Here is a 47355-nt window from a genome sequence, read left to right as displayed (position 1 = left end):
GCACCCGGTTCACCTCACCCATCCACTTCGCTCCCCGTGTTGCGGCACGTGGAGGACGGGGCCTTTCACCCCGCAGAGACAATAATCGCGCGTGGTGGATCCTACCCACCACTCTTGGCGCACGAGACGACCAATGGCAGCTATCGGCTTTGTGAACGGCACCATCGAAAAAGGCTTCGTGGGCCAGCTCAAAACCCTCTCGATCCGCGCCCCGATCGAGATCCGTGTGAACCCCTCGAAGAACGGCGACGTCCAGCCCGACTACCGGGTCTATTCCGAAGGCGTTGAGATCGGCGCCGGCTGGATCCGCATCGGCGAAACCTCGGGCAAGCCCTTTGTGTCGCTGACGCTCGCCGCTCCGGAGTTCGGGCCGCGGCGCATCTACGCCAACCTCGGCCGCGCCGCTGGCCAAGATAGCGACGACGCCTATGCAATTATCTGGAACCCCGACAATTGAAGCCGGGTTTTCACCCCGCGCCGCCTCGGCGGCGCGGGGCTTTGCCGTGTCTGGCCGCTCAGGCCGCTTCGCGCTTGAGATCGGCTATGGTGAACGATCGCGGGTTACGCAGCCACATTTCGACTTCGCCGGCGCGCCAGCCACAGCAGCGCTCGGCGAGTTTGTGCTGGGTCGGGAAGGTTCCGGCAGCGATCTTGCGATAGAGGGTGGCACGGCTGAGGCCGGTCAGATCGAGCACCTCATTGAGACGCATGAGGCGGAGGGGAGATTGAAATGCCATGCTGTTCTACTCCATCTGTTGAACGAATTTGCGTCGACACGAGATAAAGAGAGCATGAGCGGCGCTAACGTCAACACCTTATAAAACCGCGATTTTCGGCGTAGTCTTCTGGCGTAGGGCCGCCGGTATCCGCCGGCGTCCATGGAGGTCTGCGGGCGGCCTTGGCGTATCCGCATTTATTTTTCTCACAGCGTCCCACCGATGTCGCGGCGGAGAACGAATGAGGCCGTCGGCGACGGCCGCGCGTCGGAATGACGCGCCGTAACCGGCGCGGCTCTTGTCCGATTCGCGAGTGGGGGGCGCCGCTGGCGCGCATGCGGTCGCCGCTGTGCGGCGGCGTTGGTCTGTCCCGGCACGGCGGGGGCAGGGTGGGCGTCACTCGCCTTAGCCCCGCCCGGCCGGGCCACAACCCGCGTGCCGCGGGTCCTGCACTGCGTTCCGGTCCTGCGGATGCAGCCCGCCCGTTGATGCGGGTCTGCCGGCTCCTTCCTACCGCCCACCCCGCCCCCTTCCGGGCCGGGGTGCGGTGGCTGGAAGGAGAAAGGATATGCGTGCGGATAGGATCGAACGGGCGAACCTCTATTCGGAGGTGACCAACCGGATTATCGCAGAGCTTGAAGAAGGGCGGCTGCCATGGGTGCAGCCTTGGGATAGCGCGGCGTGCGGATGCACGATGCCGCAGAATGCAGGAACGGGCCGCAAGTATAGCGGGATAAATGTGCTGATCCTGTGGGCGGAGATCGTCGCGAAAGGCTATGCGTCACAGCGTTGGCTGACCTGCCGGCAAGCCGAGGCAGCGGGCGGCAACGTCCGGCGCGGCGAGAAGGGCACGGTCATCTGCTATGCCGACCGGTTCACGCCGAAGGCAGAGGCCGAAGCCGCGCGCGGCGAGGGCCGCGAGGCGCGGCAGGTCGCTTTCTTGAAGCGTTTTGTCGTCTTCAACATCGACCAGTGCGAGGGACTGCCCGACGATACCATCGCGCCGATGGTCAGACCTGATCCGGTGCTTGCCATTGCCGAGGCCGATGCGCTGATCGCTGCGACCGGCGCGCGCGTCAATATCGGCGGCGGTGAAGCCTTTTACAGCCCCAGCCATGACTTTGTGCAGGTGCCGCCGCAGGCGGCGTTTCATGAACCGGTCAACTGGTATCGCACCGCGCTCCACGAGCTTGGTCACTGGACCGGTCACGCCAGTCGGTTGGACCGCGACCAAAAGGGCGGGTTCGGGTCGGAGACTTATGCCAAGGAAGAGCTTGTCGCCGAAATGGCGGCGGCGTTTACCTGCGCTTCGCTCGGCATCGCGCCGACCGTGCGCCATTCCGATTATATCGCGTCGTGGCTGTCGGTTCTGCAGGGCGATGACAAGGCGATTTTCCGCGCTGCCAGTCAGGCGAGCAAGGCGAGCGATTTCCTCCTCGCCTTCGCGGGAGAAGGCGAATGAGCGCGCGTAAGCCACGCGAAGAACGCCTTCGCCTGTGGCGCGCCGAGCGCGTCGTGGACCAGATGCACGGCATGGACCGAAAGGTGTTTCTCGCAATTCGCGTCGATGAAATGACCTATCCACAGATCGCGGCCCGCTTCGGCATCAGCGTCGCCGATGTCGAAGCGCACTTCGCGGCGAGCCTGCGCATCATGATGAAAGCCATGGATGAAAAAGATCCATGGTGGTGGCGTTTCCGGCTGTGGTGACCATCTTCGCGCCGGATGGCGCTTGCCATCCGGCGCATCCAATTACAGGGTGAAAACAATGCGCACCGACCTCGATCATCTTCCGGCCAACAAGCAGCGCGAGCTTGAGCGCGTGAAGCAGATCATCTTCGAAGAATTTGCCGACAGCATCGCGCTTGCGACAATGAGCTGGAAGAAGAAGGGCCGGATCGACAAGATCATCCTTTACGGCAGCTACGCGCGCGGCGGCTGGGTCGATGAGCCGCACACAGCCAAGGGCTATCGGTCCGACTTCGATCTGCTGATCATCGTCAGCGACAAAAGGCTCACGGACAAGGTCGATTACTGGCTCAAGGTCGAGGACCGGCTCAACCGCGAGCTTGCGATCGACAAGACGCTACACACGCCGGTCAACTTCATCGTCCACACGATGCAGGAGGTGAACGACGGCCTCGCGCACGGGCGCTATTTCTTCATGGATGTCGCGAAGGACGGCATCGCGCTCTATGAGTTTGACGACAAGGAGCTGCACAAGCCGAAACCGAAGACGCCCGAGCAGGCGCTCGCCATGGCGCAGGAATATTTTGATAGTTTTTTCCCGGCGGCGATGCAGTCTTTTGAAGGCGCACAATTTCATATCGGCAAAGGCTATGTGAAAAAAGCGGCGTTCGACATGCATCAGACGACCGAGCAACTGTACCACTGCGTTCTGCTCGTCTGCACATTCTACACCCCGCACGTCCACAACCTGGCGTTCCTTCGCACCCAAGCTGAGCGCATCGATATGCGTCTCGTAGATGCTTGGCCGCGCGAATTGAAAGCGGACCGCAAGCACTTCGAGAAGCTCAAAGAAGCCTATGTAAAGGCGCGCTACTCAAAACATTACCGGATCACCGAAGACGAATTGCGCTGGCTTGGCGAGCGCGTCGAAGAACTCGGCCGCGCGGTGCACGCAATCTGTTCGGAGCGCATCGCCCAGCTGGAATCAGCTGCGTAGGCTCAACGCTGATCTATGCCCCGGCGCATGACCATCGCCCGTCAAATCGAGGCACTGATCCAGCGCCTAGACGGCGTGGCGATCTGTGACGATTGCGTCACCGACCGGCTTAATTTGTCAGTGCGCTCACAGGCGAATGTCGTGACGCGCGGTCTTGGCGGCGCGAATGGTTTCCGGCGCGAAAAGCAGCCGTGCGGTCTTTGCAGTTCGATCAAGGTTTCGACATCGCATCACCGCTAAGGTCGCTGTCGAACGCGCGCCGCCCCCGGCGGCGCCATAGTAGCAGTTGCTGCTCGCGTGCTTCGCCGCGCAGCGTCGCGGCCGCCTCGACGAGCAGCCCAAGGATGACCGCGCGATCATCGCCGGTCAGCTCGATCAGATCGGCCTTGGCGATCAGCCCACCCAGCTCGATCAGCTGGCGCGTCCGCTCGCGGCGCTTCACCTGCCATGCCCGCGTGTCATGCCGCGCCCGCTTCGCCTGAAGGCGATGGCGGGCCTGCGCCGTTCGCCGATGCGCTGCTCGCGTGGCGGACAGCGCCTTTGCGAGCGCGGGCGCCGTCGCCGCGAAAGAACGCCGCGCCGCTCTTGCGCCACGCCTCCTTCCGCGATGCGTCCGATCCCACGGCATCGAGCAGGGCGCCAGCAAGTTGCTCGATAGATAGCGCATCGGCGCCCGTCGCGGTGACCAGCTCGCCGAGCTGACTTTGCTTCTTCGTCTTGAGCGTCTTTGCCTTGTGGGTGAGCGCCTGGAGTTCGGCGTCAAAATCGCGGGGTTTACGCATCGGCTGTCCTTCCGTTTGAGGGAGTCGGACCAACCAGCTATGCCGAGTCTCATCTTCGTTCAAGCAGCTGAAATCTCTTGCGACTTTGTGATCCCGAGCGCGATGAAATCGTGTGAGGGCGCGCTTATACGTCGTGCCGACGTGCTTGTTTTGCTGCAAATGGTACGCCGTCATGGCGATCTATCATTTCTCGGCAAAAGTCATTTCCCGCGCTGTGGGCAGCAGCGCCGTTGCCGCGGCGGCCTATCGTTCGGCCGACCGGCTGCACGATGAGCGGCTCGGCCGCAGCCACGACTTCTCGAACAAAGCGGGCGTCGTGCACAGCGAGGTGCTGCTCCCCGACGGCGCGCCCGAGGAATGGCGCGACCGCGAAAAGCTCTGGAACGATGTCGAGGCGGCGGAGATCCGCAAGGACGCGCAGCTCGCTCGCGAAATTGAGTTCGCGATCCCGCGCGAGATGACGCAGGAGCAGGGCATTGAGCTTGCCCGCGACTTCGTCCGAGACGAGTTCGTGGCGCGCGGCATGATCGCCGATCTCAATGTTCACCGGGACATCGGGGGCGACGGGCTGGCGCGGCCGCACGCGCACGTCATGCTGACAATGCGCGAAATCCGCACCGGCGACGACGGATCCGTGGAGTTCGGCGCGAAAGTTCGCGACTGGAACCGCACCGAGCTGCTGACCCATTGGCGTGAAGCGTGGGCCGATCACGTCAACACTCGCCTTGCCGAACTCGATATCGACGCGCGCGTCGATCACCGCACATTGGAAGCGCAAGGGATCGAGCTTGAACCGCAGCACAAGATCGGGCCCGCAGCGTCGCGGATGGTGGAGCAGGGGCTCGAAGTCGACCGCGCCGAAGAGCATCTCGATATTGCGCGGCGGAACGGTGAAAAGCTGATCGCCAATCCCGCGATCGCGTTCGACGCGATCACGCACCATCAGGCCACATTTACCGAGCGCGATCTTGCGATGTTCGTTCACCGGCACAGTGCCGGCACCGATCAATATGCCCAGGTGATGTCGGCGGTGAAAGCATCGCCCGAGCTGATCGCGCTCGGCAAGGACGGGCGGGGCGAGGACCGGTTCACCTCGCGGGCGATGATCGAGACCGAGCAGCGGCTCGAACGAGCGACCGCGACACTCGACGCGCGCCGCAATCATGTTGTTGCCGATCGTTATCGCGAACGGGCGCTCGCGAGCGCGTCAGCACGCGGCCTCGATCTATCGATTGAGCAGCGCGGCGCGCTCGAGCATGTTACGTCGGCAAGGGGTGTCAGCAACGTGATCGGCTATGCCGGGACCGGCAAGAGTGCGATGCTCGGGGTCGCGCGCGAAGCGTGGGAGGCTGCGGGTTATCAGGTGCAGGGCGCCGCGCTATCGGGTATCGCCGCCGAGGGCTTGGAACATGGTTCTGGCATCGGCTCGCGGACCTTGGCGAGCCTCGAACATCAATGGGCCAACGACCGCGAACTCCTGTCGAATAAACACATCCTCGTCATCGACGAGGCGGGGATGATCGGGACGCGCCAACTAGAGCGCGTCGTCACCGAGGCGGAGCGGCAGGGGGCTAAAGTTGTGCTGGTCGGCGATCCCGAACAGTTGCAAGCCATCGAAGCGGGCGCGGCTTTCCGGGCCGCCGCCGAGCGCCACGGCGCGATCGAGATCAGTTCAATCCGTCGGCAGCACGAGGAATGGCAGCGCGATGCTACGCGCGAGCTTGCCACCGGGCGGACCGGCGAGGCAGTCGGTCGCTATGCCGAGGCCGGACATGTCCACGCCGCCAATACTCGCGATGCTGCGCGCACCGAACTGGTAGATGCGTGGGATCGCGATCGCCAGCGTCATCCCGATGCGAGCCGGATCATTCTTACCCACACCAATGACGAGGTGCGCCAGCTCAATGAGGACGTTCGGGATAGGCTGCGCGCGGGCGGATCGCTTGGCGAAGATTTCAAGATAACGGTCGAGCGCGGCGAGCGGATGTTCGCCGAGGGCGACCGTGTCATGTTCCTCAGGAACGAGCGCGAGCTGGGGGTGAAGAACGGCTCGCTCGGGACCGTCCAGAATGTCGATCGAACGCGCATGGCTGTCATGCTCGACGACGGGCGCAGCGTTGCGTTCGACCTCAAGGATTACGCCCACGTCGATCATGGCTACGCCGCGACGATCCACAAGGCGCAGGGCATGACGGTCGATCGGGTGCAGGTTCTCGCGACGCCGGGGATGGACCGGCACGGAGCCTATGTTGCGATGTCGCGCCACCGCGAGTCCGTTGATCTTCATTATGGCCGTGACGACTTTCGCGACCAGTCCAAACTCGTGCGCACCCTCGGTCGCGAGCGCGGCAAGGATATGGCGAGCGACTATCGCACCAAAGAGGTCGCGCCCAAGGCCGAACCGAAACGCGGCATGTTTGACGGGCTAAAACTCTCAGTCACGCGCAAAGCGCTTGAAGAGACTCCGCCCCAGCGGCTGCGGCAGGTCAAACTATCGGAGGTCCGCGTTAGCGCCAGAGCGCTCGAACCCGCGGTTGCGCGACCGCCGCTCGACAAGGCGATCGAGCGATTTGCGCGGGTGACGAAGGACATCGTCGATGTCCGGCGCGGTGGCGGCAAGGAACTGCCGCACGAGCTCGACGCCTATCACAAGGCCCGGCAGGAACTTGATGTGCTGCGTCCGGGCGGCGCAAACGATCTGCGCGAGGCGTTCGGGAAAAGCTACAAGCTCACCAGCGAGGCGGCCGAAGGACGGACGGCGGGGGCGATCGCCGCGATGGACCGGCAGGAAGCAGCGCGCGCCGCGGAGCGCGTGGCGGCCGAGCGTGCGGCGCGCGATCGCGCGCAGCTCGCTGTCGAAACGAAAAGGCTCGCCGCCGAAACCGAGAAGCGTGCCGACCAGTTTGTTGCGACATGGAAGAAGGAGAGCACGATAGCCCGCAAGGCACCGACATATGCGGCGCGCGACGAGGCGCGCGCCAACCTCACGAGCATGGCGAAGAGCCTTCACCGCGATCCCCAACTCGAGTCGCTCCTCGAAAATCGCCGCGCGCAGCTCGGGCTGGACGCCATGAGAGGGAAAACGCTGTCTCAGGATCTCCAGCTAAGTCTAGGCGCTGGACGCGGGCTGGGGATATCGATGTAGGCTGCGTCCATGACACGCAAAATCACCCCCGCCGCCCCGCCCTCCAACGATGCCGCCAAAGCCTTCGACGATTTGCGCAGCGAGATTTCCCTGCAACGGTCCGCGATCGAAGGACTCACATCTGCAAAGGAAAAGCTGCCCGACTATTTGCCGACGCTTCGTGACATGGAGTCGCGTCTCGGGCGGATGGAGGAGCGACTTGACGGCATCCACCAGCAACCGGCCATGCAGTTCACACCCCTGAAGTTTGCTGCAGAAATGTTCGAGGCATCGAAAACCTGTCGCGCCGAGGATCGCAAAGCCATCGGTGACGCCCGCGAGGAGCTGGCGCGCTCGCTCGGCCGCATCGAGGGAATGATTAAGAAAGGCCGCTCGACCGAGGAGCAGGATTGGTGGGTGACCTGGGCAGCTACGGGGGGTGTCCTGCTCGGTGCATCCCTAGCGCTGATCGGCGTTGCAGCTTGGAGTTGACGTTAGCTGGAGTTGTCCGTGATTTGGAACGCTGCCAGCAAAACGCTCAACCAGACGAGTCGGGATTGCGCATGGAGCAGGTCCTCATGAGTTCCTCAGTCTCAACCTGAAAGCGGTCGTTGGGACGACGCAACTCGCCGACGATATCTGGAAATTTTGCAACCGAGCGATCGCCTCTTAGGTCATTTCTGACACCAGTTTCAGAACCCTGTCGGCCCACTCGGGGCGGCAGATCAGCAGGTCCGGCATATACACATCGGCTTGATTACAGATATTCGGGCTGCCGTCGACGCGGCTGATGTGGAGACCGTGGGCCATAGCGACCGCAGCAGGGGCGCAGCTTTCCCATTCATATTGCCGCCGGTGTGCAGGTAGATTTCGGCCTAACCACGGACGACTACCATCGCCTTGGCGTCGGCGCTGCCCATGGGCAGCAACTCGGCACCGATTTCTTCCTAGCGGGACGGGTGCGGCTGACGACTATGCGGTGCGGGTCGGCAGGGGCAGAACGGGGCTGGGGCTGGACCATCCGCAGAACGCCGCCCAGGCCGGGTAGCGCTACCGCGCCGACGATCGGCTTCGGCAGACGATTTCACTATAATCTGAGCGCACCCGATCTAGAGTAGTGGCGAGACGCGGCAGGCCCGAGTGCAGATCGTCCCGCATAGGCTCAAAGAAAAGGACATAGGCAAGGGCCGATTCCTGCGATATCGGTCCGACGCTTTTTGGAGTTGTTGATGCGCAAGGAAGACGTGGAAGATTTAAACGGCGATAAGGCCGATCTGGGCGAGCAGGCCTATCGTCTGCTCTACAAGGAGGTGGTGCGGTGCCGAATCTTGCCGGGTCAGGACATTACCGAAGCCCAGCTGTGCGACACCTATGGTCTGAGCCGGAGCCCGGCGCGTCGTGCCCTAGCCCTTCTGGCCCATGACGGGCTTATCACCCCGGTACCTCGCCTGGGATTTCACGTATCCGATATCAGCCTGGTGACTATCCGCCAGACGTTCGAGATGCGCGCCTCGCTCGAGGGGCTTGCCGCGCGGGCAGGCATTGGACGGATCGACGTCAACCTCCTCAGGGACCTGAATACGCGATATGTGGAAGGCGCGAATGCGGGGTTGCCGGGGATGATGGAAATTCATGACGAGATCCACAACCGGATTTACGCCGCCAGCAAGAATCCGATTATGGAAAAGGTTCTCCACCAGCTTCTCGACCAGTCAAATCGCATTGCCTATTTCGTTTCGAAAGTGGGCGGACGCGGTAATGCGGGCAGCGACGTAGTCGTCGACGAGCATGAGCAATTGTTCCAGGCGCTCGAAAGCGGCGATCCGGAAGTCGCCGCCTCGCATTTCCAGGCGCATGTCCGTCACAGCGAGCAGCGCGTCGTCGATGCGCTCTTGTCGTCGCGCTACTTCAGCGATCTCCCGATCCGGATCGATGAAAAGGGCGCCGCGGCGCTCTGAGTTTCCAACCAGCAAGGCAGGGACCGGTCATCGTCGGCTGAACGGTGCCCCGAGTGGGGTGCCACGGCCGCAAAGACGATCGCCCCTGCGAATGCCCCCAATCATCCTCGGTCGAACGCTGCGAGTCATCGCGGCGGGGTCGCCGCATGCCGCGCAATGTCAAATCATGTCGCAATTCCTGCGTAAAGTGTGAAATGTCAATCAATGCATATTGACATTATCAAAACATGACATAAGAATGTCATCAGCAAGGGGACACGACATGATGCTGCGCACTGGACTTCTGATTTCCGCCTCGATCCTGATCTCGGCCGCGGCTTCGCCCGCATTCGGCCAAGCTGCCGCCGAAGCGGAGACGGCGAACGAAAACAATGCCGGGGAAATCATCGTTACGGCGCAGCGGCGGGAGACGGCGCTGAGCCGCACCGCCGTCTCGGCCACCACCTTCAGCGGGGATCAGCTGCAGAGCGCAGGGATCGCGACGCTCGACGATCTTGCAACGCAGACGCCGAATTTCAACTATGTCGATACCGGTCTGATCCCGCGTTACCGTATTCGCGGCGACGGGCTTCAGGTGTTCAACGACACCTCTGAATCGCCGGTGGGCTTTGCCGTGGACGATATCGTCTATGGCGCCGGCGCCCTCCAGCGGGTGCCGCTCTACGACGTGCAGCGGGTCGAAGTGCTGCGCGGACCGCAGGGCACGCTGTTCGGTCGCAACACGACGGCGGGGCTTGTCCAGGTCACCACCAACAAGCCGGGAGAATCCTTCGAGGGCTATCTGCAGGGGCAGCTCGGATCCTTCTGGCAGCGCCAGGTCGAGGGCGCCGCGAATATCCCGTTTGCCGAGGGCGTTCGCGGACGCGTTGCCTTCTATTATGACAAGGACGATGGCTTTCAGCGCAACGCGGCCTTCCCCGACGGCCAGCGCTGGTCGGCGCGCGACGTGCTCTCGGGCCGGGCGCAGCTTGGGTTTGACATGGGGCCCGACGCGTCTTTGCTGCTCAAGGCCAGTGTCACCCGCGACCGCAGCGTCGCTCCTTCGTCGGGGAGCCAGGGCGCGCTCGATCCGGTGACGGGCGCGCCATGCGATACCGCCAGGATATTGGCGAACGAATGCGTCAACGGGACGGGCTTCAATTTTGGCGAACCCGATCCGAAGAAGATTTTCAGTGATTTCGACGGGATGCCCAATCATCTCGACTTTGCCGAATATAGCGCCCGGCTGAACTGGAACATCGCGCCTTCGGTCGAACTGGTCTCCATCACAGGCTACCTCGATTATGACCGCATCTTCCAGGAAGATGCCGACGGCAGCGCGGTTGGCGGTTTCCTCGGCAACGCATCGGCGATCTACACGCTCGACGCGAAGCAATTCTCCCAGGAGCTTCAGCTGCGCGGCGGCCGCCCCGGCGGATTGAACTGGGTCGCCGGCGCCTTCTATTATAATGACCGGCGCACTGCGACCAGCACCGTGCCCGAATTCTTCGGCACCGCGATTGACACGACAGGCCGGGTGAAGACCGAATCCGGGGCGCTGTTCGTCAATGCCGATTTCCCGCTCGGCGACACGGTCGGAGTTGAGCTTGGAGGCCGCTTTACCAAGGAAACCAAGAAGCTCGACCTCGTCTTTCCGGCGGCGCCAAGCGCCAGCTACAAGGTGTCGGTCGACGAATTCACCTGGCGCGCGGGCATCAACTGGACGCCGAGCGACGTTCTCTTCCTCTATGCCAATGCGGCGACGGGCTATAAATCGCCCGACTTCAACACGACGCTCCTCTTCGGCGATGCATCGGCCGCGGCGCCGACCGATCCCGAGACCAGCCTGGCGCTGGAAGCGGGCGCGAAGTGGCGGCTAAACGATGGACGCCTCCTGTTTTCCGTCGCGGGTTTCCGCAACCATGTGAAGAACAAGCAGGCGACCGTGGCGGAACTCGTCGGCGGGCTCCCCGTCTCGCGGCTGTTCAATTTCGGCGAACTGGAGGTATTCGGCGCCGAGTTCGAACTCACGGGCAAGGTCACCGACCAGCTGACGGTGCAACTGGGCCTGTCGCTGCTCGATACGCAAATCGATGCGCCTCCAACCGCGGTCTACCGTTCCGGTCCGGCGGGCGATGTTACTCCGGTCGATGGCAAGGAACTGACGGCGACGCCGCACTATAAGGTCAACGGCCTCCTGCGCTATGACTTCGAGCCTTCGTCGGTCGGCCAGTTCGCGGTCCAGGGGGATTTCACTTTCACTGGCCACCAGTTCTTCCAGCTCGACAATAATGATCGCGATGCCCAGAACGCTTATGGAACGGCGAACCTGCGGCTCTTCTGGCGCGACCCGAGTGATCGCTACAGCGTCCAGGCCTTTGTCGAAAATGTGACGAACACGGCTTATGCATCCTATGTCGTGACCCCAGGCGGGTTTGACACCCGCTACATCTGGTGGGGCAAGCCCCGCACATGGGGCGTGCGCATGGGCGTGGATTTCTGATCATTTCCGACGCCGCCGGTGCGGCGCTGTACAGCGGTCCGTCTCCAGCAGACAGGCATGATGGCGAAACGGATTATTTTTTGGGTGAGGGCGATGTGAGCGACGCGGCAAAAGCATTGGACCGACTGCACATTAGCGTGTCGCCGGCGATCAAGCAGGTGATGCCGGAGTTCAAGATCAGCCGCGCGGTGCGGGCCGGGCCCTGGCTGTTCACCAATGGCCAGATGGACATGGGCGCCGGCGGAAAGGTCCTGAACCCCGGAGATCTCATGGCGCAGACCTTCGCGTGCCTGCGCAGTGTCTACGAGGTATTCGCCAAGGCGGACTGCCGGCTCGCCGAGCTTGCGCAGCTGCAGATATTCTATCTTGCCACCTCAGTCGACGACGAGGCGGCGTATCGCGCGGAGATTCTCGCGGAATTTCCCGAGTGCGCCGATGTGCTGATCGTCATGACGCCGGTCCCCAGTTTCGCGACCATCGGCAGCGAAGTCGAAATCGATGCGATTGCCGTCAAGGGGCGCCGCGCCGCGGCGACGGATGCCGATGGCGCGGTGCAGGCGGTCCGGCGCGGGGACTGGCTGTTCGCGAGCAGCCGCGCCGCGCCCGGGACGCTGATCTGGGATGGCTTGCGCGCGGCGCTGGCCCGGCTGGATGGCGCGTTGGGCGATATATGCCGCCTCTATGCCTATTATCCTGCGGACTTGCCCGCTGCCGACCGGGCTGCGATCGAGCGCGACCTCGCCGCCGTGTTCGGCCGCTCGCCGCCAGCCTATCATGCAGCCTTGCTGCCGGCGAAGAAGGATCGCGCATTTGCCGTCGAACTGGAAGCGATCGCGCACGACGGCTCCGATGCGGACAAGGTCCGTCAGGGGCGGGCGCCGGCGCCGTCCGCCACGTTCGATTGGCCGTTCGTCGAGACGCTGCGCTGCGCGGACGTCGTGTTCGCCAGCGGCCAGTCACCGACCGACGATAGCGGAGCGATCGTGCATTGCGGCAATATCGCCGATCAGGCCCGGCTGGTCATGCGCAAGCTTGAGCAGGCCCTCCATCGCGTCGGCGCCGACATGGCCGATCTCGTGAAGATCAAAACCTATTATGAAGGCGAGTGGGACAAGGAAAACTGGTTCGACAATCTGCGCGCGCGGATGGAGCTGCTGAGCGACCCGGGACCCGCCTCCTCGGGAATCGAGGGCTTGCTGCCGGTCATGGCGGACACGCTGCTGTCGGTCGATGGTATCGCGGTGGTCGATGGAGTGCCGCTTGCTTAGCGCGCAGCCCGCCCCGGGCTTCCTGCGCCGGCATGGTCTCCTGCTCGCGCTGACGCTGATCATCGTCATCCATGCCGTCGACCGGCTGGCGATCGTGATCCTCCTTGAGGACATCAAGAGGGACCTGCTGCTGAGCGACGCGCAGCTCGGATTGCTTTCGGGCTTTGCCTTCGTTGCGCTCTATGTCGTCGCCGGCATTCCGATGGCGTTCGTGTCGGACCGTTCGAACCGCAGCCGCACGATCGGTGTCGCGCTCACCGCGATGGGCGGGATGACGATGCTGTGCGGGATGGCGCAAAATTTCCTGCAGCTCGTCGCCGCGCGCTGCGGTCTCGGGATCAGTGCGTCGCCCTGCGTCCCGGCCGCGCATTCGATCATCGCCGACGTCTATCCCCCCGCGCAGCGAACCACTGCCCTTTCGATTACCGAATCGGGCTTTTTCGTCGGCTCCTTCGTTGGCCTCTGGGTGTGCGGCTGGATCGCGACCGACTATGGCTGGCGCATCGCCTTTTTCGCGATCGGCATGCTGCCCCTTCTGCTTGGCCTGTCGGTCCTGGCATGGATGCGCGATCCCGTCCGGGCGCTGCGCGATAATAAGGTTCAGCTCGGGTTTCGCGACACGATGCGGACGATTGTCGGGGTACGCGCGGTGCGCTGGTATGTCGCGGGCAGTGCCTTTGCCGTTTTCGCCTCGGCGGGAATGATGACGTGGCTTCCGGCGCTGATGATCCGCTCCTATGGCATGACGCGGACCGAGGCGGGCGGCCTGATCGGCGCCATCAACGGGGTCGGAGGGCTGATCCTCACGATCGCGGTCGGGGTCGTTGCCGATCGGCTGGCGCGCCGCGAAGCGCGCTGGAACCTCTGGATTCCGGCCTTGCTCTTCGCCGCCAGCGCCCCCTTCGCGGCGTTCGCCTTCCTCAGTCACTCGCCGGCGGTCCTCATCGGCTGCTTTGCCGTGGCGGCGTGCATGATCACCGCGTGCAGCGCCCCGATCATCAGCTATTCGCAGCAGATAACCCCGCCCAACGTCCATGCGATGGTGACGGCATCGATCTTTCTGGTCTTTAACCTCGCAGGGTTTGGACTGGCCCCGCTGGCGGTTGGCGCGCTCAGCGATTATCTGGCGCGTACCGGGCAACCCGAGCATAGTCTCCAGCAGGCGCTGCTCTATCTCACAGCGCCGTCGCTGGTCATCGCGGCCCTGCTAGTCTTTATCGGTGGACGTTTTGAAGCCGAAACGTCCCCCCCGCCGCAGCGAGCCGAGCCGTGAAAGCCCTTTTGTCGATCCGCCCCGGCGGCCCCTCTACCCTCGAGCTTGCCGAACTGCCCGAGCCGCAACCGGGCGTCGGCGAGATGCGGGTGCGCGTTCTGGCATGCGGCATCAACTATCCCGACGTGTTGATCATCGAGGACAAATATCAGTTCAAGCCCCCGCGTCCCTTCGCGCCTGGAAGCGAGATCACCGGCGTCGTCGAGGCGACAGGCGAGGACGTTTCGGGCTGGCAGGTCGGCGATCGGCTGATCGCGCTGATGCGCGATGGCGGCGGTCTCGCCGAACAGGCAGTGGTGCAAGCCGAGAGCGCCATTCGCTTGCTCCCGGGATTCGACGCCGTCGAAGGCGCTGCACTTCTGTTCACCTATGGCACCACAATACATGCCCTGACCGACCGCGGCCGGCTGAAGCCTGGCGATACGTTGCTGGTCCTCGGCGCGGCGGGGGGTGTTGGCCTCGCGGCGGTCGAGATCGGCAAGGCGATGGGCGCGAACGTCGTGGCGGCGGTGTCGGACGCCCGCAAGGCGGCGGCCGTGCGGAAGGCAGGCGCCGACAAGGTCATGATCTACGATCGCGGGCCGTTCGATGCGGAAGGCGCGCGGGGTCTCGCGGCTTCGTTCAAGGACGCGGTCGGTCCCGGCGGGGCGCAGGTGATTTATGACCCCGTGGGCGGCGACTATACCGACGCGGCTCTGCGGGCGATCGCGTGGGAAGGGCGTTATCTCGTCGTCGGCTTCCCGGCCGGTATCCCGCGGCTCCCGCTCAATCTTCCGCTGCTCAAGTCAGCGGACATTTGCGGGGTGTTCTGGGGCGGCTTTTTCGCTCGCGATCCCGACCGGCATCGCCGACATGTGTCACAGTTGCTCGATTGGTGGGCGCAGGGCCGAATCCGGCCGAATATCGACAAGATCTATTCGCTCGCCGACGGCGGCACAGCGATCGCGCGGCTCGCTGAACGCTCGGTCATCGGCAAGGTCGTCGTCTGTCCCTGAAGCCGATGTCGTCAGCGCCTCAGGGGAGGTCCAGACTTGACCATTGCTTGGCGAGATAGGCGACGCTGTCGCCGCTATGCACCACCGGGTCCTGGCGGACCGCGATCAGAAGCACGTCCATCGGCATGCTGACCGTGTCGATGACGACGCCGGTGAAATCGGTGATTGTTCCGATCGGGTCACCCGCTTTTACCAATGCTCCCGGCGTGAGGTCGGACTGCCACAGCCCGCCGACATCGACGTTCAGATGACCCCGCGATGTGACCAGCCGCGAATGCGACGATCCGGTCGTCTTGTGTTCGGCGGCCAAAATCCCGAGCTCGGCGCAGATGCCGAAATAGCACCGGACGCCGAACCGGACCTCCTCGGGCGTCGAGCGCTGGGCGACGCCGAACTCGACCATGAAGGCGGGAATGCCTTGCGCCATTGCCTGATAGTCGAGCGCCCCCGCGTGGTGACCGGGATGTTCACCCGCTTCAGGTCCGACCCGCATGTGGCAGATTGCGAAGGGTTCGAAGATGCGCAGGAAGCGATAGAGATCGGACGGCTCGACCGGACTGTTCGGTGGCAGTTTATAGACGCCGTAGATCTTGCTGGAGAAATCGGTTCCCTGGGCATGCATGCTCAGCAGCAGGTCCGGCCGGACGGCCACGATTTCGCCGAACAGGCGGTGCGCCATGCGTTCGGTGATGAAACCATCGGGACGGCCCGGAAAGGAGGTGTCGAGATTCTGGCCGAAATCCTGCTGGGTCGCCCAAGTCCGACTTTCCAGCGCCAGCGGATTACCGCTCGCGGTGAAGACAATATTTCCCGCCATCTGGCCGGGGTCGAGCTGCCGGCAAAATTCGATGCCGGCGACGATGGCGCAGACCTCGGTGCCATGGACCTGACCATTGATCCAGAGCGTCGGCCCCGGCTCGCGCCCGATGACGACAATATAACTTAAAGCAATATCCGCCCCCGACGCACGACTGCCGAGCGGGATACGGCCGCGATGCACGGTCCCGCGCGGCGCGCGGTCGAGCAACTGCTTAATCGTCTGGGTCGGGGGGCTTTCCTGTCGCATTTGGTCTCCTGTCATCATCTTCAGCCTCGGACAAAAAAAATGTCAATGATCGCCAATTGAAATCCAGATAGTCGGATTGTCCGCGGTTCGCAAGCCTTTGCAGCACCAAATATTGCCATCCTGGATTGCATATAACCATTCCATCAGGCACAAAATCTTGGCGAAACTAATAGAGTAGTACCAGAATTCTATCTGACATGTTATAAAACCATATTGACATTTCAGAACGCGTAAGCCAATTGGAATCGCAAGCTCTCCGATGGGTATGGGGCGGACTATGACCGGACTGGCCGGGCTGTCGATGGCAGCGGCTCTTCTTTTTGGTGCAGGCCAATGCAGCTCCTCGACGCGCGACGCGACGACGGATCTCCAGGCCGGGACGCCAATCGCCCGCGCCGCTTCCCGACAGGAGCGGGCAGGCGCTTTACGTGTGGGTCGGCGCGCGGCCATCGGCGCTGTTCAATCGTTTCAGGGGATATATGGATGCAACCGACGCTATACCTTCTCGCACCGTCGCTGGATGAACAGCCGCTGGTCTGCCCCGAATGCGCGCTGATCGAGGGAATCATGGCCTATTATCCGGCGATACGCGGCGCCGTCGCGGTAAAGCGTATCGGGTTCTCGCGGCCGCGGGCGGACCTGGTTGCCGCACTCGGTGAACCTCATCAAAGTGCGCCTGTCGTCATCTTTCCCGCAGGCGCCGACGCGCCTGCCGCGGCGCACGCGGGGCTTGATGGCAAGCGATTTCTCGCCGGAGGCGAGGCCATCGCGGCCTATTTCGCCGACCTCGGGCTCGCGGGCCGACTGGCGTCATGACGACCAAATCCGAGGTTGCCGGATCCACCGGTTCGGAGGCCGCACCCGCGGTTCTGCACGATGTGCGCGGCGGGGTGGGCAGTATCACCCTCAATCGTCCGGGCAAGCGCAACGCGGTGACACCGGAGATGTTCGACCTGTTCAATGCCGCGATGCAGTCGCACGAGGCGGATGCGGCGGTGCGCGCGATCCTGATCCTTGGGGAAGGTGCGGCTTTCTGTGCCGGCGGGGATCTGGGCATGATCGACGCGGCGAACAAGGGCACCGTGGACGCCGAGGCGCTCGATCTCGACTTCTTTCAGCCCGGCCTGATCACCAAGCCGATCATCTGCGGGATCAGCGGCGCATGCGTCGGCGAAGGCGTCGCCATCGCGCTGGCGAGCGACATCGTCATCTGTGGGCGCTCGGCGCGCTTCGCCCTGCCTGAAGTGGCGCTCGGCATACCGCCCGTCGACATCCCGCTGCTTGCAGCGCGGCGTCTTGGCGCGAACCATATTCTGGAAGCGCTGCTGACCGGCGCGTGGAAGGATTCGCACTGGGCGGACAAGACGGGCCTGGTCAACGAAGTCGTTGACGACGAACTGGTGGCTGCGACAGCATCCGCGCTTGCGCAAAAAATTGCCGGCTTGCCGACATCGGTGGTCGCTCTGGTCAAATCGCTTGTCTATGAAGCGAGAGGCTGCGCCGACCCGGCTGCCCTGCGCAGCCAGGGGGCCGCAAGGCGGTCTCGCTTGCGTCAGGCCGCGATCGACGGTTCAACCCCTACCCAAGGCCGCTGATAAAATGATGCAAGCCAATCTGCACCAACCCGAACTCGAGCATCTGGCGGGCGAGGCGCTGCGCGACCATCAGCTCGTGAAATTGCGCGCCCAGCTGCTCCGCGTGTACCGGGATTCGCCTTATTATCGGGACAAGTTCGACGCGGCCGGGGTTGATCCGCGGCGTTTTCAGGGCTGGGACGATTATGCCCGCTATCCCTTTTTCGACAAGGAAGAGGAAAGGCTCAGCCAGGAACGGTCGCGCGAGGAAATGGGACATCCCTTCGGGATGCATGTGACCTGTGACGTTCGCGACATCAACCGGGTCAGCGCGTCATCGGGAACGACCGGTGCGCCGACATACATCGGCTATACGGCGAACGACCGCGCGGTGTCGCAGGATCATGTTGCGCGGATGATGGCCCGTGCCGGATTGCGGGGCGGCGACCGCGTGCTCTTCGCCGGCGTCATGAGCATGTGGATCGTCGGCATCCCGGCCGTGGATGCGCTCCTCAATCTCGGTTTCTGCGTCATCCCGATCGGCGGTCTCGCCACCACCGAGCGCTTCGCGCAAACGGCGATCGACACCCGTCCCGACATGATGATGTGCACACCTTCCTATGCACTCCATCTTATCAAGTCGGTTCCCCAAAAAACCCGCTGGCGCACCGAGGAATTCGGGATCCGCAAGTTGATCGTCTTTGGCGAGCCCGGCGGCGGCATTCCCGAAATTCGCGAGCAGCTTTCGGCAGGCTTTGGCGGCGCCGAAATCTACGATATGTCGGGCGGCACCGGCTGTACGAACCCGCTCGGACTTTCGTGCGAGGCGCACAACGGCATCCATGTCTTCGGCAACGATAATGCGCTGATGGAAATATTGGACCAGGACCTCAACCCCCAGCCGATCGAGAACGGGGTGGAGGGGGAAGTGGTCTTCACCGGGCTGGTGAAGGAGTGCCAGCCGCTGATCCGCTGGCGCGACAAGGATCTGATCCGGGTGTTCACCGATCCATGCCCGTGCGGGCGTCCCGGACCGCGCATCGAATTTCGCGGGCGGATCGACGACATGCTGCTGGTGAAAGGCGTCAACGTCTTTCCCAATGCGGTTCGCGATGTGGTGGCGGCGAGTTCGGATCTCGTCGCCGGCGATATCCAGATATTGCGCTATTCGGCCTCGGCGGTCGTCGAGGCTCCGGTCGATGTCGAGGTATGCCTCAAGCCCGGTGTCGCGGTCGAGACCCGCGCGCGCCTGGCGCAGGAGCTCGAAGCGGCGATCCAGAACAAGCTCCGTTTCCGCGCCCGGGTGCATCTGGTGGAGCCCGGCGATTTCTCGATGGAATATGGCGCGACCGGCAAGGCGAAGCTGGTGCGTACCATCGACCGATCGGGCGCTTGATCGCGGCCGCCGACGAGAAGGGCGGTCACCGCGGCGGTTGACGCCGGTGGCCTTATGAAGAGCTGCGATGAGCCGGGTGGGCGGCGTGGCGGCGGCCGATTTTTCAGGGAGTGGGTTTTGGCAAGCTATGCGCCTCCGATCGCGGACTATCGCTTTCTCCTCGAGAGGGTGCTGGGGTTCGAGCAAGCGATGTCCGAACTGGGCCGCGACGTCGACGTCGAACTCGCCGCCGCGGTGCTGGAGGAGGCGGGCCGCCTGTGCGCGGACCGGCTGCATCCGCTCAACCGCGAGGGGGACGAACATGGGTGTCGGCTGGTTGACGGGGCGGTCGAGACGCCGCCGGGTTTCGCCGTAGCCTATCGCGACTTTGCCGCCGCCGGGTGGCCCGCGCTCAGCGCCGACCCCGAGCATGGCGGGCAAGGCCTGCCGCTGATCGTTCAGCTCTGGACCGACGAGATGCTGTCGGCCACCAATCTGTCATTCGGCCTCTGCCCGAGCCTGACGCGCGGCGCGTGCGAGGCGCTTGCCGCGCATGCCAGCGCCGAACTCAAGGCGCGCTGGCTCTCTCCGCTCGTGCGCGGCGAATGGACCGGCGCGATGGCCTTGACCGAAAGCGCGGCGGGATCCGACCTGTCGCTCCTGACGACCCGGGCGGAGCCGCGCGGCGACGGCAGCTATCGGGTCAGCGGCAGCAAGATTTTCATTTCATCCGGCGATCATGACTATGGCGGCAATATCGTCCATCTAGTCCTCGCGCGGCTCGCCAATGCGCCGTCGGGCGTGAAGGGGATCAGCCTGTTCCTCGTGCCGAAATTCCTGCCCGACGCCGCGGGCGACTTCTGCCTTCGCAACGCCATGTCCGTCGGGGCGCTTGAAAAGAAGATGGGCATGCACGCCCAGCCGACCTGCCTGATGAATTATGATGGTGCGACGGGCTGGCTGATCGGCCAGCCGCATCGCGGCCTCGCGGCGATGTTCACGATGATGAACACCGAACGGCTGATGTGCGGCGTGCAGGGGCTGGGGGTGGCGGGTGGCGCCTATCAGCAGGCGCTGGCCTATGCGCGCGATCGGCGCCAGGGGCGAGGTGCCGCCGGCGCGTCGGCGCCGGTGGCGATCATCGAGCACGCCGACGTGCGCCGCATGCTGCTTTCGATCCGTTCGTTCGTCGAGGGCGCGCGCGCGCTGGTCGGCTGGTGTGCGCTGCAGGTCGATCGCGCTCGGCATCACCCCGACCCCGCGGAACGCGTGCGCGCCGACCATGTGGCCGCGCTGCTGACGCCGGTCATCAAGGCGGGCTTTACGGATATGGGTTTCGAGAGCGCCGTCGCGGCGCAGCAGATCTTCGGCGGCCACGGCTACATCCGCGAGTGGGGGATGGAGCAATATGTTCGCGATGTCCGGATCGCCCAGATCTACGAGGGCACCAACGGCATCCAGGCGCTGGACCTGGTGACCCGTAAATTGTCGCTCGAAGACGGCGCGGTGGTCAGCACCTTCTTCGCCGCGCTCGAGTCCGAACTTTCCGCCGCGGCGGGATCTTATGTGGGCGACCGGACCCTCGCGGCGCTCGGCCTGCTCCGCGGCGTCACGGCGCAAGTGCGCGCGGCGCCCCCCGAGATCGCCGGCGCGGTAGCGGCCGACTATTTGCGCCTGTTCGCGCTGGTTTTGCTCGGGTGGATGTGGTCGCGGATTGCCGCAGGCGCGGCATCCGAGCCGGCGTTTGCGGCCAAGCTTGGGGTCGCCGATTTTTTCGCCCGCCGGATTCTCCCGCAGGCCGAGGGACTTGCGGGGGGAATTTCGGCGGCGATCGAAGGGGGGGGCATGCTCCCCGCCGGCGACTTCTGATCGAGCGGGTCTGATGACGATTGAAGTCGAGGACCTGCGGAAGGTGCAACTGCTGCGCCTGTCGAACGGACCGGCCAACATCCTTTCGGTTGGCACCGGGCTTGTCGCGGCGCTGGGCGCCGCACTGGCCCGCGCCCAGGCCGTACCGGGCTGCCGCGGGGTCGTGATTACCGGCGCCCGCAACATATTCTGCGGCGGCGCAGATCTTGGAGATCTTGGCCGCGCGGACGATCTGCGCGCGCTGTTCGAGGCCATCGAATGGTCCGCCATCCCCGTGGTGATGGCGATCAGCGGTCCGGCTCTTGGCGGCGGGGTCGAACTGGCGCTGGCCGGCCACTGGCGCATCGCGGCGCGGACCGCCGCGTTCGCGCTTCCCGAAGTCGGTCTCGGCCTGCTGCCCGGGCTGGGCGGAACGCAGCGATTGCCGCGCCTGATCGGTGCCGATCGCGCGCTGGACCTGATGTTGTCGGGACGACGGATAACCGCCGAGGCTGCGCTCGCCGCGGGGCTGATCGACGCCATCGTCGATGGCGATGTCGTGGAGTCTGCGATCCGGTTCGCGCGCGATGGACGGGCACCGCTGCGCAGGACGTGCCAACTGCCGCCGCCGCCCGACGCCGCGGCCGCGATCGCGGCGCGGCGCCAGGCGCTTGGCACCAGCCTCAACCGGGCGCCCGAACGGATACTCGACTGCGTCGCGAACCTGTCGGGAGACTTTGCCGCGGGGATGCGGCTGGAGGCGCAATGGCTCGACGAGCTGGTGGCGTCCGAGGCGTCGCGGGGACTGCGGCACGCGTTCTTCGCGCATCGGGCCGCGATGCATATTCCAGGGCTGGACAAGGGGCGCAGGGTCGGTCCGCCCGCCACGGCGCACATTCTGGGGCGCTGCACCCATTCGCAGCACATCGCGGCCACCCTGCAGGCGTCGGGCGTCGCGGTTTCGCAAGGCCGTCCGGGGCAGGGCGCGGGTCATCCCGAGCTTGTCGTCACTTTGGATGAAACAAGCGGCGCGCCGCAGTTTCTTGCCACCGAGGCGGCCGCTGTTACTGCCTCGCCGCGGCGCGCCGCAACATCCTATGATGCGGATAGTGTTCAGGATGCGGACGGCGCGCGCGCGGCCGCAAAGCACGTGCAGTTCCATTGCGCGGGTCCAGGCGCGTTGATGGAAGTGATCCGGGCGCCCGGCACCGCGCCCGCCGCATTGGCGGCGATGGCGGCTCTCGGCAAGGCGATGGGCAAGACGGTCATCGTGTCCGGCGATCGCGGCGGTTCGATTTTCGAGCGGTTGGCCGAGGCCTATGCCGCGCCCGTGCGCTCGCTGCTGGCGGAGGGCACGCCGGCCGAACGGATCGATCGCGCGCTGACGCGATGGGGCATGGCGCGAGGACCCGTTGCGGCGGGGCTGGTTTGCTCTCCGGCGGCCGGAACAAGCCGCGACGCCGCCTTGCGCCCCGGCCCGCAGAGCGACGCACACATTGTCGAACTCTGCTTGCTTCATCTCGTCAACGAGGGCGCGCAGCTCATCGACGAGGACGTCGCATGGCGCTCGGCCGATATCGACGTGGCCGCCCTGGAAGGGCTTGGATTTCCGCGCGAACGCGGCGGGCCGATGTTCGAGGCCGATCGGATCGGTCTTCCCCGCATCTTCGCGCGGCTGCAAAGACTATACGCCGACGGAAAGCTCGCGCGCAAACCGGCGGTGCTGATCGAAGCGCTCGCGCGTGCCGGTGCTGCGCTCGCAGATCACGACGCAACGGCCAGCGGTACGCGTCTCCGCGCGCGCGAGACGCGCAGCGTTGTAGAATCATATTCTACGCTGAAGTGAAAAACTGTCTCGCCGTGCGACAATCGCGATGCGCTAGATACCCGCTGGTACAGCATGTCTCGCAACTGAAAGCATTTGACCATGACCGCATCGATTACCCGGCTCAACCCTCCGACCATGCCCGACGCCGCGGCGGCAGGATATTCGCAGATCTCGATTGCCGAGGCCGGCCGGATTGCCTGCATCTCGGGGCAGGTCGCCTGGACCCCCGATGGCAGTCCCGTGCCTGCGATGCTCGGCGGCCAGGCAGAGCTGGTCGTTCGCAACGCCAAAGCTGCGCTCGCCGCGATCGGTGCCACCGCGAAAGACCTGATGATCGTGCGCATCTATCTGGTGGACCTCAACGAAACCCGGCTCGGCGAGCTGTGGCCGCATATTTATGACTTGTTCGACGGAGCGCAGCCGAGTCTCACCGGGATCGGCGTCGCGGCCCTGGCGGGTCCCGACCTCCAGGTCGAAATCGAGATGACGGTGCGCGTGCCGGACTGAGAGTCGCGGCGAAATCTTTCGGCTTGGCCGGCAATCAAGGGGATCGAAAGCGCGCGGCCATTGCGTTAGGGTGGCGGCGGTAATCCCGGCCGAGCGGGGTAGGGAGAACGCCGTGCTGCGCGCTAATCTGAACGACATTCTGGTGTATCTCGCCATTGTCGATGCGGGCAGTTTCGTGGCCGGGGGACAAGCGATGGGTTTGACCCGGTCGGCGGCGGGCAAGGCGGTGGCGCGGCTCGAGGATCGCCTGGGCGTTCGCCTGCTCAATCGGACGACGCGCACGCTCAACCTTACCGACGAAGGCCGCATCTTCTACGATCGCGGCTTGCAGATCGTGGCCGCGATCGAGGACGCCGAAGCCAGCGTCGCGCAGCAAGGCGGCAAGCCGAAAGGTCTGCTGCGCCTCACCGTGCCCGATGCGTTCGGGCGTCTCGTTGTCCTGCCCCTGCTCAAACAATATCTTGCCGACTGGCCCGATATCCAGGTCGAGGTCAGTTTCAGCGATCGGGTGGCCGATTTGTTCGAGGAAGGGTTTGATCTTGCCGTCCGCATCGGGGTGACGAGTTCGGACAACCGCCTGGTGAGCCGCGTTGTCGCGAAATACCGGGCGCTGCTCTGCGCGTCCCCCTCCTATCTTGCAGAGCGCGGCGAACCATCTTCGATCGAGCAGCTGTCGCGCCACGACTGCCTGTTTTTCAGCAGCCGCGCCCAAAAGCAGAGCTGGCGGCTGCGCGATGCCGCGAGCGCGTGGACGAAAGTGCATGGACAAAGCCGCTTGCGCCTCGACAGCGGCGAGGCCATTCGCGACGCCGCGCTCGCCGGCCTGGGGATCGGGCTGCTCCCCGAATTTCTGATCGCCGCCGATATCGAAGCGGGGCGGCTTTGCCATGTCCTGCCCGGCGCCGAGACCGACGAGGTCAAGATCATCACCGTCTATCCCACCAAGCGCTTTCTCGAGCCCCGGGTCCGGCACTTTATCGACCTGATGGTGGCAAAGCTCGCGACCTGAGCGCGCGAGCGCGGCGAGCCCCTGCCCTTATGGGCTGTAGGGATTGTCGGGATCGGGAAGGCCGCGCAGCTCGCGCAGACTGGGGACGAAAAAGTCGGGGACGATGTCGATGTCGGCGATTCCCGGCGGGGCATAGCCGGCCAGATCGTCGATGCCATGCGCAGCGAGCAATTCGTCGTCGATGAAGAAATTGCCGGTCGTCCCGCTCGCCTTGCTGGTGAGGACGATGTGCGCGGCGTCGGCCATGATGTCGGGCGAGCGCAGCGCGCCTTGCCCGATCGCCGGCTTGAACTCGGCCATCGCTGCGGTCGCGATCGCGGTTCGCGGCCATAGCGCATTGACGCCGATCCGGCCGCGATACTCGCCTGCAACGCCCAGGATCACGAGGCTCATCGCATATTTCGCCATGCTGTAGGCGACATGGGGCGCGAACCAGCGCTCCTCGAGATGGAGCGGCGGCGATATCGCCAGGATGTGCGGGTTGTCCGCCTTCAGAAGGTGCGGCAGGCATTTCTGGCTGACCAGAAAGGTGCCGCGCCCGTTGACGCCGTTCATCAGGTCGAAGCGCTTGACCGGCGTGTTGAGAATCCCCGTAAGGCGGATCGCGCTGGCGTTGTTGATGCAGATGTCGATTCCGCCGAAGGCGCGCACGGTTTCGTGAACCGCGCGCTCCACCTGCTCCTCTTCGCGGATATCGCACAGGATCGGCAGAGCTTGTCCGCCGGCATCGCGGATCGCCGCGGCGGCGCTATGGATCGTGCCCGGAAGCGTCGGGTGGGGCTCGCTCGTTTTCGCGGCAATCGCGATATTTGCGCCGTCGCGCGCGGCGCGCAGCGCGATCGCGAGCCCGATGCCGCGCGAGCCGCCGCTGATGAAAAGGGTCTTGTTCTTGAGCGAAGCCATTATGTCCTGTCCTTCGTTGCGGCCGGCGGCCGCCCAATATTGCTGATGTCTCCAGGCGGGAGCGCGGGGGCTACCATCCGCCCCGGGCGATCCATGCCTCGACCATGGGGAGCCGGTCGGCGCCCCAGAATGGTTCGCCGTCGACGACGAAGGTCGGCGATCCGAAGACGCCGGCCTCAATCGCGGCGGTATTTTCATCGGCCAGCGCCTGCTTGACCGCGTCGCTTTGCAGCGCTGCGGCGGCGTCGGTGCGCGGCAGGCCGACGTCCGCAACGATATCGAGAACCGTATCTCCGCGCGCAATGTCGCGGCCATCCGACCAGTGCGCGCGATACAGGGCAAGAATGAGCGCGTGGAGATGGTCGGGCGCGGCGCGGCGCGCCCATAGCGCCGCGCGCGCCGCCGCGAGCGACGAGAAGCCAAAACGGGCGGATTCGGCCAGGCGGAGGCCATGATAGCGGAGCGACCGGGCTATATCGTGATGCAGATAAGGGCCCTTCAGCGGGGTTTCCAATGGCGGCAGGAGCCCCATCGTGTCGACCACCGTCACCTTCAGCAGGATCGGATGCCAGCGGAGCGGCCGGGCGAAGCGCGCCGCCACCGCGCCGACCTTCTCCGCGGCGATCCACCCATAGGGCGACACGAAGTCGAAATAGACGTCGATCGCGCCTTCGCTTGTGGCGGCGCCGCGCACTTCGGTTTCGAGCGACACGGGCTAGTCCCCGGACGGGCCGCCGAGCAGGACATCGCGCAAGGCAAATTTCTGGATTTTGCCCGATGCGGTTTGCGGAAAAGCGTTCATGAAATGCCATCGCCGGGGCACCTTGTATCCGGCGAGCCGGGCGCGGCAGTAATCGGCAAGCTCTTCGGGCGATGGCGGCTGGGCACCGCTCGCGCGGATGCAAGCGGCCACGGTCTCGCCCCAGTCGGCGTCGGGAATGCCGACGACCGCGGCATCGGCGACCCCGGGATGGGTGATGAGCACATCCTCGATCTCGCGCGGATAGACATTTTCGCCGCCGCGAATGATCATGTCGCGCAGTCGGCCGAGCACGCGGCAGTAGCCATATTCGTCCATGCTGCCGATATCGCCGGTGTGAAGCCATCCTTCGGCATCGATGGTGGCGCGCGTCGCTTCGTCGGCATCATGATAGCCCGCCATGATGCAATAGCCGCGCGCGCAGATTTCGCCCGAGACCCCGATCGGCTGGACCGCGCCGCTTATCGGATCGACGATCTTGACCTCGGTCTGGGGAAGCGGCCTGCCGATCGTTTCGGCCCATTGCGGATGCGGATCGGCGGGCAGGGTGTGGGTCAGATAGGGGGATGATTCGGTTTGCCCGAAGCCGATGCCGACCTCGATGCCCGCCACCTGCTGCGCGCGGCGGACGAGTTCGACCGGCACCGGAGCGCCCCCGAGTGTCGCAAGCCGCCATGAGGAGAGGTCACGCGGCGTTTTTTCCTGCACCTCAAGCATCCGGGTCAGCATGGTCGGGACGCAGAGCGTGATCGTGCCGCGCAACTGCTCGAACAGGTCGAGCATCTGGTCCGCGTCGAAACCCGGCGCCATGACCTGGGTGCCGCCGGTCTGCAGCGCGCCAAGCGTCGCAAGCCCGCAGCCCGCGGTATGGAACATCGGCATCGCATTGACCCACACATCGCCTTCGCGGGCGCCGATGGTCTCGGCATAGAGCCGCGCATTGTTGGCGAGGCCGCGATGTTTCAGGCAGGCGCCTTTCGGAAAACCGGTCGTGCCCGACGTATATTGGATCTGCGCGATCGCGTCGGGGAGCACCACCGGAAGCTCCCGATCGCTGCCGGCGGCCACGAAATCGCGCCAGCCCGACAGCGGCAGGATAAATTCCAGCCCGGGCAGGTCCGCACGGACCTGCGCGACGATCGCCCCGAGGTCGCGTCCGCGATAATTGTCCTCTACGATGATGCCTTTCGCCCGCGACTGGCGCAGGACGTGGGTCAGCTCGTCGGCGAGATAGGCCGGGTTGACCGTGACGAGCACGAGGCCCGCCATGGCAGCGCCATATTCGACAATCGCCCATTCCGGTCGATTGCTCGACCAGATGGCAACATGGTCACCCGGCGCGAAATGGTCGAGCAGCGCCTGCGCGGCGCGGCGCGCGTCCGCCGCGAGCTCAAGGAACGACCAGCTTCGTTGCGGTCCGGACGCGGTCTGTCCGTCGATCAGCGCGATGGCATCGCAGTACCGCCCCGCGGCTGCGAGCAACATGTCGCCCACGGGCCGTTCGATCAGCGGGATGCTGCGGTCGGCCGGGTACCGCGATTCGGTAAGCGGGCCGGAGGCGGTCGCCATCTCGTGCATCAAATCTCTCCCTCTTGCCGCGTCGGATCGGTGCGCGTTCGGGTGAGAATGTCTATCGCTCGACGATGCAATATGTCAAATAATGATTTCTATCGAAATAATGAAACATCGGTCATCCAGCGCGGAGGGCGCCGCAGGCGCCCCGCTTCGATGGCGCTCGGCGCATATATTTCAATATATGAACGTGTGCATATATTGACACAAAAGCCATCGGTGCTAAGTAAGGGGCAAATAGGGCGGGAACGCGCCCGATATATGGGAGGGAAGACGATGATCGATTACCGAGACCGCAGCAATTTTCGTGCGCGCCTCGCTGCGGGCGCGATGCTCGTGCTCGCATTGCCGGCCGCGGCCGCGGCGCAGGATGCGCCGGCGCAAAGGCAGGACGTCGGAGACAGCGGTGCCGGCGACATTGTTGTCACAGCCCAGAAGCGCGAGCAGCGACTGCAGGATGTCGGTCTCAGCGTCGCCGCCTTCGGTAGCGAGACGTTGGCGAACGCCGGGGTCAATTCCATCACCGACCTCGCAAAGATCGTTCCCGGCCTTGATGTGACGCCGTCGCCCAGCGGTACGCCGGTTTACACGCTGCGCGGTGTCGGATTTTTCGAGAGCACGCTCAGCGCGGCACCCGACGTGGCGCTGTATCTCGATCAGGTGCCGCTCGCGATCCCGGCTTTCGGGGCGCTCACCGCGTTCGACGTCGAGCGGATCGAAGTGCTGAAAGGGCCGCAAGGCACCCTGTTCGGGACCAATGCAACTGGCGGTGCGATCAACCTGATCGCGGCGAAGCCGACCAACGACCTGCAGGCCGGCGTCGAGCTTGGCTATGGCCGCTTTAACATGGTGCGCGTCGGCGCCTATGTCAGCGGCCCCATTTCCGACACGCTCAAGGGGCGCATCGCGGTCAAGCTGAGCCGGGGCGACGACTGGCAATATAGTTATACGCGCGGCGACAAGCTCGGCAAGACCGACGAGGTCGCCGGCCGCCTCATCCTCGACTGGCAGCCGAGCGACACGGTGAACCTCCTGTTCAACGCCAATGGCTGGCTCAACCGCTCGGACCCGCAGGCTCCGCAGCTGGCGCGCCAGACCACCCCCGCCGACCTGCAGGCGCCCGTCGGCTCGGTGACCTTCGGTCAGGTTGTCCCGCCCGATTTTCCTTTGCTGCTGATCCCCGCGGCCCCGGCGAACAATCGCGCCGCGAACTGGAGCCCCGATTACCGGCCCTATCGCGACGATCGTTTCTACCAGACATCGCTGACCGCCAATATCGATGTCAGCGACACGATCACGCTCACCTCGCTGACCGGCTACAGCGACCTGCGCCAGCGCAAGGCATCATCCTATTCGGGCACCGACCTGGCTGCCTTCGATCAGGCGGCGAACCCGGCAAAGGCGAATGATTTCAGCCAGGAGATGCGGCTCGCCAGCACCGAGCCCTCGGCGCAGCTGCGCTGGATGATCGGCGGCAATTACCAGCGCACCTTCAGTTACGAACGGATCGATGCGATCTATCCCTTTGCCTCGACCGGGTTTCGTGACGGCTTCACGGCCAACACGCTCGACACGCGCCAGCTGTTCGAACAATGGGCAGCGTTCGGAAACCTCGAATATGACCTGACCGACCGGCTGACGCTGAAGGCCGGGATCCGGTACACTGACAGCAGCCGCACGACCGCGGGCCGGGTCTATGACACGCCGGGCTATGTCGAACCGATCCCCGGCTCGCTCGGCCTGACCCAGTTCTTCAACGTGCTGATCCCGCTCGCCTATGTCCCGCTTTTTTGTCCCACCGCAACCTTCACCCCCGTGGTCCCCGGCGAATCGGTCTCGCTCGATCCCGACACCTGCGTGTCGGGCGTCTATAATGCGAAGCTCAAGGAGGATAATGTCCCCTGGAGCGTCGGGGTGGACTTCAAGCCGAACGACGATCTGCTGTTCTATGCCAACATGTCGCGCGGCTTCAAGGGCGGCGCCTTTCCGCTCGTCAACGCGGCGAGCCAGGCGCAATTCTATCCGGTTCCGCAGGAAAAGCTGACCGCTTACGAGGTCGGCTTCAAATCCAGCTTCGATGGCAGCCGCATCGTCCTGAACGGTGCCGCCTTCTATTATGACTATGCGAACAAGCAGACGCGCGGGAAAACCGTCGACCCGCTGTTCGGCGCGCTCGAACAGCTGGTCAGCATCCCCAAGTCGCGCATCTTTGGCGCCGAGTTCGACCTGACCGCAGAACCGGCGCGCGGGCTGACCCTGCGCCTTGCCGGGACCTATCTCAACACCCGCATCAAGGACTTCAACGGCGTCGTCGGCGCGCAGAACAGCGGGGGCCTGCTGTTCCCCGTCTTCGCATCTTTCGAAGGTGCTGATCTGCCGTTTGCGCCCAAGTTCGCGGCCTCCGCGAGCATCGATTATGCGTTTCCGGTCAGCGGCAGCCTCGACGCCTTCTTCGGCGCCGGCGTGCGTAGTCAGACCAAAAGCTACGGCTCGCCGCAGCTCGGCGGACAGGACAAGCTCGATGCCACGATCAAGGGCTATACCACGCTCGATCTACGAGCGGGTCTGACGTCGCCCGATGCCGGCTGGAAGCTCATGCTGTGGGGCAAGAATGTCACCGACACGCATTATTGGACCAACAGCCTGCGCGCGTTCGACACGATCGTGCGCTACACTGGCCGGCCCGCCGAATATGGCGTCACCTTCAGCTACGATTTCTGACGAGACGGCAAGGCGCCGGGGAAGGACGAAGAGGCATGACGATCCGACAAGGAATTGCGGTCCGCGATACGATCCTCTGGGTCGAGGATACGGGCGAACCGGACCTGACGCCGATCGTCTGCCTTCACTCGCTGTTCCTCGACGGGAGGATGTTCGACGATCTGGTTCCGGCCGCCGCCGGCCGCTTCCGTGTCGTGCGGCCTGATTTCCGGGGGCAGGGAGGCAGCGCTCCCGCCACCGAGGCCGCCGTCAGCATGGAGTGCTGCGCCGCGGACATGATTGCGCTGATCGAAGCGATGGCGCTGCCACCCGTCCATCTGGCGGCCGCGTCGATGGGCGGCGATGTCGCGGTGCGCATGCTCGCGCAGCGTCCAGAGCTGTTCCGCTCGGTTGTCATGATGGGGTCCTCGGTCCGCAGCGAACCCCCCGAACAGATGGCAAATTTTCGTGCGCTGCTCGACCGGACCGGTGAGGACGGCTTTGCGGGCGACGATCTCGAAATGATGATGGCGATCATGTTTGGCGCGACGACGCGTGCCAGACCCGAAGCGCAGGCGATGCTTGCGCATTGGCGCACCCGCATCGGACTTCTGCCCCGGTCATCCTGGCCCGCCATGTACGGCGTTCTGGAACGGGGAAATGCAGCCGACCTCCTGGCGAGCATCACCGTCCCGGCGCTCGTCTACTCCAGCGAAGACGATATCGCGCGGCCGATCGAATGGAGCCGCGAAGTCGCGGCCGGTATTCGCGGGGCCCGGCTCGTGCCCCTGCAGGGCGTGGGCCATAGTCCGATTCTCGAGGCGCCCGCCGTCGTCATACCCGAAATGCTCGCCCTCATGGCGGCTGCCGAACAGGAGAAGAAGGCATGATCTTCGACGACCATTACAGCATGACGATTGATGGCGAAGGCGCCGTCAGCGATGCAACCATCGCGGTCGTCAATCCGGCGACCGAAGAGGTTATCGCCCATGTTCCGGATGCGAGCCGCGCGCAGCTCGATGCCGCCGTGGCGGCAGCCAAGAGGGCCTTTCCGGCATGGTCGGCGCGGCCGATCAGCGAACGGCAGGCGATGATCGCCGCGATCGCCGAGCACATGCTTGGTCACAAATCCGAGATGGCTCGCTTGTTTACCGCCGAACAGGGAAGGCCGCTCGGCGGTGCCGAATGGGAGATCGACGTCTGCGCCCAGTGGTGCCAAGCGGTCGCGGGCTTCACGCTGCCGGTCGAGCTGGTCGAAGACAGCGATACGCGCCGTGTCGAAATCCATCACCGGCCGATCGGTGTCGTTGGCGCGATCACGCCGTGGAATGCGCCGCTGTTGATGGCGATCTGGAAAATGGCGCCCGCGTTGCTGGCGGGCAACACCGTGGTGCTCAAACCGTCGCCCTATACACCGCTCTCGACGCTGAAGCTTGGCGAGCTGCTCCGCGATGTCCTGCCGGCCGGCGTGCTCAACATCGTATCGGGCGGCAATGATCTGGGACAATGGATCACCGCACATCCCGACATCGGCAAAGTGTCATTCACCGGCTCGACCGCGACCGGCAAGCGCGTGATGGAAAGCGCCGCGCAGACCCTCAAGCGGGTCACCTTGGAACTTGGCGGCAACGACGCCGCGATCGTCCTTCCCGATGTCGACCCCAAGGAGATCGCGCCGCAGCTTTTCTGGGGCGCCTTTTTCAACAGCGCGCAGGTCTGCGTCGCCATCAAGCGGCTTTATATTCACGCCGACATTTACGATGCCGTCGCCCATGAGCTGGTCGAATTTGCCAAGACGGTCGCGCTCGGCGACGGAGCCCAGCAGGGAATCGATCTCGGGCCGGTCCAGAACGGAATGCAATATGAGAAGGTCAGGCAGCTGCTCGACGACGCGCGCGCCGAGGGACAAAAATTTCTGATCGGCGGCGAGGTTTCGGGATGTCCCGGCTATTTCATTCCCATTTCGATTGTCGACAATCCGCCCGAAAAGTCGCGCGTCGTGACCGAAGAGGCCTTTGGTCCTGTGCTGCCGCTGCTCAAATATGACGATATCGACGATGTGATCCGGCGCGCGAACGACAGCGAGACCGGACTCGGCGGGTCGGTTTGGTCGAACGACCTCGACCAGGCACGCGCGATCGGTGCGCGGCTGGAGACCGGAACCGTCTGGATCAACGAAATGTTCGCCTTCCTGCCCAACGCACCGTTCGGCGGGCACAAGCAGTCGGGCGTCGGCGTCGAACATGGCATGGCGGGCCTGCTCGAATTTACCAACAGTCAGACGATCACCAGCCGCAAGCTCGCGCCAGCCGGTTGAGGGGAGAGACAATGAGCCATGCCATGGGATCCGATGTCGCGGACATATTGCGCGACGCGCCGAAAAACTGGGGGCGGTGGGGCCCCGACGATGAGGTCGGCGCTCTTAATTTTCTCGGCACGCAGCAGGTCCTTAGCGCCGTCGCCAGCGTCCGGTCGGGCAAGCAGTTCACCCTTCAGGTGCCGATGGCGGATCCGAAGGGTGACCCTGTCTGGCCCGGCCGACGCAGCGCCGAACGGTACCAGATCATCGATGAAGGCCATTGGTGCTGCGGCAAGGCTCCCGACCTGCCGGGCGGCCAGCATTATGCCGACGATGCGATCTCGGCCTATCTGCAGGGATCGACTCAATATGACGCGCTGGGTCATGTCTGGTACGACGGACAGTTATACAATGGCTATGATGCCAAAACCACGATTGGCGGGCTTGAGAAGGCGAGTGTCCAGGCCATTGGTGAGCGCGGTATCGTCGGCCGGGGTGTCCTGCTCGATATCGCGCGGCTGCGCGGCAAGCCCTGGCTCGACAAGGGCGAAACCTTCACCCATGAGGACCTGCTCGCGGCAGCTGCGGCGCAGGGCTGCGAAATCCGCAAACATGATATTCTGCTGATCCGTACCGGCTTCATCGAATCCTTTTTTGCGCTCGGAGCCGAAGAATTTTATGCCCATTTTGTCGAACCTGGCCTGACCTACTCGCCCGAGCTGGTCGACTGGTTCCACGCCATGGAAATCCCCAATCTGCTTACCGATACCATGGCCAACGAGGTGACCATCGATCCGGTTAATGGCGCCATGCTGCCGCTGCACGGCGCGCTGATGCGCAATCTTGGCGTCACCTTTACCGAATTGTGTGACCTGTCGCGTCTCGCGGCCGATTGTGCCGACGACGGGCAGTGGGATTTTCTCTATGTCGCCGCACCGCTCAAAATCGTGAACGGCACCGGCGCGCCCGTAAATCCCGTGGCAATCAAGTGAAGTTCGAGGGAGTGTGACGATGCTGCTGGAGGAAAGAGATATGTCTCCGAGACGCCCCGTGGCGATTGTAACCGGTGGATTGCAGGGCCTCGGCCTCGGCATCGCCCAGTCGCTGCGCGCGGCGGGGTTCGATCTCGCGATCGTCGATCTGGCGGCAAAGGCCGAGCTGCCCGCAGTGCTGACCGCGCCCGCCGAGGGTGCAGGCACGTGCCGCTATTATCAGATGGATATCGCCGATATACCGGCCCATGCGCCGGTGCTGTCGGCGATAGAGACGGATTTCGGGCGGCTCGATTGCCTCGTCAACAATGCTGGGATCGCCGCAAGGCCGCTGACCGATATCCTTGAACTCGGTTCGGACGCTTTCGACCGTTCGGTCGAGGTCAACCTGCGCGGCACCTTCTTCCTCACTCAGGCCTTCGCCAAAATGCTGATCGCGAGCGGCCCGGCAGCGCCCGATGCCTATCGCTCGATCATCCTGATCACCTCGATCGCAGCCGAGCTGTCCTTCACCGATCGGTCGCAATATTGCGTAACGAAATCGGCGCTGTCGATGGTCACCAAATTATTCGCGGCGCGCCTCGCCGGTGACGGCATTCACGTCCATGAGGTTCGCCCGGGCCTCATGCAGACGCCGATGACGGCGAAGACGGGCAGCGATACAATCGAGAAACTGCTGGCCGCCGGCACTGTTCCGATTGCGCGATGGGGGTTGCCCGAAGATGTCGGCCGGACAGTCTGTTCGCTCGCGTCGGGCGCTCTGCCATATATGACCGGACAACCGATCTGGACGGCCGGCGGGCTCAATATCCCGCGCATATTGTAGCTGGGGACCCGGCCGACTTCTTTGCCGTTGCCGCTGCTTTGCAAATAGAGCATCCTCAATAAGCACATTCTGATCTACGCAGGCCGCATGGACAATAATTACACGCTACAAACCGTAGAACGGGCCCTTTCATTTCTCGAATATGTGGCGACGGCGCCGGTGCCGCCCAATATCCGCGACGTGTCCAAGGCGCTCGACCTCAATATCACCACCTCCTATCATCTGCTCCGCACCCTCGTGGCGCGCAATTTTATCAAGCGCGACGACGAGGGGCGGCTTGAACTTGGGGACGGGGTGGCCATCCTCGCGCAAAATTACCGGCGGCACGAGAGCGTCGAGCAACTGCTGGCGCCTGTCGTTCAGCAGCTCGCTGCCTCGACGATGGAAACCTCGTTCCTCTCGCTCCGCGAGGCGCAGCATGTCGTCTTGAAAGTGCTGGTCGAGGGATCGCAGCGGTTGCGGGTGGCGGGCCTCTATGTCGGATTGTCGGGGCATGAATATCGGCGCGCCGCCGGCAAGGCCGTATTGGCCCACCTTGACGGCGCCGAGCGAAAGGCGATGCTCGACGAGAGCCTCGCGAGCACCGCCGGCCAGCTTCGCAAGGCGATAATGAAAGCGCTGGAAAAGGAATTGCCCCTGACCGCCTCGCGCGGATGGTCGGTGGATGACGGGCAGACCGAAGAAGGCATTATCTCGATCGGTGCTCCCGTCTTCGACGCTGCCGGCGCGGTGCTGGGGGCGGTGGGCATTGTGACTCCGATATTCCGCATGGACAAGTCGCCCGATGCGTTTCGCGAAGCCGTCTTGGCCGCGGCGGCGGAAGCCACGCGCCTCCTCAAGAATACTGCGTTCCGCGCGCACTAGCTCCAGCTCGGCAACCTCTCGATTTTATCGGGCTGGGTTTCCGGCCGCGCAATACCGTCATTGGACCGGTCTGTAGTCGGCGGCATCGCTACGGCGAGTGATAATCTTGCTGCTTCCCAAATACATGAGCCGCTGACGCGCGAGCGCCATTGCTGCCAGCCTTGTCGCGCCCGCCGAATGCGCGGGCCGTGTTTCGACGGGTTTACAGTTGAAGGAATCTATGTCAAATAGAGAATGTATTTCATATAATGAAAGTTGGAGCGTAGGGTTTCGAGACAAGGGGCGGTCTGTCCGATGATCAACATGGTTCTATCGCTTTCCTCGCGACCACGCGGGTGAGCGGATGAAGCAGGGTCGGTCGGGGAAAGGCGATCAGGACCATGTCGGGAGACCCGCCGCCGAGCGAAGGGGAATGAGTGATGACCAAGAGTGTCTCGGACGTGATTGCAGGAGCGCTGGTTCGCCATGGCGTTGATTTCATTTTTGGCCAGAGCAACCCCACCGCGCTGATGTTGGCAGCGGAGGAGGCGGGCATTCGGCAACTCCTTTATCGGACCGAAAATGCGGCCGGCGCGATGGCCGATGCCTATTCGCGGGTGTCGGGCCGGATCGGGGTGGTCGCGGCGCAGAACGGCCCGGCGGCGACGCTGATGGTGGCGCCGATGGCTGAGGCGCTGACCGCATCGATCCCGATGCTCGTTCTCGTGCAGGAAGTTCCCGCCGCCCAGCGCGACCGCAATGCCTTTCAGGAGTTCGACCATTTTGCGTTGTTCGCCGGCGTCTCCAAATGGACCCGCCGCCTTGACGATCCCAACCGCGCTGCCGAATATATCGATCTCGCAATGATCGCGGCCAACAGCGGACGCCCGGGGCCGGTCGTGCTGCTGCTTGCCAAGGACATGCTGATGCAGCCGTGCACGCCGCCGCCCTTCGTCCGCACGCGCAATCTGGGTGGCTTCCCGCTCGACCGGCCGCGCCCCGAGGCGGCGGCCGTCGAGGCCGCCGCGCAACTGCTCGCCGAGGCCGAGGCCCCGGTAATCATCGTCGGCGGCGGCGTTCACGGGTCGGGGGCAACCGACGAACTCGCGCGCCTCATCGACGTGGGTCAGCTGCCCGTCGCGACGACCTTCATGGGCAAGGGTGCGATCGACGAAACCGCGCCCCTGTCGCTGGGTGTCGCCGCGAATATAACGGGCGAGAACGGGCCCGCCGCCGCGCATCGGGCGATGTTCGAAAAGGCCGATGTGGTTCTCCTGATCGGAACCCGGACCAATGAAAACGGCACCGATGCCTGGACGCTGACCGCGCCGGGCGCGACCTATATCCATATCGACATCGCCGGCGAGGAAGTCGGCCGGACCTATGAGGCCGTGCGGCTCGTGGGCGACGCCCGCTCCGCGGTGTCCGACCTCGCCGATGCGCTTGCGCGGTGCGACCTGACGCTCCGCCAGAGCAAGGCGGCGGCGCTGCGCGCGGCGATCCTGTCGGCGCGGACAGCGCGTCTCGAAGCGATCCGCGCCGAATGCGAGTCCCCGGCCCGGCCGATCCTCCCGCAGCGGCTGATGGCGGAGCTCGACCGGCTGATCTCGCCCGACGATATTGTCGTCGCCGATGCCAGCTATTCATCGGTCTGGGTCACCAGCTATCTGACCGCGCGGCGCGCCGGGCAGCGCGTGATCACCCCGCGCGGGCTCGCCGGCCTCGGCTGGGGCCTTCCCTATGCCATCGGGGCGAAGCTTGCGCGTCCGGAGGCCAGGGTGGTCGCTCTCGTCGGCGACGGCGGTTTTGCGCATGTCTGGGCCGAACTTGAGATGGCGGTGCGCGAAGACATCCCCTTCACGCTGGTGGTTCTCAACAATTCGCAGCTTGCCATGCAGCGCCACGGAGAAAATCTGGGCTTCGGGCGCAGCACGACCGGCATCGAGTTCATTGCCGTCGATCATGCCGCGGTCGCCCGGTCGGTCGGCGCGGTGGGAGTCCGGATCGACGATCCCGAGGATTTCGGGCCGGCTCTGGCGACGGCCATGGCGTCGGGCCAGGTCACGCTCCTAGATGTCATTTCGAGCGCCGACGCCTCCGGTCCCTTGCGGATCTTCGACGGCCAGGTCGAGCGGCTCGCAACGCCGCCCACCGCCAATCCGGCCCGGGAACTGCAAGGCGTTTGACGGCGATGGCGACCGTCCTCGACCGAGTCGAGTCCCGTTCAGGGGAAGAACGGCAATCGGAACTGCTGATCGGCGGACGGTGGCGGTCGGGCTCGGACGGACGCCGCTTCACGATTGAAGACCCGGCCACCGGACTCCCGCTTTGCGAGGCTGTCGATGCAAGTCCCGCCGACGCACTTGCCGCGCTCGACGCGGCGGTGGCGGCGCAGCCGGATTGGGCACGCGTCGCTCCGCGTGAGCGCGCCGAAATCTTGCGCCGCGGGTTCGATCTTCTGATGGCGGACCGCGAGGCCTTTGCGTCACTTATTGCACAGGAAACGGGAAAACCGCTCGCCGAGGCGCGCGGTGAGGTCGCCTATGCGGCCGAGTTTCTCCGCTGGTTTTCTGAAGAAGCGGTTCGGGTGCATGGCCGCTATCAGATCGCCCCTGACGGCGGCCTTCGCCACCTCGTCAGCCGCAAGTCGGTGGGGCCGTGCCTGCTGGTGACGCCTTGGAATTTTCCGCTTGCCATGGTGACGCGCAAAGTCGCGCCCGCGGTGGCAGCAGGCTGTACGATGGTTGTGAAACCGTCCGAACTCACGCCGGCGACGGCAGCCCGTTTCGCGGCTTTGATGACCGAGGCAGGCTTGCCCGCCGGTGTCCTGAACCTGATTCCGACGCTGCGGGCCGAGGCCGCGATTGGCGCGCTGCTTGCCGATCCGCGGCTGCGAAAATTGTCGTTCACCGGGTCGACCCGCGTCGGCCGCCTGCTGCTCGCGGCGACGGCTGTCAATGTGCAGCGCAGTTCGCTCGAGCTCGGCGGCAACGCGCCTTTTCTCATATTCGAAGATGCCGACCTCGATGCGGCGATCGAAGGGGCGATGCAGGCGAAGCTGCGCAATGCGGAGCAAGCCTGTACGGCCGCAAACCGCTTTTTGGTGCATGAGGCGATTGCGGACGAGTTTTTATCGCGGCTTGGCCGTGCCTTCGAGGCGGTCACCTTTGGAGATCGCGAGGGTGCGATCGGCCCCCTGATCAACCGGAACGCGCGCGATCATGTTCATGCGCTGGTGAGCGACGCACTCGCGCGCGGCGCGCGCCTCATCACCGGCGGCGATCTGCCCGAGGGGCCAGGCCATTTCTATCCGCCGACTTTGCTCGCCGACGTCGCACCCGGCTCGCGGCTCCTGGACGAGGAAATTTTCGGCCCCGTCGCGCCGGTTCAGCGCTTTGCGTGCGAAACCGAAGCGATCAGCGCCGCCAACGCGACCCCTTATGGGCTTGCCGCCTATGCCTACACCGCCGATCTCGACCGGGCGCTTCGACTGCAGGACGAGCTTCATGCCGGAATGCTTGGCATCAACACTGGCCTTGTCTCGGATCCCGCCGCGCCTTTCGGCGGTGTCAAACACTCGGGACTCGGCCGCGAAGGCGGCGCCGAGGGCATCGAGGAATATCTGTCCATCCACTACGCCGCGATCGGTCGCGCAAGCCCGCGGTCCCTCGACGCATTCCAGGATCGCACAACCGCCGCCGCTTGACCCCAGGGAGAAGAAAATGCCGCTGAACGATGCCATGCGCGAACGTCTCGAAGGATGGAAGGAGGTGGCCATGGCGCTCGCCCCCTTGCTGCTCGGCGAAAAGCTCGCGGAAACCCCCGACGTGCTGCGCGCGCGATACAATCAGGAGCTTGCCCGCAACCTCCCGCCCGTTGGTGTTACGGTGTCGCCTGCCGACATGGGAGGTGTTCCCGGCGCGCTTGTCACTCCGGCGGAGCCGCGCGAGGGGAGGGTGATGCTCTATATTCATGGCGGCGGCTATTTCAGCGGCGGTTCGGCGGGATATCACGGCATCGCCGGTCATTTTGCCAAGCTGCTAGGCGCCAGCGTTTACGTCCCGGACTATCGGCTTGCGCCCGAGCATCTCTTTCCCGCACCGCTCGATGACGTAAGCAAGGCCTATGCCTGGCTGGCGGCGGACCCGGAGCGCGCGAAGCGGATCGTGCTCGCCGGGGATTCGGCAGGCGGTGCGATGGTGGTCTCGGCAATGGTGCGCGCGCGCAACGCCGGCTTGCCGCTGCCGGCGGGCGGGGTCGCGATCTCGCCCTGGGCCAATCTCGAAATGACTGGAGCGAGCTACACGACGCGGGACGGCATCGACCCGCTATGCTCGCGCGAAATATTGCTCTTGATGGCGCGGGCGATATTGGGGACGACGCGTCCGAACGACCCGGACGTGTCGCCGGTGTTCGCGGAAGTGCGGGGCTTGCCGCCAATTCTTGTCCAGATCGGCGAAAGCGAGGTCATGCTCAGCGACGCCATCCAGCTGGCGACCCACCTGGCCGATAGCCGGGTACGGACCTCGCTCGAAATATGGCCCGACATGTTCCACGTCTGGCCGATGTTTATCGACGTAATTCCCGAGGCGAGGGAGGCGCTGGAAAGCGCCGTATCCTTTCTCGATCGCAGGCTGCGCTGATCGCGGACCAGCTGGTGCGATCCTGTCGGAGCTGAACGCCGCCGGCGAGGCGGGGGCGGCCGCTGGCGAACGGGGCTGATCGGGCCAGCCTGGATAGGCTCGTCTATCACGCGCCCCCTCCTTTGAAGGATTCGGGGGGGTCTGCCTGCAGCAGCACGAAGTCCAATCAGGTGCGGCGCTCGCAGGAGCGGCTCGCATCGATACCAGCACCAATCGGCGGAGCGGTTCCTGCATCGGCCAAATTTGGCCACACCTTCTCTCCGCCAATCGAATTTTCGCGAACCATTCTCAATTCGGCTAGCGGCGCAGGCTGAAAAGGGGATTGATAATGATTCGTGTCGAGATCGATGACGAGCGGCGCCCAGTCGCCCGGGGCGCCGCAGTCCAGCGCTCCAAGCGCAGCGTTGAACGCTGCCCGGTTCGGTAGCGCGGTGAGCGCGTCGGCGAACGCGCGCAGACTATGGGCTTCGATACGTTGCTCGCGCTCAAGCGCAATCGCGCAAAGGTGAACGCATTGTCTGACAATTTCTCGTTCAAGCTCCGTCGGACCCCGGCGCTCACGGTGATGGAAGGCAAAGGTTCCGACCGGCTCGCCGGTCTTCCATTATGGGGCTCAACCAGCAGGCGCGCAAGCCGAGCGGAGCGCGAGATGCTTATAGTCCGCATCGCGAGTCTCTTTCGATATCGGAAACCGTGACCTCGGAGCGTAGGTAGGCCGCCGTTCCACACGACCCCGCGGTTTGACCCGGTTTTAAGCCATCAAGGGTCGCCGAATAGTGAGAAGGAAGGCTTGGGCCTGCTAGCGGATGGACGAGTCCGGCGCCGTCAACCGTCAGCACCGAGCAAATGACAACCGGAACAAGAGGCCTCCGACTCGATGCAAATTCGCGTGGCCGTGTTAGCCAGCGTGTCTCCCTTGGCGATCATTTCGAGAATGATATTCTGAAGCTTTAACATGATCTCCTCAGGCCCGGCGCCAGCAGCGATCATGAGGGTGATCGAGCCGATAACGGAAGCTTGAGACACGGAGCTTAAGATTCTGCCTCATCCGCTAGCAACGCTTCGCGCGGGACTAAATATGCACGGACGCTCGTCTCCGGGCAGAAAGGGTCTGAACTGGCGATTGAATGAAAAGCGGCTTGCCGAGGCTGCCGTCTCGGCGGCGCCCGCGCATTTGCGCCGGACACCTCCAACGACGCCACCCTTGCGGTGATCGAGGCTCGAAGGGGTTAACTACCCCGTCGCTACGCAGCCGCGCCAATGTCCAGCGACTCTGGTCATTGTAGCACTGAATTCTATACAGTGTATCCCTCGATGACCCTAATTATGAAAAACGTTCTGAATCAAGGTTTTGCGACTGCTTTTTGTCGCCTCCACACTAAAGACCCGCTTGGTATAGATATTTCGTTATTTACAATTAGTGCAAATAACGAAATAAATGTGCGATAACAGAATGCGGAAAAGGCGCGGCCTCCCACTGGTGGCCCTGCGGCGTTCGGGCCTGACCGCACCGGTAATGAGACGTTCGATTCTCAAGGGGAGGAAATATGACCAAGCATAATGTGAGCCGCTTTGCGCTCGTTGCAGCTCTGCTGCTGGCGCCTGCAGCGCAAGCCGCTGCGCAGGACGGCGCCACGTCGTCGTCCGAAACCGCCAGCGACGACCAGATCGGCGAGATTATCGTCACCGCGCAGAAGCGCGGCGAAAATGTCCAGAAGGTTCCGATCGCGATTACCGCGCTTAGCGGCGATACATTGGCGCAGGACGGTGTCGTGACCACGCTCGATCTGACGCAGGCGGTGCCCGGGCTCCAAATCAACAATCTCTTCCAGTCGTCGAACCCGACGATCTTCCTCCGCGGCGTCGGCGTGAATGACTTCAACCCCGCCTCGTCGGGCGCCGTCGGAGTAACCGTCGACGACGTGTTTCTCAATTCGGGTGTCGGCCAGCTTTTCGCGGTATTCGATATAGACCGGGTCGAGGTGCTCAAGGGGCCGCAAGGCACCCTCTATGGCCGCAATACGACCGGCGGTGTGATCAACTATGCGACGAAGCGCCCGAGCTTTTCGCCGGACTTCTCAGCTTCTGTGACAGCGGGGCGATTCAATCAGCTCTTTTTCGATGCCGCGGGGGGCGGCGCGTTGATCGAAGACAAGCTGGCGGCCCGCGCGTCGCTGACGTTCAAGCGCCGCGACGGCTGGGCGGTAAATCTCCAGGATGGCCGCGACATTAACGATCTCGAGACTTATGCCGGACGTCTGCAATTCCTGCTCACCCCGAGCAGCGATATCGAAATCCACAACAAGATCGAAGGCGGCATTACCAAATCGTCAGCGCTGGGGCATCAGTCGCTGGGCATCTTCAATCCCACCGAGAATCGGCCCTGCACCGGTGCGGAAATCGTTGCGCGAACGATCTGCGTCAATCCGATCACCGGCTATCAGGCCAATGCCGACATCGACGAATTCAACACCAATGTGCTGAACAACAGCGAAAAGTTGACCAATTTTGCCGATCGGCTGCTGGTCAGCATCGACACCGGCAACATCAACATCACCTCGGTGACTGCGTTTGTCTACAACAAGCGCGAGCTCAACCAGGATGTCGACTATTCGCCGTTTGCGATCGCGGAACTGCCGCTGTGGACCGAAAAATCGGAGCAGGTCAGCCAGGAACTGCGTATTTCATCGAACGGAAGCGGCCCGCTAAAGTGGATAGTGGGCGCCTATTATCTGCAGGAGCGCCTGTCGAGCCTCGTGAACTTCACGCTGCTGCGCGAGTTTAATCCCGATCCGACCCACCCCTTTTTCGATCCCGCATCGTCGATCATGACGGTCGAGCGCGATTTCACCCAGCGCACGACCAGCAAGGCCGTGTTTGCCCAACTCGACTATGAACTCACCGATAGCCTCACTGCGACGGCGGGTATCCGCTATACCGATGACCGCAAGAAGCTGAGCTTCATCACTTACGCCGGCCCGGTGAACCCGGACAGCAATTCGCAGGCGCGCCTGCAGGACCGGTTGCTCGGGTTCATCGACTCCAATCCGGGCAATGGCGCGATCGACACGCCGTCGCGCACTGTGACGACCCTGAAAAAGCCGACTTGGCGTCTCGCGCTGGCCTATCAGGCGGCGCCGACCGTGAATGCCTATGCCAGCTATTCGCGCGGCGTTCGCTCGGGCGGCTACAACACGGGCGCGTTATTCAGCGGGGTGGAGTTCAACGAGGTTAATTCGGAGTCCATTGACGCGTTCGAGGTGGGCTTGAAAAGCGACTTGCTCGACCGACGGCTGCGCCTGAACCTTGCCGCCTTCTATTACGACTATCGCAATCTGCAAGTTTTCAGTCTCGAGCCCGATCCCAATGGCGCGGCGCCCATCCAGCGGCTTCAGAATGCCGACGCCGAAATCTACGGAGCCGAGGTCGATGTTCAGGCGCGGCCGATGTCGGGTCTCGATATCCAGCTGGGGGCCGCTTATGTTCATGCGACCTATTCCGACTTCGTCGATCCCATTCGCGGCGACTTCCGGGGCAACAATCTCGACAAGGCGCCGCGACTCCAGATGACCGGGCGCGCGACGTACAGCTACGACATTGGCGACGATTGGACCGGTCGGATCGGCGCCGATTTCTCCTATCAATCAAAGGTGTTTTTCAGCGCCGTCAACGCCGAGCCGATGGCGTCGGGGCGACATGGGGAAATCAATCTCAACGCGGGCTTTGCCCATCGCAATGGGATCAATCTCTCGCTGTTCGTGCGCAACGTCGGGAATAAGCGTTACCGCGCCGACATGAACGACCTCTCGAGCCTCGGCTTCTACTTTCCCATCTATAACGAGCCGCGGACCTATGGTGTCACGGTCCGCTACGCGATGTAGGTTGCTCGAGCCTGTCCTCTCTCCTGGAGGCCGGTCTTGCGACCGGCCTCTTTTTCTCGGCCGAAGGTAGAGGGCGAACTTGGGCGGCGCTGATTAGCAGCTCCGGCGGACCAGACCTTTACGCCACCTCTTCAGCTGGCGACACGGTGCGAACGGCTGCAAGGAACCGGCCGATATTATGGTCGTTGAGGCCCGCAATATTGATGCGGCCGCTGGGATCCATATAGATGGCATGGTGCTCGCGCATCGCCCCGATCGCCGCTGGCGACAATGTCAACATCGCGAACAGGCCTTCCTGCGCGGAGAGCCGGTCCGCGCCTGGATAACCCGAGCCGGCGAGCAGGGCGCGGACACCCGCCAGCCGCTTCCGCATCGCGTGAAGCTCGGCGCGCCACGCGGAAGATAAGTCGGCATCGGACAGGATCGTTCGCACGATCGCTGCGCCATGGTCGGGCGGGTTCGACCATAAGCTTCGCGCAAGGCTCTCCGCGGTCTGGCGACACGCATCGGCCAATGCGGTCGATGTCGCGCGAACGGCGAGCATCCCGGTGCGTTCGCTGTAAAGGCCAAAACTCTTCGAGCAGGAAATGGCGATGATCGCCTCGGGCAGAACTTCGATCAGCTGGCGTGTGGCCTGGGAGTCAGCGGTCAGACCGCTGGCCATGCCCGCATAGGCCAGATCGACGACCGGTACGAGCCGGGCCTCGAGAAGCGCAGCGGCGAGCGCGCCCCACTGCGGCGGGCTGAGGATTGCGCCGGTCGGATTGTGACAACAGCCGTGAAGCAGGAACAGGTCGCCGGGGCGGGCGTGCGCCACGGCCGCCAGCATGGCGCCGAAATCCACCGCGCCAGACGCCGAATCATAGTGGCGATAGGTGACGCAGCGCAGACCCACGCGCTCGGCGGTCGGAATATGGTTGGGCCAGGTAGGCGTGCCGACGATGAGCCGCGCCGACGGGAAACGCAGCGCGGCCAGTTCCAGACCGAGGCGATAGGCGCCGGTGCCTCCCGGCGTTTGCACCAGCGCCATTTGGCGCTCTGCGAGGACACCAAGATCGGGAAAGAGGGTGTTTGCGAGAAGGTCGCAGAACAAGGCGTCGCCGCCGGGGCCGATATAGCCTTTCCCGGTCTGGCTTTCGAGCAGCCGCCGCTCTGCCTCCTTCACCGCCGTCATCACCTCGATGCGACCCTCGCCATTGCGGTAGGTACCGACCCCGAGGTCGATTTTTGCCTCGCGGTCATCGGCGCGGAACATGCGCCCGACTTCCATCAGGCTATCGGCTGGGGGAGGGGAGAGGTTCTCGAACATGACGGGGGCTTTCAAAAGTCGAGGAAGAGAATGCAGCTGATCGCGTAAGCCGCGAGGAGCAGGGTCTGCGCTAGCATCGCGGCGGGCGGCCGCCACCCGTCGGCCAGGATCTGGCGCGGCGAGGTCTTGATGCCGAGGGCCGCCGTCGCGGCAACCAGGCAGAAGGTTGCTCCCTGCGAGAGGGTATCGCGCAGCGGCGAGGAGAGGAGGCCCAGGTTGGCGGCTGCCGCGACGAGCGCGAAGCCGACGAGGAACAAGGGAAGAGCAGGGGGAGCGACGCCGCGGTACGATGATGCCGCGTACCGCGCTCCGATCGTCGCGATGGCCGCGACGACCGGCGCAAGGCAGGCGACGCGCACGAGCTTGGTTGCGATGGCGGCCGTCGCGGTCTCGGCCGAGATCATCGCGCCGGCGCCGGCGACCTGGGTCACATCATGAATGGCGGTGCCGAAGAAAACACCGGCTGCGAGCGTGCCGAACCCCAGGAGGTGCCCCACGAGCGGATAAAGGAGCATCGCAGCGGTGCTCAGCGCGGTTACCAGCGCGACGGTGGTCGCGGTCTGCCGTTCCTGCGCTTCGCCGTTCGGCAGCACGGTCGAGATGGCGAGCGCCGCCGAGGCGCCGCAAATGCCGACCGCGCCGGCGGAAAGCAGCGACCGTGAGCGCGGAAGCCCGAAAGCCATTGCCACGAGCGTGCCCGCGCTCAGCATTAGGCAAACGCCGCCCGCCGCGACGGCGACCGCCGCTATCCCGAGCTCCGCTATTTGTTCGACCGAGAAGCGGACCCCGATCAGGGCGATCCCGATCCGCAGGACAGTCCGAACCGTGAAATCGGCCCCAGGCAAAAACCAGCCGACGTCGAAGCGGTGTGCGACCATCGTCCCCGCGATCAGCGCGATGAGCACGGCGGGCACGGCCGGCATGGCGAGGGCCAGCAGCATCGACAGACCGGCAAGCACCGCGCAGGCGGCGATCCCCGGGACCGTGCGTGCGCGTCCGATCGGCGCAACCTGCGAGTTTATGCGAGAGGCGGCCATCGCCCTAAGGCTGGCGAGTGGTGGTACGATTGACGACCATGCGATCGTGAAGTCGAGCGATAATGCCGCTGCCCGTTCTTTGGCACATCGAGGGGATGAGCGCGTGGACCAGGCAGGCGGCCGCGCCGACGAACATCGTCGCGGAAAAGGCCAGGGCGTGGCGAAAATGCTCGCCATAGCTTTCCCCGACCGAGGTGGGATGGGCGGTAAACAGGCGCTTGATCACATCAGTCTCCTTCACCCGCGCTTCTAGCGCCGCGATGCCAGAATGTTTTTCCAATGATTCTGGAATTGTGGTAGATCGGGGGAAGGTTTTGCGAATATCTAGAAATATGGAGAATAATTTGCTCGACTCGTTCGACAGGAAGATATTGCGGTCCCTGCAGGCCGATTCGTCGCGATCGCTGGGCGACATCGCTGGCGAGGTCGGCCTGACTTCCAGTCCCTGCTGGAAACGCATCAAGCGGCTCGAAGCCGAGGGCTATATCGTCGAGCGCGTGACGATCCTCGATCGCGAGCGGCTGGACCTTGGCGTCACCGTCTTCGCCGCGGTCAAGACCAACCAGCATCACGAGACTTGGCTGGACGATTTTGCCGAAGCCGTCTCTTCGATTCCCGAGGTGGTCGAATTCTACCGGATGAGCGGGGACGTCGACTATCTGCTCAAGATCGTCTGCCGGGATATAGCCGACTATGACCGCATCTACCGGTCGCTGATCAAGCGCACCCCGATCTACGACGTCAGCTCCTCCTTTGCGATGGAGCAGATCAAATGCACGACGCAGTTGCCGATTTGAGGACCGGCGGTCGGGAGCCGTCCGATTCCCAGTTGGTCCCGGGGCCGGACCTCACGCAGCCTTTTCAAGGGCACGGCCCATCGCCGCCAGCGCGTGCACGACATGGCGGGGACGACCGCGAGACCGCGTCGCGACCCGCCGTTGCTCTGCGGGCGCTAGGAGCGGGATCCAGCCTGCGAGGGCATAATTTCGGCGGCGGCCTCGAAGTCCTTCGAGTAGCGCGGGCAGGTTGGACGCGACCTTTCTCGAGGCGTGCTGGGGGGACGGGCATCTGGCAGCATCATGTCCCCGCTGCGGTCCGC

At 64.1% G+C, this 47355-nt stretch carries 39 protein-coding genes and 1 pseudogene; 29 read left to right on the top strand and 11 right to left on the bottom strand.

The window, feature by feature from the left end; translation table 11 throughout:
• The first annotated feature begins 151 nt into the window (after positions 1 to 151).
• Entirely contained in the window at positions 152 to 457 is a 306-nt protein-coding gene (locus tag CDQ91_RS14120) for a DUF736 domain-containing protein (RefSeq protein WP_336579957.1), read from the top strand.
• Positions 458 to 515: 58 nt separating this feature from the next.
• Here the strand turns inward: CDQ91_RS14120 and CDQ91_RS14115 are convergent, their stop codons facing one another.
• Complete coding sequence (locus CDQ91_RS14115; protein ID WP_088473362.1) at positions 516 to 737, bottom strand: helix-turn-helix transcriptional regulator; 222 nt, start codon at positions 735 to 737, stop codon at positions 516 to 518.
• Between the two features lie 547 nt (positions 738 to 1284).
• Here CDQ91_RS14115 and CDQ91_RS14110 point away from each other — a divergent pair.
• Genes CDQ91_RS14110 through CDQ91_RS14100 form a run of 3 tightly spaced genes read left to right on the top strand, consistent with a single transcriptional unit; the run spans position 1285 to position 3402 of the window.
• On the top strand, positions 1285 to 2178 hold the full coding sequence (locus CDQ91_RS14110) for an ArdC family protein (RefSeq protein ID WP_088473361.1): 894 nt from the start codon (positions 1285 to 1287) through the stop codon (positions 2176 to 2178).
• Positions 2175 to 2426: a sigma factor-like helix-turn-helix DNA-binding protein gene (locus tag CDQ91_RS14105; protein WP_088473360.1), complete on the top strand. Its 252-nt coding sequence runs from the start codon at positions 2175 to 2177 to the stop codon at positions 2424 to 2426. The genes CDQ91_RS14110 and CDQ91_RS14105 overlap by 4 nt, the downstream gene beginning before the upstream one ends.
• A 58-nt stretch (positions 2427 to 2484) precedes the next feature.
• Positions 2485 to 3402: a nucleotidyltransferase and HEPN domain-containing protein gene (locus CDQ91_RS14100; protein ID WP_088473359.1), complete on the top strand. Its 918-nt coding sequence runs from the start codon at positions 2485 to 2487 to the stop codon at positions 3400 to 3402.
• A gap of 211 nt (positions 3403 to 3613) precedes the next feature.
• Here CDQ91_RS14100 and CDQ91_RS14090 read toward each other — a convergent pair whose 3' ends face one another.
• Together CDQ91_RS14090 and CDQ91_RS14085 are read right to left on the bottom strand one after the other, a co-directional pair.
• Positions 3614 to 3844, bottom strand: coding sequence for a conjugal transfer protein TraD (locus tag CDQ91_RS14090; protein WP_088473358.1), 231 nt, complete (start codon positions 3842 to 3844; stop codon positions 3614 to 3616).
• Between the two features lie 16 nt (positions 3845 to 3860).
• The gene (locus CDQ91_RS14085; protein ID WP_088473357.1) at positions 3861 to 4184 is read right to left on the bottom strand and encodes a conjugal transfer protein TraD; all 324 of its coding nucleotides are present in this window, start codon (positions 4182 to 4184) and stop codon (positions 3861 to 3863) included.
• 172 nt (positions 4185 to 4356) lie between these two features.
• On the opposite strand from CDQ91_RS14085, the gene traA reads away from it, so the two are divergent.
• Both traA and CDQ91_RS14075 read left to right on the top strand, forming a co-directional pair.
• Entirely contained in the window at positions 4357 to 7329 is a 2973-nt protein-coding gene (traA, locus tag CDQ91_RS14080) for a Ti-type conjugative transfer relaxase TraA (RefSeq protein WP_088473356.1), read from the top strand.
• Between the two features lie 9 nt (positions 7330 to 7338).
• Entirely contained in the window at positions 7339 to 7800 is a 462-nt protein-coding gene (locus CDQ91_RS14075; RefSeq protein WP_088473355.1) for a DUF6118 family protein, read from the top strand.
• A 177-nt stretch (positions 7801 to 7977) separates the two neighbouring features.
• Here CDQ91_RS14075 and CDQ91_RS21715 read toward each other — a convergent pair.
• Positions 7978 to 8377, bottom strand: a pseudogene (locus CDQ91_RS21715) (inositol monophosphatase family protein); the annotation flags it as partial.
• Positions 8378 to 8537: 160 nt separating this feature from the next.
• Between CDQ91_RS21715 and CDQ91_RS14065 the strand changes: the two are divergent.
• The 5 genes from CDQ91_RS14065 (at position 8538) to CDQ91_RS14045 (ending at position 15284) form a co-directional block, all read left to right on the top strand.
• Complete coding sequence (locus CDQ91_RS14065) at positions 8538 to 9266, top strand: GntR family transcriptional regulator (protein WP_088473354.1); 729 nt, start codon at positions 8538 to 8540, stop codon at positions 9264 to 9266.
• Positions 9267 to 9528: 262 nt separating this feature from the next.
• Positions 9529 to 11748: a TonB-dependent receptor gene (locus tag CDQ91_RS14060; protein WP_158213685.1), complete on the top strand. Its 2220-nt coding sequence runs from the start codon at positions 9529 to 9531 to the stop codon at positions 11746 to 11748.
• Between the two features lie 95 nt (positions 11749 to 11843).
• A complete protein-coding gene (locus CDQ91_RS14055) occupies positions 11844 to 13016 on the top strand; it encodes a Rid family hydrolase (protein ID WP_144036777.1) in 1173 nt (390 codons plus the stop codon).
• A complete protein-coding gene (locus tag CDQ91_RS14050) occupies positions 13009 to 14289 on the top strand; it encodes an MFS transporter (protein ID WP_158213684.1) in 1281 nt (426 codons plus the stop codon). Before CDQ91_RS14055 ends, CDQ91_RS14050 begins: the two co-directional genes overlap by 8 nt.
• Complete coding sequence (locus CDQ91_RS14045; RefSeq protein WP_088473350.1) at positions 14286 to 15284, top strand: NADPH:quinone oxidoreductase family protein; 999 nt, start codon at positions 14286 to 14288, stop codon at positions 15282 to 15284. Before CDQ91_RS14050 ends, CDQ91_RS14045 begins: the two co-directional genes overlap by 4 nt.
• A gap of 19 nt (positions 15285 to 15303) precedes the next feature.
• Here CDQ91_RS14045 and CDQ91_RS14040 read toward each other — a convergent pair whose 3' ends face one another.
• On the bottom strand, positions 15304 to 16350 hold the full coding sequence (locus tag CDQ91_RS14040) for a M14 family metallopeptidase (protein ID WP_158213683.1): 1047 nt from the start codon (positions 16348 to 16350) through the stop codon (positions 15304 to 15306).
• Between the two features lie 483 nt (positions 16351 to 16833).
• On the opposite strand from CDQ91_RS14040, the gene CDQ91_RS14035 reads away from it, so the two are divergent.
• From CDQ91_RS14035 to CDQ91_RS14005, 7 genes are all read left to right on the top strand, one after another.
• Positions 16834 to 17166, top strand: coding sequence for a DUF3088 family protein (locus CDQ91_RS14035; protein ID WP_158213682.1), 333 nt, complete (start codon positions 16834 to 16836; stop codon positions 17164 to 17166).
• The gene (locus CDQ91_RS14030; protein ID WP_088473347.1) at positions 17163 to 17945 is read left to right on the top strand and encodes an enoyl-CoA hydratase/isomerase family protein; all 783 of its coding nucleotides are present in this window, start codon (positions 17163 to 17165) and stop codon (positions 17943 to 17945) included. The genes CDQ91_RS14035 and CDQ91_RS14030 overlap by 4 nt, the downstream gene beginning before the upstream one ends.
• Before the next feature lie 4 nt (positions 17946 to 17949).
• Positions 17950 to 19320 (top strand): phenylacetate--CoA ligase family protein, encoded by a 1371-nt coding sequence (locus tag CDQ91_RS14025; protein WP_088473346.1) that lies wholly within the window; start codon positions 17950 to 17952, stop codon positions 19318 to 19320.
• Positions 19321 to 19437: 117 nt separating this feature from the next.
• Positions 19438 to 21168: an acyl-CoA dehydrogenase family protein gene (locus tag CDQ91_RS14020; protein WP_088473345.1), complete on the top strand. Its 1731-nt coding sequence runs from the start codon at positions 19438 to 19440 to the stop codon at positions 21166 to 21168.
• A gap of 13 nt (positions 21169 to 21181) precedes the next feature.
• Positions 21182 to 22993 (top strand): enoyl-CoA hydratase-related protein, encoded by a 1812-nt coding sequence (locus tag CDQ91_RS14015; RefSeq protein ID WP_088473344.1) that lies wholly within the window; start codon positions 21182 to 21184, stop codon positions 22991 to 22993.
• A gap of 81 nt (positions 22994 to 23074) precedes the next feature.
• A complete protein-coding gene (locus CDQ91_RS14010; protein ID WP_088473343.1) occupies positions 23075 to 23482 on the top strand; it encodes a RidA family protein in 408 nt (135 codons plus the stop codon).
• Positions 23483 to 23594: 112 nt separating this feature from the next.
• On the top strand, positions 23595 to 24491 hold the full coding sequence (locus tag CDQ91_RS14005; protein ID WP_088473342.1) for a LysR family transcriptional regulator: 897 nt from the start codon (positions 23595 to 23597) through the stop codon (positions 24489 to 24491).
• A gap of 27 nt (positions 24492 to 24518) precedes the next feature.
• Here the strand turns inward: CDQ91_RS14005 and CDQ91_RS14000 are convergent, their stop codons facing one another.
• The 3 genes from CDQ91_RS14000 to CDQ91_RS13990 all read right to left on the bottom strand — a co-directional run bounded on the left by CDQ91_RS14000 (position 24519) and on the right by CDQ91_RS13990 (position 27732).
• Complete coding sequence (locus CDQ91_RS14000) at positions 24519 to 25394, bottom strand: SDR family oxidoreductase (RefSeq protein ID WP_088473341.1); 876 nt, start codon at positions 25392 to 25394, stop codon at positions 24519 to 24521.
• 70 nt (positions 25395 to 25464) lie between these two features.
• Positions 25465 to 26106 carry a 2-hydroxychromene-2-carboxylate isomerase gene (locus CDQ91_RS13995; protein WP_088473340.1) on the bottom strand — a complete coding sequence of 214 codons (642 nt, stop codon included), beginning with the start codon at positions 26104 to 26106 and terminating at the stop codon, positions 25465 to 25467.
• Positions 26107 to 26109: 3 nt separating this feature from the next.
• A complete protein-coding gene (locus tag CDQ91_RS13990) occupies positions 26110 to 27732 on the bottom strand; it encodes an AMP-binding protein (protein ID WP_088473339.1) in 1623 nt (540 codons plus the stop codon).
• Positions 27733 to 28002: 270 nt separating this feature from the next.
• Between CDQ91_RS13990 and CDQ91_RS13985 the strand changes: the two genes are divergently transcribed.
• The 10 genes from CDQ91_RS13985 (at position 28003) to CDQ91_RS13930 (ending at position 43910) form a co-directional block, all read left to right on the top strand.
• Positions 28003 to 30447: a TonB-dependent receptor gene (locus tag CDQ91_RS13985; protein WP_158213681.1), complete on the top strand. Its 2445-nt coding sequence runs from the start codon at positions 28003 to 28005 to the stop codon at positions 30445 to 30447.
• Between the two features lie 35 nt (positions 30448 to 30482).
• Positions 30483 to 31316 (top strand): alpha/beta fold hydrolase, encoded by an 834-nt coding sequence (locus CDQ91_RS13980; protein WP_088473337.1) that lies wholly within the window; start codon positions 30483 to 30485, stop codon positions 31314 to 31316.
• Positions 31313 to 32743, top strand: a complete 1431-nt coding sequence (locus tag CDQ91_RS13975; protein WP_088473336.1) for an aldehyde dehydrogenase family protein — start codon at positions 31313 to 31315, stop codon at positions 32741 to 32743. The genes CDQ91_RS13980 and CDQ91_RS13975 overlap by 4 nt, the downstream gene beginning before the upstream one ends.
• Before the next feature lie 11 nt (positions 32744 to 32754).
• Entirely contained in the window at positions 32755 to 33717 is a 963-nt protein-coding gene (locus CDQ91_RS13970) for a cyclase family protein (RefSeq protein WP_088473335.1), read from the top strand.
• A 40-nt stretch (positions 33718 to 33757) separates the two neighbouring features.
• Positions 33758 to 34543 carry a 3-ketoacyl-ACP reductase gene (locus tag CDQ91_RS13965; protein ID WP_088473382.1) on the top strand — a complete coding sequence of 262 codons (786 nt, stop codon included), beginning with the start codon at positions 33758 to 33760 and terminating at the stop codon, positions 34541 to 34543.
• Between the two features lie 87 nt (positions 34544 to 34630).
• A complete protein-coding gene (locus tag CDQ91_RS13960; protein ID WP_088473334.1) occupies positions 34631 to 35407 on the top strand; it encodes an IclR family transcriptional regulator in 777 nt (258 codons plus the stop codon).
• 419 nt (positions 35408 to 35826) lie between these two features.
• Positions 35827 to 37572 (top strand): acetolactate synthase catalytic subunit, encoded by a 1746-nt coding sequence (locus CDQ91_RS13955; protein WP_088473333.1) that lies wholly within the window; start codon positions 35827 to 35829, stop codon positions 37570 to 37572.
• A 5-nt stretch (positions 37573 to 37577) separates the two neighbouring features.
• On the top strand, positions 37578 to 39092 hold the full coding sequence (locus CDQ91_RS13950) for an NAD-dependent succinate-semialdehyde dehydrogenase (protein ID WP_088473332.1): 1515 nt from the start codon (positions 37578 to 37580) through the stop codon (positions 39090 to 39092).
• 16 nt (positions 39093 to 39108) lie between these two features.
• Entirely contained in the window at positions 39109 to 40029 is a 921-nt protein-coding gene (locus CDQ91_RS13945) for an alpha/beta hydrolase (RefSeq protein WP_088473331.1), read from the top strand.
• Between the two features lie 1547 nt (positions 40030 to 41576).
• On the top strand, positions 41577 to 43910 hold the full coding sequence (locus tag CDQ91_RS13930; RefSeq protein ID WP_088473328.1) for a TonB-dependent receptor: 2334 nt from the start codon (positions 41577 to 41579) through the stop codon (positions 43908 to 43910).
• Between the two features lie 118 nt (positions 43911 to 44028).
• On the opposite strand, the gene CDQ91_RS13925 is transcribed toward CDQ91_RS13930, so the two are convergent.
• Genes CDQ91_RS13925 through CDQ91_RS13915 form a run of 3 tightly spaced genes read right to left on the bottom strand, consistent with a single transcriptional unit; the run spans position 44029 to position 46482 of the window.
• Positions 44029 to 45219, bottom strand: a complete 1191-nt coding sequence (locus tag CDQ91_RS13925) for an aromatic amino acid transaminase (RefSeq protein WP_088473327.1) — start codon at positions 45217 to 45219, stop codon at positions 44029 to 44031.
• 11 nt (positions 45220 to 45230) lie between these two features.
• Complete coding sequence (locus CDQ91_RS13920; RefSeq protein WP_088473326.1) at positions 45231 to 46256, bottom strand: YeiH family protein; 1026 nt, start codon at positions 46254 to 46256, stop codon at positions 45231 to 45233.
• A 4-nt stretch (positions 46257 to 46260) separates the two neighbouring features.
• Positions 46261 to 46482 carry a DUF6356 family protein gene (locus CDQ91_RS13915; RefSeq protein ID WP_088473381.1) on the bottom strand — a complete coding sequence of 74 codons (222 nt, stop codon included), beginning with the start codon at positions 46480 to 46482 and terminating at the stop codon, positions 46261 to 46263.
• Positions 46483 to 46600: 118 nt separating this feature from the next.
• On the opposite strand from CDQ91_RS13915, the gene CDQ91_RS13910 reads away from it, so the two are divergent.
• Entirely contained in the window at positions 46601 to 47053 is a 453-nt protein-coding gene (locus tag CDQ91_RS13910; RefSeq protein ID WP_162290835.1) for an Lrp/AsnC family transcriptional regulator, read from the top strand.
• Positions 47054 to 47355: the final 302 nt, after the last annotated feature.

This window comes from Sphingopyxis witflariensis, assembly GCF_002205635.1.
Taxonomy (GTDB): domain Bacteria; phylum Pseudomonadota; class Alphaproteobacteria; order Sphingomonadales; family Sphingomonadaceae; genus Sphingopyxis; species Sphingopyxis witflariensis.
This window is presented reverse-complemented; position numbering and strand designations above follow the sequence as displayed.

Excerpts from the sequence above, each read along its gene's own strand:
- CDQ91_RS14115 (WP_088473362.1), bottom strand. The coding sequence starts at position 737 with ATGGCATTTCAATCTCCCCTCCGCCTCATGCGTCTCAATGAGGTGCTC.
- CDQ91_RS14110 (WP_088473361.1), top strand. The coding sequence starts at position 1,285 with ATGCGTGCGGATAGGATCGAACGGGCGAACCTCTATTCGGAGGTGACC.
- CDQ91_RS14105 (WP_088473360.1), top strand. The coding sequence starts at position 2,175 with ATGAGCGCGCGTAAGCCACGCGAAGAACGCCTTCGCCTGTGGCGCGCC.
- CDQ91_RS14100 (WP_088473359.1), top strand. The coding sequence starts at position 2,485 with ATGCGCACCGACCTCGATCATCTTCCGGCCAACAAGCAGCGCGAGCTT.
- CDQ91_RS14085 (WP_088473357.1), bottom strand. The coding sequence starts at position 4,184 with ATGCGTAAACCCCGCGATTTTGACGCCGAACTCCAGGCGCTCACCCAC.
- traA (WP_088473356.1), top strand. The coding sequence starts at position 4,357 with ATGGCGATCTATCATTTCTCGGCAAAAGTCATTTCCCGCGCTGTGGGC.
- CDQ91_RS14075 (WP_088473355.1), top strand. The coding sequence starts at position 7,339 with ATGACACGCAAAATCACCCCCGCCGCCCCGCCCTCCAACGATGCCGCC.
- CDQ91_RS14065 (WP_088473354.1), top strand. The coding sequence starts at position 8,538 with ATGCGCAAGGAAGACGTGGAAGATTTAAACGGCGATAAGGCCGATCTG.
- CDQ91_RS14060 (WP_158213685.1), top strand. The coding sequence starts at position 9,529 with ATGATGCTGCGCACTGGACTTCTGATTTCCGCCTCGATCCTGATCTCG.
- CDQ91_RS14040 (WP_158213683.1), bottom strand. The coding sequence starts at position 16,350 with ATGCGACAGGAAAGCCCCCCGACCCAGACGATTAAGCAGTTGCTCGAC.
- CDQ91_RS14035 (WP_158213682.1), top strand. The coding sequence starts at position 16,834 with ATGCAACCGACGCTATACCTTCTCGCACCGTCGCTGGATGAACAGCCG.
- CDQ91_RS14030 (WP_088473347.1), top strand. The coding sequence starts at position 17,163 with ATGACGACCAAATCCGAGGTTGCCGGATCCACCGGTTCGGAGGCCGCA.
- CDQ91_RS14025 (WP_088473346.1), top strand. The coding sequence starts at position 17,950 with ATGATGCAAGCCAATCTGCACCAACCCGAACTCGAGCATCTGGCGGGC.
- CDQ91_RS14015 (WP_088473344.1), top strand. The coding sequence starts at position 21,182 with ATGACGATTGAAGTCGAGGACCTGCGGAAGGTGCAACTGCTGCGCCTG.
- CDQ91_RS14010 (WP_088473343.1), top strand. The coding sequence starts at position 23,075 with ATGACCGCATCGATTACCCGGCTCAACCCTCCGACCATGCCCGACGCC.
- CDQ91_RS14000 (WP_088473341.1), bottom strand. The coding sequence starts at position 25,394 with ATGGCTTCGCTCAAGAACAAGACCCTTTTCATCAGCGGCGGCTCGCGC.
- CDQ91_RS13990 (WP_088473339.1), bottom strand. The coding sequence starts at position 27,732 with ATGCACGAGATGGCGACCGCCTCCGGCCCGCTTACCGAATCGCGGTAC.
- CDQ91_RS13985 (WP_158213681.1), top strand. The coding sequence starts at position 28,003 with ATGATCGATTACCGAGACCGCAGCAATTTTCGTGCGCGCCTCGCTGCG.
- CDQ91_RS13980 (WP_088473337.1), top strand. The coding sequence starts at position 30,483 with ATGACGATCCGACAAGGAATTGCGGTCCGCGATACGATCCTCTGGGTC.
- CDQ91_RS13975 (WP_088473336.1), top strand. The coding sequence starts at position 31,313 with ATGATCTTCGACGACCATTACAGCATGACGATTGATGGCGAAGGCGCC.
- CDQ91_RS13970 (WP_088473335.1), top strand. The coding sequence starts at position 32,755 with ATGAGCCATGCCATGGGATCCGATGTCGCGGACATATTGCGCGACGCG.
- CDQ91_RS13965 (WP_088473382.1), top strand. The coding sequence starts at position 33,758 with ATGTCTCCGAGACGCCCCGTGGCGATTGTAACCGGTGGATTGCAGGGC.
- CDQ91_RS13960 (WP_088473334.1), top strand. The coding sequence starts at position 34,631 with ATGGACAATAATTACACGCTACAAACCGTAGAACGGGCCCTTTCATTT.
- CDQ91_RS13955 (WP_088473333.1), top strand. The coding sequence starts at position 35,827 with ATGACCAAGAGTGTCTCGGACGTGATTGCAGGAGCGCTGGTTCGCCAT.
- CDQ91_RS13950 (WP_088473332.1), top strand. The coding sequence starts at position 37,578 with ATGGCGACCGTCCTCGACCGAGTCGAGTCCCGTTCAGGGGAAGAACGG.
- CDQ91_RS13945 (WP_088473331.1), top strand. The coding sequence starts at position 39,109 with ATGCCGCTGAACGATGCCATGCGCGAACGTCTCGAAGGATGGAAGGAG.
- CDQ91_RS13930 (WP_088473328.1), top strand. The coding sequence starts at position 41,577 with ATGACCAAGCATAATGTGAGCCGCTTTGCGCTCGTTGCAGCTCTGCTG.
- CDQ91_RS13925 (WP_088473327.1), bottom strand. The coding sequence starts at position 45,219 with ATGTTCGAGAACCTCTCCCCTCCCCCAGCCGATAGCCTGATGGAAGTC.
- CDQ91_RS13920 (WP_088473326.1), bottom strand. The coding sequence starts at position 46,256 with ATGGCCGCCTCTCGCATAAACTCGCAGGTTGCGCCGATCGGACGCGCA.